Raw genomic sequence first — 57,671 nt, 5'->3', positions numbered from 1 at the left:
AAAATTCATAGTGCATTTTTGCACCGGAAATTAAATGTAGCGGAAGTCGTCAAGACTTTCGTGAATCGTCGAACAGGTCGAAACTCTTGGCGAGTTTCGCTACCCCAATGCCGACGAAACTCTTGACGAGTTCCGCTACGGAAAATGTCATCATCCACTAAGCGATGATGTCGCTTGCCACGTTACCGTGCACATCGGTCAGCCGGAAATCGCGACCGGCATATCGATAGGTCAACTGTTCGTGATTGAGTCCCAACAAGTGTAGGATCGTGGCGTGCCAATCATGGATATGGCACTTGTCTTGCACCGCCGCGTAACCGTGTTCGTCGGTTTCGCCGTAACTAAACCCTGCTTTGACGCCACCACCGGCCATCCATGTGGTGTAGCCCTTGTTGTTGTGATCGCGTCCGTCGCCGTTTTGAGCTGCGGGCGTTCGTCCGAACTCGCCACCCCAAATCACCAAGGTGTCTTTGAGCATGTCGCGTTGTTTCAAATCCTTCAGTAATCCGGCGATCGGTTTGTCGATTTCGTTACAGCGGTTTGGCAGGTCGTTGGAAAGGTTGGTGTGATGATCCCAACCGCCGTGGTTGATTTCAACAAATCGCACCCCTGATTCGACGAACCGTCGCGCCAGCAGACATTGGCGACCAAATCGTTCGGTGGCCCCGCCGTCGGCACCATACATTTTTAGCGTCGCATCGGATTCACCCGAGACGTCCATCAATTCGGGCAACGTGTCCTGCATCCGAAATGCCAATTCGTACGATTCGATGATGCCCTCGACACCCGGTTGGTATTCATCACGACGAAGCTTGTTGTGATTGAGCGACTGAATCAGATCGAGTTGTTTACGCTGTTGCGTGCTGGTGTAGCGAGAATTTTCGATGTCGGGCACTGCCGATCCGCCGCCTCCGAAACGTCGGGCCATTCCGCCACCGCCGCCGCGAACTCCGGCATTGATCGGCGTTCCGCCATAGATCGCCGGCAAAAACGCACTGCCGTAACTGTTCGATTGTCCCGCCGGAGCACTGAGTGAAATGAACCCCGGCATGCTGTCATTCTCGGTGCCCAAACCATAGAGCGTCCAAGCTCCAATCGAAGGACGCACGAACTGGGCCGTTCCCGTATGCATTTGAGTCTGCGCCGCCGGGTGAACGGGTTGGTCGCAGTGCATCGAGCGGATCAAGCAGAGGTCGTCTGCATGTTGAGCGACGCTGGGGAACAGGTCCGAGATCCACAGCCCGCTGTCGCCTCGCTGTTTGAAATCCCACTGCGAACCGAGCAGCTTACCGCCATAGCGGCCATTCTTGCCGTGGTCAGCATTCAATTGAGGCTTGTAATCAAACGTGTCAACGTGCGAGGGCGCTCCGGTCATGCAAAGAAAGATGACTCGTTTTGCCTTGGCTGGAAAATGAGGCGGTTTCGGTGACAGTGGGTTTTCGTTCGCGGTCGGTGTTTTGGCATTCGCCATGCTCGACAAACCGGCAAAAGCCAAGTAGCCAAAACCCGCTGAAACGCTTTGCAGTGCGGCACGCCGCGAAAAGAGATGGGTCATCGGATTGCCCTGTGAACGGTTGAATTGTGAAGAAGAAACGGATGTCAGATCGATTGCCCTGTTCAAATTTTCCGTAGCGGAAGTCGTCAAGACTTTCGTTGCGTTGCTGGATCCTGCTGTAGCGGAAGTCGTCAAGACTTTCGTTGCGTGGTTGGATCCTGGTGTAGCGGAAGTCGTCAAGACTTTCGCCGGTTTAGTCGCGTGAACCAACACTCACGCGTGAATTCCACGACTCCATAAAATTCCTTTGAACAAGTGCATGGGATTGGATTGCTAGTCCAGATAGCGAAACTCGGCTGATGCGATCAGCGATTGGCAAATGGCGGATACTTTTTTCATCGCACGTGAATTCGCCAATCCGGCTACCGGAAATTCGTCGGCAAACGCGAGGATCGTCGAGATTTCTGAATCATCGGGCTCGCGACTGTATAGCGAACGGAACAAGTGCCGAATTTGTTCTTCCGGATTTCGGCTGCTCGAGAGCACACGTTCCGCCAACGCATCGGATTGCTGCATCACAAACGGATTGTTCATCATGAACAGCGATTGATTCGGAGTGCTGGACGTTTCACGTTGCCCGACAATCATGCTCGGTTCGGCGAAATCAAATACTTCCAACACGCGAGGCTCTTCGCCACGCACGATTGGTAGGTAGACGCTGCGGAACGTCGCATCATTCATGTCAAGTCGATCGCCTCCGCTGCGGCGGTTTGCGAGTGTTTGACGAAAGAGCATTTGCTGCAATTCGGGGCGTGATTGCAGCATGCGTTGGCGATTCATCGGCCCATCGCTCATCATGTCCATGGCCATGTCGCGACTGCTAATGAATTGAGCCGGATTGAACAGATTGCCGTCACGGACTCGCATGTATCCCGCCTTGGCCACTTCGGACGCCCGAGGACGATCGAGCTGCAAATTACCCGATGCAAACAGGATTGCATCTCGAATTGCTTCCGCATCCAATCGTCGTGGTGTCGCACGCCATAGCAATTCGTTGTCGGGATCCTTTTCGAAGCTGGCTTGGTCGAATTCCGTGCTCATGCGATAGACACGTGACGTCGCGATTTCGCGGACCATCGATTTGATCGACCATCCCGAATCGACGAACTTGATCGCCAGCGCATCGAGCAGTTCCGGGTGCGTGGGGGCTTGGCCGGTCGCACCAAAGTTTTCAGTCGATCGAACAATGCCGTGGCCGATCAAGTGTTGCCAAATTCGGTTCACCATCACGCGAGCGGTCAGCGGGTTGTCGTCGCTGGAAATCCAACGAGCCAGTTCAAGTCGTCCGCTCGATTGCGGCGAGATCTTCGGCGTGTCATCCTCGCGAAGCACACTGGGGAATCCACGAGGGACCATCTGCGCGGGCTGAGCGACTTCACCACGGACCAACACGCGAACATCACGCGGGTCCTCGCTTTCTTGCACCCCCATGCAATAGGTGATCGGGTTGCCCTGTGCATCCACACCACCGATGATGGTCGACAACGTTTCGGCGCGTGTTTGCAGCCGGATGAAATTCTGAATGGCGTTCACTGCGTTGCCATCGTTCTGCCGACGATTGCGACGGTACTCAATCAGTTGTTGCAGCGTTTCATCGAGTTCGCGATTCAGGTCGGCCAATTCATCCACCGGGATCCGCCGGTCGAACTCATTCGGGTCGTCGATCGGCAATCGCAACAAGTTACTCGAGTTGCGATTTTGCACGCCGGCAATGTTTCCGTACTTGGATGCGGGCGTTCCGAAAAAGACCGTGGTGTTGTAAAAGATCCCGGCCAACGCGTAGTAGTCGGTTTGCGGAATCGGATCAAATTTGTGGTCATGACAGCGAGCACAAGCGACCGACATGCCCAAGATCGCCCGCGTCGTGGTGTCGATTTGTTCGTCGACGAGGTCGGCGGTGAATTGAGTTCGATTTTGCTCGGCCAGACTCTTGGGACCAATCGCTAGGAAACCAGTTGCCACCAAGTTCTCGGCCCACTGCGAATCCGAATCGACCGGCAGCAGATCGCCAGCAATTTGTTCTTGCAAAAATCGATCGTACGGTTTGTCTTCGTTGAACGAATCGATCACGTAGTCTCGATATCGCCACGCATGCGGAAAGGTCGTGTTGATTTCGCGACCGTTGGATTCGGCGTAGCGAACGACGTCCAACCAATGCCGTCCCCAACGCTCGCCAAACTGCGGTTTTTCGAGCAGTTGGTCGACGACATGGGCGATCGCTTTATCCGGATCGCGGTCGTAGTACTTTTGGAAATATTCAATCTGAGCAATGCTCGGCGGCAATCCAATCAAATCAAAGCAGAGTCGACGCAGAATTTGATGCGGCTCGGCGTCCAGCGCGGGCGTCATCGACGATGCTTCGAGTTTCGCCAGCACGAAGGGGTCGAGGTCGCTGCGTGACCAGTCGCGATTTTCTACTGCGGGGATCGCCGGTGAAGCCGGTTTTTTGTAAGCCCAAAATTCGTTCTTGGCCTGCTCGATATCGTCGTCGGTGATTTGAGTCTTCAGCACCGAAGGGGCGGTGGTGCGAGGATCAGGAGCTCCCATTTCAATCCAAGTGCGAAAGTCATCGATCACGCTTTGCGACAACTTGCGTTTGGGCGGCATCTGAAAATCTTGATGCAGGATCGCGCTATACAGCAGGCTCTCGTCCAAGTCGCCGGGCACAACGGCGGGACCACTGTTTCCGCCGATGGCCGTTAATTCTTGCGTGTCTAGCCGCAGCCCCCCTTTGGCGTTGCCGGTTTGTGTGGAATGGCATCCATAGCATTCTTTGACCAGCACCGGGCGGATTTTGGTCTCAAAGAAGTTGATCTTTTCTTGTGAGAGTGCTTCCTGAGCTGACCCGCGAGATTGCGAAAAACAGATCGCGACGCACATCAATAGCGAGCAGGTGGCGGTTCGACGCATCGTTAGAGAGCCATGGTTGTGAGAAGAAGAGCGGGACGCTCGGTGTCACTGCGACACTCTGCCCCCAAATCGTGCCTGATCGTTCAAACCCCAACGAAAAACGAACAGACCGTCGCCTATCCGAAATTTTCAAAGAATTGGCAGTAACATGCAAACAAAAAAACAGCCGCACTTGGAAGCCAAGTGCGGCTGTTTCGTGTAACCGAAGAAAAAGGGGACGGCTTTGGGATTAGAATTTGCGAAGTTGGATGTTCTTGAATTCAGCCCACATCGGTTTGCCCGCGTGCAATTGCAATCCGATCACGCCCGAGCTGAGCGCCAATTCAGGGTGCTCGTCTGTGAAATCCAAAACAAGCTTGCCATTGAGGTAGTGTTTGATGTTGTTGCCTTTGGCGACGATGACAACGTCGTTCCAGTCGTCGACTTTCATCAATTCTTTGAAGCCGGCTTGATCGATCAACGTGTTGTCGAGCACTTTTTTGCCGTCTTTGGTCCAGACCGCTTTTTCGCCAACCAAGCAGATACGGCCACGCTTGCCACGTTCATCGTAAATGAACGAAGGCACGTTGGGAAAGTTTTCTTCGTTGCGAAGTTCGTGTTGGTAGCCTTTCAGGACCCAGTCATTGCCAACGCCTTTGCCCGACAAGTGTTGCGAGCGGTACTGGATGCCTGAGTTATTTGCTGCGGTACAGCGGAAGGTGACGTGAAGTTCAAAATCGGACAGTTCGCCGCCTTGCCAGATCAAGAAGGTGTTGCCCTTGGCAACATTTTCAGGAGTGGTTTCGCCATGGATCACGCCATCTTTGACCGACCACAATCGCGGATCGCCGTCCCATCCTTCGAGGTTCGAACCATTGAACAGCGAGGTAAGTTCAGCAGCGTCTGCGGATGCCTGTTTCGTGGGTTCATCCGCGACAGCAACGCAGGCAACCAGACCGAGGCAAAGTGAAAGGGACAATCGGATCATCCAGGGAGCTCCAAGAGGAATTTAAGGGGGGAAAGGTTAGGGTTAGGGATCGAATTATGACTCGACCGTCGCCAAACCTCAAACCATCCTGGCACCGATTTGCCAAGTTTTTATCGGATTCATCGCCTCAAAACAGCCCCGGTTCGGCAATTCGCACCCGCGGTGACGCCGCGATATTTTGAATCGTTTGTCCCACCGGCTCGGAGGCTTGGAGTATGATTTTATCCAATCCGACTCCCCAAATTCCCTCCTCCGAGAACGTGTCTCTTATGAATCGCAAAACGATTTTGCCGCTTGGCTCGCTCTATAGCCTTTGGATTTTTGTCATCACCGCGACCTGCTTCTCTGCGATTTCCGCGACAATCGGATCGGCAGACGAGACACGTCCCAATGTGTTGTTCATCATTTCGGACGATTTGAACAATTCGATTGGGTGTTACGATCACGAACTGGTGCAAACGCCCAATATTGATCGGCTGGCCCGTCGTGGCGTTCGTTTCGAACGAGCGTATTGCCAATATCCACTCTGCGGTCCGAGTCGCAATTCGATGTTGACGGGGCTTTATCCCAACAGCACCGGGATTCATCAAAACAGCCAAATTTTTCGGCAAACCATTCCCTCGCATCACAGTTTGTCGCAAGCGTTTCGTTTGGACGGCTATTTCGCGGCTCGTGTCGGAAAGCTGTACCACTACAACGTCCCCAAAAGTGTGGGGACCAACGGACATGACGATCCGGGATCGTGGGAACTCGAATTGAATCCGGCCGGTTGCGACCGTTTGTTGGAAGAGCCCGACATTTTCTCGCTTCGCAAAAACTCGTTTGGTGGCACGTTATCTTGGTACGCATCGCCGCGAGGGGATCAGCTGCATACCGATGGGATGTTGGCCGATGATGCCTGCTGGGTGCTCGAGCGTTGTGCCAAGCGTCGGGATCGCCCTTTCTTTCTAGCTCTCGGTTTCTATCGTCCTCACACACCGTATGTCGCACCAAAGCCTTACTTTGAAAAATACGACCTCAGCCAAATGCCGCTGGTTGCCAATGTGGAAGAGGACGTCAAGGATTTGCCCAAGGCGGCACTGGGCAGCCACAAAAAAGACCATGAACTGCTAAGCGATCCGCTGCGACAACAGGCGATTCAGGCTTACTTTGCCAGTATCACGTTTATGGACGCCCAGGTCGGCCGCGTGCTGGATCAACTCGAATCGCTTGGACTCGATGACAATACGATCATCGTGTTTACAAGTGATCATGGTTACCATCTCGGTGAACATGGACTGTGGCAAAAGATGAGCTTGTTCGAAGAGAGTTCGCGGGTGCCGATGATCGTCGCTGCACCGGGGATGGCACAGGGCAAGGTCGCTGAGACGCCGGTTGGCTTGATCGACTTGTACCCGACGCTGAGCGAATTGTGTGGCGTCAAGTCGCCAGCGAATTTGCAAGGTCAATCATTGGTGCCGATCTTGAAAGATCCTGCCCAAACCGGTCGCGGTTGGGCGCTGACGCAAGTGATGCGAGGCGGCAAAAAAGGATTCTTTGGCTACACCCTGCGAACACCTCGTTGGCGATACACCGAGTGGGACGAGGGCAAAGCAGGCAGCGAGCTGTACGATCATGAGGCTGACCCTACCGAGCAAAACAATCTAGCGAATTCACCATCGCATGCAGCAACGGTCAAGGAATTGTCGGCGATGCTTCGCAAGGCATTGCCACAAACGTTCCCTGCCGATGGCGAGACACCGACGCTGTCGGATAAGGTTTGGGCACCGAATCTGACCAATCCCTAGCAACCAGCCGAGGTCGCGGGGCTCGCGAAGGATTCCATTACCGCTACCTAACGCTTATTGAACTCACGTCTTTCACTCTCTGGAAAACTGCTGATGCAAACTCGTTTTATCCTTGCCTTATTGACCCTAGTGATCGGATGGCCGCTTGCAGCTCAGGGACAAGAAAACGCGACAGCGGATCGCGCCTCACGGTTTCAACTGCCTGCGACCGACCAGGGACTTGCTGGCGAAGGACCGCTGCGACGTTACGACTGGTTTCAAAACGTGTGGCGAAAACGCCGGGAAACGTTTGCGGCTAATGCCGAAAGCAAGAAAGGACACGTTGTTTTCTTGGGCGATTCGATCACCCAGGGATGGCAAGACGATTTTCGAGGTGATTTCGAGTCGATCAAACCCGCGAACCGAGGGATCAGCGGCGATACGACTCGCGGAATGTTGCTGCGGCTCGACGAAGACGTGATCGATTTGGACCCGGCCGCTGTGGTCATCTTGGCGGGCACGAACGATCTCGAAGAAGGGGCGGATCCGGAAACCATCGCAAGCAACATGCAGTTGATCGTCACTGCGTTGCGAGCACACGATGCAGAGCTACCGATCATCCTTTGCAACGTCTTTCCTAGCCACCATTCAAAGAAGCGGCCTGCAGACAAGATCAAACGGTTGAACCAGCTTTACGCCGCGATTCCCAAAAACGATGCCAATCTGATCGTGCTCGATACATGGACGTTGTTCGCCAATGATCAGGGCAACGCCAAAAAAGAGGAGTTTCCGGATTTGTTGCATCCTAATGCGGCGGGGTACGCGAAGTGGGAAGCCGCCGTGCGGCCCATCTTGGCCACGCTCGGGATTTTGGAAACCGAGGGCGACGATTTTGTGATCGAAGAAGGATTCGAGAGTCTGTTTAATGGGCACGATTTGACGGGATGGGGATTTCGCAAAACGACCGATGCGATGCGAAAGTCTCGTGAACGATGGCAGAGCCGTGATCCGAATGCTCCGGCGTGGCCGATCGTCCAAAGCGACGTCGCCTTTGATGGCAAGTCAAAGACACCCGAGGGGCGTTATCTTGCGATTCATGACCGTTTGGTGGTGACGACGCCGCCGGAGGGACGCAAAATTCAGCAGCTTTGGACGACTCGCGAATTTCCCAATGACTTTGAATTGCGATTGGAATTTCGTGCGACTCCCAATGCCGACAGCGGTGTATTTATCCGAGCACCGCAATTGCAATGTCGCGACTACGTGCTCGCCGGACCCTACAAGAATCTGAAAAACTACAAACCCCAGCAGTGGAACACGCTTGTCGTCGCGGTCCACGACGGTGTCGCGCATTGCACGTGTAACGGCGAAGTGATCGAAGAAGCGATGAAGGTTCCCGAAACCGGTCCGATCGGTTTGGAAGGCGACCGAGGGCAAATCGAGTACCGTCGCATCCGCATCAAGACAAAGCCGTAATCACTTCCCACCGTAGCGAAACTCGCCAACGGCTTGTTGTTTTAGTCGTACGATGGACTTCCTAGTCCGTCGAATCCACTATTGACGGACTAGGAAGTCCATCCTGCACCCCTTGCCGCAGGAACCTTTACTAAATCAACAAGCCGCCAAGAGTTTCGGAAGCGGCTTTTCAGTGAGCACCCGCAAAACCTGCCGATGACCTACCGATTCAGGATCGGTAGTTCGCTTTTGGGTTTCGCATCCCCTGACTGCTGATCGGGGTCTTGGTACTTGCTGGCGTCGAAATGGCGACTGTAGGTACCGAAGTCGTTGAAGGCATACTTCTTGGCCCAGCGATAAACAAAGCTGCGTTCGGGGATTTCATCGCCGGGTTGGTACTGGCTTCGCCGCGGCGAGACCGCGTTGAGTTCCTCGATCACCTTGGTACGTGCCGTTGTATCGCGAGCTCCATGCTTCTCGGCAAGCTGGACCAACAAATCGGGACGCTCCATGATCACGCAGCCACGCGTGTGTTGCGCCGTCAGTTCACGGAAGTCTCGCAAAAACTCCGATTCATTGAACGTGTCTTTGAGCGAGCGGTCGTCGTGGATCGATTCTTTGGCCAATTGGATCACCGGGCACGGTTCGATATCGCCCCAGGGGCCGACGTGGTGAGTGAATCCGGTTGCCGCGGGGCAGAGGGCATTGCCCGCGTCATCGTGATAGGCATCGATCACGACGATCGGTTTGGTCGCACGCGTGTCGACGACAAATTGACGCACCCGTCGTTGTTCTTCGCTGGTCAACGCGAGATCGGGGTTCGATTCGGGGCCGACCGGGCGATAGATGTGGTACCAACAATACATCACGCCCATGTCGATCAGTCGGTCGACCCAGGCATTGCTGACCAAATCGTCGATATTGGTTTTACACACGCTTGTGCAAACGCCGACCAACAAGCGATGACGCAGTGCTGTTTCGAGCCCCTGCATCGTTTGGTTTAGCACGCCTTCGCGACCACGACGTGTGTCGCTGACGATTTCAGAGCCTTCGACGCTAATCAGCGGCGTCACATTCCCGAGACGTCGCAGTTCGGCGGCGACTTCGTCGGTGATGAAATGACCATTAGTAAAGACTTGGAAATAGACGTCGCGATTAGCGGCAAAGATCTTTAACAAATCTTTGTGCATGAAAGGTTCGCCACCCAGAATGCCGAAGAAACGGTTACCCATCGCTTTGGCTTCGGCAATCACTTTGTTTGCCGCGTCCAATTCAATCCGATGTTGTTTCGCCGCCACGTCGACCCAGCAGCCTTGGCAACGCAGGTTGCAGCTGTTGATGACCGATAGATACAAAAACGGCGGAAAAAAGTCTCCTCGTTTCAGCCGCTGCTTGTGCTTGTGAACACTCCACAATCCACGAACCCCCAGCGTCCAGGCTGCTTTGGCAAGCAGTCGTTTGTCGGGCTCGAGCAGCAGTCGACTGGCAAGGCGAAAGTACATAAAACAGGATTCTCAAATTGAGTAGCGATCGGGCTGGGAAACCTTCTGATTTCCTAACCGAGCGATTCAGTAACCATTCGATCTGTAACCATTCGAGTCGGTGCCGGCGGACGCGGGCATCGCACATTCACCAGCTTAGCCAAAGCCAGCATGAGCAGCCAGACGTTCGTCCCGGGACCGAGTGAAAACACCGTTCGTGATTCCGAGGGTAAAGTCCATACCCCACCTGCAAATTGGTCGCTTTTGCCCCCTGGGGACGCTGCGATGACTCGCCGCGTGAAAGCGGCCGGCGAGCACTGGATCGTCCAAGAAAAAAAAGGCCGCCGCACCTTTTCCAAAGGAATTTGGGCTCCCAAGGCCACCATCGAGAAAATTGCGGCCGATTTGAAGGTCGAACGTTCGACGGAAAGTTATGCCAAACGCAAAGTCGCTGATAAACAGCGACGCGATCGCAACCAATCAGCCTACGTCGACGAGTTCTACCAAACCGTGGTCTCGTATTTGGATTTCCATCCCAAGCATGCCGCGATCTCGGCGCGGATGGCCCGCGCGATCACCGACCATGCCACGCCCGTCGGCAGTGGAACGGTGGCACGTACCCGACGGATCTCGGTCCAACAACGCGCCGAGGCTGCGGTGATCGCATGGATGCGTCATCAAACGACCGCCTACGATTCAATGGTCATCCCGCGAGTCAAAGGAAAACGCCGCGAAGTACGTCGGATGCTAGCTGCTCGTTCCAAAGAACTGCTGCGTCAATACCGACACGATCAAGTCGCGACGGAGAATTGCCCGTTGTTGAAAGCATTATCGACGTCGAGTGATTCCAAATAGCTGGCGGAAGCATGCACGAACGTTCCGTATCAATTTAGGAGGTTGTGGTAAGCCAACCCCTCGAAAGATCTCGCTACTGGGGGTCAGAGGCGGGTTTCTAAGTAAACTCGGCACCGCGAACTTCCGATATCACACTCTAGGTTCACCCATGTCCTGGAGTCCTTTGTGCAAAACCTGAAACGTTATCTTCGATCGCGAACCTCTCTCAGTTGTTTGCTAGCTATTTCGTGCTCGCAGTTCGCGGTAGGTGACGAGGGTGTTGCGCTTCCAACGCCGCTGGACACATCTGCGGAAGTGCAGATCGCGCGGCGGCCATGGTTCATTGATGTATTGACGAACAAGCCCCAGTCGTCAAAGAAGACGACTCCGCCAAAACCTCCAGCGAGCGTTCCCTTGGTGAGCGATCCGCCATCGATGCAGGGGCGCATCGAGCATGCACCGGTGGTGGTCGACACGCAGCCGCGGCAGCCGCAGGTTGGCTCACAAGCAGCGACCGACGATGACAATTGGGTGCCGCGTGCGCGACGCATCGTGGCCGATCAAGAGCGTTTGCCGCTTCGTGATCCGCAGCCGCTTCGTGACCCTGCGGACGCCAGCCCGTTGGTGAAGGACGCGTCGCAACGAGATACCCCTGGCACCGCACGCCCGAACACGGCTGGATCCGAGCCAGCGACGCTTGTGCCAATCGATCGTGCGGGGCAACGGTCCGTCCCTGACTCGGTGGACAAATCAATGGATCGCTCGGCCGATCCGCTGCCATCTTCGCGAGCGACCGCAAACCAATCGGGCAAAGTCGAATCGGGCCCATTGTCGCCCGCAGAGAAGTTCGACGCGTTGGAACTTGAACTCGCACCGACCGCGGGGCCCGAACTAGGCAGCCCCGCCGGTGACGTGTTTGCCTCGGACGACGACTTTGCCTCCGGTGAGGATGCAGCTAGCGCTGGATCGCACGACGATGTCGCCAGCGATACAACCGAAAATTGGGAAGACGCTGAACGAAGCACTCCCGGTGACCACTACAGCGACGAAGTGATCAGCGACGGCGAGCGTTTCGAGGCTGTGGAATCGATGGCATCCGATGCCACCGACGACATTGTCGCAGACGACGTTGTAGCGGATGACGTTGAAGAAGCGGTGAGCGAAGATCTAAGTCTCGGTGATCGTTTGCGAAAAGCGACGCCTGAGATTGCTGCACCGTCATCGACCGTCGATTCCCAATCCGCGAAAAACGAGCGGCGCCGCGTCTCCGATCCGCAGCAACGGATTGCCGATTCGCGTTTGGCGACAAGTGCGGCCGCTCCGCCGCAGCGTTCCGTTTCGGTTGGCGATCAATGGGACGACCCTGCCGCTGCCGAAGCACGCGAGCCGGTAGCACTGGATTACGTCGGGATGCCCACCGGGCCGATACGTATCTCGGCATCGGTTGCCAAAATGAAACCGATCATGCAACGGTGTTTGGTCCACTATTATCACCGTCCCGAAGTTGCTAACGAGCGAAGCAATTGGGGAATGTTGCATTCGATCATGGTGTATGGCGTGGATACCAAGATCATTGCCGAACGCCAACGCTATAGTGCGATCGCATGGATCGCGGGTAACAACGCGTGTCGCGGCCAACGTTTGTTCGAAGAGGACCGAGGCGGCATCCATGTCAAAAGCGGCGTTGGATTGCAGGGACACCAAGCACAGATGTTGTGTGTGTTTTCATTGTGCAACGTCCCCGTGGAGTATCCCTTGTATGTCGGCACGACAAAGTACTCGGTTCGTGATGTCGTCAAACGCGAGATGGCGGACTGCAAAAGCGGCGAAGAGTTGACTTTCACGCTGATCGCGCTGTCGCACTACTTGGACACGGACGAAAGCTGGATCGCGTCGGATGGAACCCGCTGGGATTGTGAGCGATTGATTCGCGAAGAATTGTCGCAGCCCATCGTAGGAGCGGCCTGCGGGGGAACGCATCGTTTGATGGGGTTTGCTCAAGCGTTGCGGAAACGACGCGCCGAGGGGCGACCGATCACGGGACAATGGGCTCGCGCCGAAGAATTTACCAACGATTTCATCGACTACGCCTTCTCGCTGCAAAACCGAGACGGATCGATGAGCACCGATTGGTTCGAAGGGCGTGAAGACAACGGCAACATGGATCGCAAGGTGCAGACGACGGGGCATATCGTCGAATGGTTGCTCACCGCGATGCCCGATTCGCAGCTGCAAGATCCTCGTTTGGTGCGAGCGGTGCGGTACTTGTTGGCGTCGATGTACAACGATCCCAACCATGATTGGCAGATCGGGCCGAAGGGGCACGCGCTGCGTGCGTTGGCGATGTATTACGAGCGAACCTATCGCAGCGGACCAGCGTGGCAGACACCCGCGGTCGCAAACGGATCGGGATCGGCTCGCCGGTAACCTGCGGCTCGAGGGGCAATTCGGCGATTATCCCTGCGACAAAACGCAGATTTCGGGGCTGATCTGGTTGTCGGTTCAGGCTGCTTCGCTAATACTTTGATTCTCTCGTTAAATTACCCAGTTTGAATCACTCTCAACTTGTCGAGTTCGCCCTGCAATGGCGACACAACGTCTGACCAAACATAATGCGGCGATGATTCGCGCAGCGATCGATCTTTTTCGTGATCGCGGTGCGGACGCATTGCTGCTGCTGCTCGATGGTTCGACCGACTGGAAACGAATCTCCGAGATGGCTCAGCCGCTCGACAAGCCGTTTATCGTCGCAGTCGATTCCCCCGAAGACCTCGAAGGGGCGTCCGAAGCGGGGCTGAAGCCGCTGGCGCTGAACAAAGAAAAAGCACCGCTGTTAGAACGTCTACAGCATGCACTTCTGGAAGCCGCCGCCGACGAATTGATTCGGACCAACGGCGAAGTCGTCGCGCTGTACAGCGGTTTCCAGCAAGGCCGGCTCGATTCGATCAGCCATCTGCAACTCGATGAACGAATGCGGCAATTGACCAGCCGCGATCTGCAGATGCTCGAGAGTCGGGTGCCGCTTAAAACGATCAAGGCGGTCATCGATTTGGCAGCTCAGATTGGTCGCGAAGGCCGCGAGGGCAAACCGGTCGGAACGCTGTTTGTCGTCGGCGATACTCGCAAGGTGCTTGAACATGCCAATGACAGCGGCGTTGATCCGTTTCGAGGCTACAACCGCAAGCAACGCAATCTGTTGGACAAAAAGGTCCAAGAAGATGCCAAAGAGGTCGCTCAGCTTGATGGTGCCTTTATCATCGCCAGCGACGGTGTGATCGAAAAGAGCCGGCAGATGCTCGAGGTCACGCACGAAGATCTGACGATGAGCAAAGGGTTGGGGGCCAGACACTGGGCTGCCGCCGCGATTTCGCGAAAGACCAAGGCGATCGCAGTCGTCGTCAGCCAATCGACCGGCACCGTGCGGTTGTACCAAGATGGCCACTTGGTGATGCGTATCGAACCGATGGACAAGGCGGTAAAGTGGCAAGAGTTTAATTTTGAACCTCCGTCTTCGTCACCGCCTGAAAACTAGAGCGTGCTGATCTTGGGTGTCGCAGAATTCGTCAACGGAATGTTGATTTACTGAGCCGCGACACGTCAGCGACCGGGTCCCACGAACGTCCCGGTGCCTTACGGCCCACGGCATCACCGATGCTCGTTTTCGGATCGGTTCGAAACGTTTTGTAGCGACGCTCGCCAGAGCGTGGAATCTTGCAATTGCGTTTTTGTAGTGGATAGTCGCCGCGCTAATAGGACTCACCACCTTCTGGCGAAGGTAGCCACGAAGGGATTCGTCACAGCGTTGCCCATCCGCTACTACAGCAGCGGCAGTTCGTCGTCGCGGCGAGTCGACATGCCTTCTTTGAAGTGTTGGCGGCACACGGAAACGTACCGCTCGTTGCCCCCGATTTGAATCTGGCTGCCGTCTTTGACCGGTTGCCCTTTGGCATCGATTCGCAGCACCATCGTGGCTTTGCGTCCACAGTGGCAAATCGTTTTGATTTCCGAGAGCGTGTCGGACCATGCCAACAGGTGCTCGCTGCCTTCGAACAAATGACCCTGGAAATCGGTTCGCAGCCCATACGCCATCACGGGAATGTCAAGCGAATCACACACATCGCTCAATTGACGCACTTGCAATCGAGTCAAGAATTGAGCCTCGTCGACAAAGACCGCATGCAGCGGCGTGGTGTGATGTTGTCCATTGACGATGGAAAACAAGTTGTCCGCTTGGTTGAACGTCATCGACTCGGATGACAACCCGATTCGCGAGGTCACCTTGCCTGCACCGAAACGCGTATCCAGTTCGGGCGACAGGATCAGGGTGTTCATCCCACGCTCGCGATAGTTGTAACTTGTTTGCAGCAGCACGGTCGACTTTCCTGCATTCATTGCGGAATAGTAGAAGTACAATTTGGCCATGGCAGCAGCGACTCCTTTCCGAGGGCAAGCCTGATTTCTGAGGGCTAAGCCGTTACGCGAGTGCTTCGAGTTGTTTTTGAGTCAGCTCGCGGATTCCTTTTTTGGCCAAACGCAACAATTCTGCGAGTTGATCGTCGTCAAAGGTCGCTTCTTCGCCGGTCCCTTGGATCTCGACAAACTTGCCCGACCCAGTCATGACGACGTTCATGTCGACATCGGCGGCAACATCCAATTGGTAGTCAAGGTCCAAGTGGGCGACATCGTTGACGATGCCGGTGCTGATCGCCGCAATGCTGTCGCGGATCGGGCCATCACCAATCCGGCTGCCCGGAACCGCGATTTCGATTGCTTTGGCCAACGCAATGAAGCCGCCGGTGATCGATGCCGTTCGTGTTCCTCCGTCGGCTTGGATCACATCACAATCGACTGTGATCGAACGTTCGCCTAACGCGACAAGGTCGACCACGGCGCGCAGACTGCGGCCGATCAACCGCTGGATTTCGGTCGTCCGCCCATCCACTTTTCCGCCGCGATCGCGTGGTTTCCGCGGCTGCGTGCTGCCGGGCAGCATGCTGTATTCGGCGGTCACCCAGCCCTTGCCGCGACCGGCCAACCACGGTGGCACCGTGGCTTCGAGCGACGCGGTGCACAACACAATCGTGCCTTCGCAGCGATACAAGACGCTGGCGGGATTCGAGGGGATGTAGCCGAGTTCGATCTGAATGTCGCGAAGTTGATCGGCGGGACGAGCGGGGGAGGTCATCAGAGGGTCCGGTATGGATAAGGAGCAAGGGACGGGGGGAAACAAGGCAGCGGCGGCATCTAGTTTGGCAAGGTTTCTTCGGACGACATCGACGTCGTTTGCGGTTGCCACGGGCCGAGTGATTTTTCGGGAAAGACGATCAACCGCCGCGCGGCAAAGTTTAGAGCCAAGCCCACCAGCGTGGCAAGAAGTTTTGCTGCCGCGGGGCCCGTTTGATGAATCAGCAACAGGGTGGTTTGACGATCGACAACGCCGATCGCCAGCACCGAAATCGTGTACAGCGTGATTTCGCCCCAACGTCCCCAACGCGATTGATGTCGAAAGATCGAGTGGATGCACATCCAGTAATTGATCGCCGCGGCCAATACAAATGCCACCGGAGCGGCAACGCCCGCCGACACATCGGCGCTAAGGAGTCCCAAAAAAATCACGAGGTTTGCGATCGCACACAAACTGCCCACAATCAAATACAACAGGAACTGCAGAGGCGCCGGCAAATGGTAGGCGTTGTACCGCACGATGCAGTACAGGGCGCGAAGCCCATCACGCACTCCGATCTTTTTGCCTTCGGCATAGGTTCGTCCCATGTACGAGACGCCCATCTCGACGATTCGCACGCGTCGCTGGGCCACCGCCGCGATCACTTCGGGTTCAAATCCAAATCGCTTTTCTTTTAGTTCCAGCTGCTGGATCAGGTCCCGGCGAAAGACCTTGTAACACGTTTCCATGTCGGTCAGGTTCAAGTCGGTAAACATGTTCGACAAGAACGTCAAAAAACGATTGCCCATCGTGTGCCAAAAATAGAGCACGCGATGGGTGCCGTGCGAGAAAAATCGCGAACCGATCACCACTTCGGCTTCGTCTTCGATTAGCGGGACGACCAAGCGAAGCAGGTCTTGAGGATTGTATTCGAGGTCGGCATCTTGGATGGCGACAAAGTCGCCGGTGGCCGCTTTGATACCGGTATGGATCGCCGCCCCTTTGCCTTGGTTGACCGCATGGAACAAAGCTCGAACATTATCGAAACGGGCAGCCAGCTGTTCGGCAATCTCGCGACTGCGGTTCTCGGAGCAGTCATCGATGATGATGATCTCGAGTCCCAGCGTGTCACTCTCGATCGCGCGAACACGGTCGATACATTTTTCGAGCGTTGCTTCTTCGTTGTAGCTGGGGACCAGGATGGTCAGTACATGCCGTTTGTCCCGTCGTGCCAACTCGCTTGACGAGCCTTCGTTCTGCATGTTCATCCTCGTTCGATCTCGCTGCTAGATGGCCTGGTCTGCTCGGATATTGTCGTCGATCCACTTGCGATTGAGCAGCCACACCAGCAGCCCTTTTTGGGCATGCATGCGATTGCCCGCCTGGCGAATCACATCGCTTTGGTCGCTGTCGATGACCGCGTCGGTGATTTCCTGCCCTCGCACGGCTGGCAAGCAGTGTAGCACTCGAGCGTGTGAGGGGGCGGCTGCCATCAATTTTTCATTGACTTGGTAACTGGCAAATGCGGCACGCCGGGCGTCCATCTCAGCTTCTTGCCCCATGCTAGTCCAAACGTCGGTGTAAATCGCGTCTGCATTGGCCACCGCTTGATGTGGATCGGCGACCGTTTCGATCCTCGCTTTGGGATATCGCGCCGCGATGCGAGCAAGCCAATCGCTATCCATTTCGTAACCCGATGGGCAGGACAACGTGAATTTCATGCCCAACATTGCGGTGCAAAGGGCAACCGACTGCGCCACATTGTTGCCGTCTCCCACGAACACGATGTGTTTGTCTTGGTAACCACCCAACGATTCGCGTACAGTCAAGATGTCGGCCATCGCTTGGCAGGGATGGCACAGGTCGGTCAAACCGTTGATGACCGGCATCGCATTGAAACTGGCCAGCAATTCGACATGCTCGTGCTTCTTCGCCCGACACACCACCGCGTCGACAAATTGACCGAGCACTTGAGTGAAATCGGATGGGGATTCACGTTTTCCCCAGCCAACGTCGTCACCGAGAAACAGACTGCTGCCACCAAGTTGAGCCATCCCCGTTTCAAAACTTACCCGCGTTCGCAAACTCGGTTTTTGAAATAAAAGGGCAATCACACGACGCTCTAAAATCGAAGGTCGATCACCCGCCGCCAACCGCTGTTTTAGCGTAAGTGATGTCGCAAGAATGCTTCGTAATTCGTCAACTTCGATATCGAATAGACTTAGTAGGTGTTGCACGGCAACGGCCTCATCGTTGTGTTTAATTTCGTAACAGTTTCGTGAAGGGTGTGGTTCAGCCGAGAAGCAATGTTAGGCGGACAATTCCGTCGAACTTTGCTCGATCGCCTGCATCGTTTCGACCAGCCGACTCAATAACGTTTGGCGGTCTTCGTCGCTGAAGTGGACCGGCGGTTGCAACCGGATCGAAGTTTCCCCGGCGGCTTCGATGCGAAGTCCGTTGCGAGCCGCAACGCTGACCAATTCCGCCGCGGCCAAGTCGGTTTCGATGCCGATGGTCATTCCGGTGACATGGATGTCCCGGATGAATTCAAATCCCGCGATCGCTTCGGCCAACGCAACCGCAAAGGCTTGAGCCGACTCGCTAACCGAATGAGGCAACCCAAGTCGTGAAAGTTCACGGAGCATTGCCATGATCACGTTCCGCTGCATCGGATAGTTCACCGATTGCTGGATCGCGTGTCCGGTAAGCCGCTGGGATGCCACCAGCAATCCGCCGGGCAATCCGCCAAACAAGCCCGCGGCGACCACGATGCCATCGACCGGGATGTCACAGAGCGAAGTGTAGGAGAAACAGGATCCGCTGGCTCCGAAACACAATCTCGATTCGTCGATCAACAACATCAGATCGCGTTGGTCACATAGCTGGCGTACCTTGCTTAGATAGGCGGCGTCCAGAGGGCGAGCGGCGTTGCTGAGGTTCACCGGGGACAGCAGCACCGCGGCCGTCGATTCATCGATTGCCGATTCGAGGGCCTTTAAATCGTTGGGTTTGACGTGATCAAACCCGGCCACCATGGGGCCAAAACCTTGGTGAAGCGAAGGTTGCCCGCTGGCCGAACGACACAATGCCGTCCGTCCGTGATCCGAGCCGGCAAGCGCGATCGTTCGGTAAGCGGTATCCGGATTGCGGGTTCGCGCGAACGTGACCATCGCTTCGATCGCAAGGTCCGCATCCGAAAACAACAAACACGAATCCGCAGTGATTGCGTGTTGGTTGCCTGCGGACTGCAGCACTTGCTGAAACGTAGCCGCAAGTTCGCCCTGTTCGTCGTCGGCGAGCTGCCGCGTTGCCGAAGCGTCCCCGAGGTAGGCATCGGCCGTCTGGCGGATGGCATCGCCAATGGCATCACACCCCAGACCCACCGCACTGGCTCGGCCAGCCATCGCATCGACCCACCACTCGCCCGCTTCGTCTTGGCAACGCATGCCTTCGGCATGGGCTCGCCGCGTTGCCCATGCGGGATCAAAATCGGTATTGGTCGTGCTGACGCGGACGGCTGGCGTTTCAGCGGTCGCCGCAACCAGCGGTGGATCCGCCGGTTCAGGTTCCTCTAACTCTGCCGCTTGCTCTTCGCTCTCATCTTCTTCATTTTCGTCATCTTCTTCGATCTCGTCTTGCTCCGCAGCGGGCTGCTCGAACTCCTCGTCCTCGAATTCGTCGTCCTCGTCCTCGTCTTCGTCTTCGTCTTCTTCTACTTCGTCGTCGTCATCATCTTCGTCGTCGTACTCATCATCTTCATCGTCTTCCTCGTCGAGTTCCGCACTGAGTTCGGTCTCGTCGCCCATCGAGTCGTCTTGGTCGACTTCCGTTTCCTCGGCAAACTCATTTTCGTCGTTTCGCAGCGTGGGCGACATGTCGCCGGATTCCTCGGGCGTTTCTTTGCTTGGATCTGCAGGTTCGCTCATGAGGATGCTTTGAAGTGACGTGGAAAACAAAAAACGACGGCCAACCCGCCCCGTTTCGTGGGCGGGTTTCCGTCTGCTGGGGTTGAAAAGTGCGAGGAAAAGATCGGTTTATGTTGTCGCGACCTAGTCCTTATGGATGTATTTCGGTTCCTACGCCTTTTGTCGTGAAGATTTCGAGCAGCAACGAATGACGCAGTCTACCATCAATGATGTGCACTTTCTTGACGCCACGTCCGAGCGTTTCCAAGCAGGCTTCGACTTTCGGAATCATTCCCGAATTGATGACACCGCTGCTGATCAATTCTCGAGCCTCGGCGGACGACAGCGAATGGATAATGGTATCCGGATCATCTTTGTCACGGCGGACGCCGTTGACGTCGGACAGGAAGACAAGTTTGTCGGCTCCGAGCGCCTGGGCGACGGCCATCGCTGCGGTATCCGCGTTGACATTGTAGTGCTGCCCGTCGTCCCCTTCGCACATCGATGGAATCACCGGGACTTGGTCCGTGTACGACAAACCTTCGATCACATTGCGATCGACACGGGTGACTTCGCCGACAAATCCCAAGTCTTCATCGGGCCGATCCACCAATTTTTGTCCAAACAGCACGTTGGTGGTCTGGAACGACAAATTCATCGCTCGTCCGCCGAGTCGCTCGATTTCTTGAGTCAGGAAGACGTTTAGCTCTCCGGCCAACACCTTTTCGACCGCCGCCAATGTGGGCAAATCGGTGACCCGTCGGCCGCGAACGAAGTTGGGGGCGATGCCGGATTCGGCCAATTCGCGATTGATCGCCTTGCCCCCGCCGTGCACCAACACCGGTTTCATCCCGACCGATTCCATGAAAATCACGTCCAACAGGATGTGCATCAATTCTTGAGGATCGTCCAGAATGCTGCCGCCAAGCTTGATGACCGTGGTTTTGCCACGGAATTGACGAATCCATCCCATCGCTTCGATCAGGGTGTTCGCTTTGGAGATCGCTTCTTCCAAGGTAAAGTCGCCAATGTGGTCGACGTTTTTGATCGAATCAGGCACTTCCGCTCGCTTCTTGTCTGTTGGATTTGAATTTGGACTGATTTTGGTGGCCTTTCCGCAGACGGAAAAACCGATCAATTTAGATGCGGCCACCCAGAGGGTCAATTGAGATGGCCAGCAAACAGCAAAACAGTGGGTCTAGTTAAGGAAAATAATGCAAAAACAACGTTTAGCTGTCGTCGGTGGCGGCCAAATGGGACGAGCGCTCGTGTGTGGAATGCTCGACAAGCAAGTGATCCACGATGCCGATGTGGTGATTGTCGACCACAATGTGGCCAGCCGCCAATGGTGGGGCGAAAACCGGCCCAATGTCTCGGTTTGTCCCGATCTGACCGAGGCGGTCCGCACTGCGGACACGGTGCTGTTGGCCGTCAAACCCAAGGTGATCGGCAAGGTTGCCCAGCAATCCGAAGCGTTTTGGGAGGGAAAACTGGTGATTTCCGTCGCGGCCGGCGTGATGCTCAAATCGCTATGTGGTTGGATCGGGCACCAACGAGTCGTTCGCGTGATGCCAAACACTCCCTGCCTGGTTGGCCAGGGCGTCAGCGCGTTTTGCGGCGCCGACGACGTTACCGATCAGGACAACCAATGGATCACCACGCTGTTTTCGAGCGTGGGATTGGCGATTCCGGTGCTTGAATCGCAAATGGACGGGGTCACTGGATTGAGTGGTTCAGGCCCGGCCTATGTCTGTTTGATCATCGAAGCCTTGGCCGATGGCGGGGTGCTGGCGGGGTTGCCACGCCCGTTGGCGATGAAATTGGCGACCCAAACGGTATTGGGAACCGCGCAGATGATTGCCGATACCCAGCGTCATCCGGGCGAACTGAAGGATGCGGTCACCAGTCCTGCGGGGACAACGATTGCCGCGGTCCAAGTCCTGGAGCAAAATGGAATAAGAGGGGCACTGATCGATGCAGTGGCAGCGTCAGCACGACGAAGTCGCGAACTCGCTGCGGATTAAAATTCGGATTGGCAAGCGAAGGTCGTCGCTCGCTTTACAATATCGGCGATCTTTGATTCACTTTTGACCGCCGGGCGGCAAACAGCCCTGAATCGCCGCCCGGGATTCACTTTCACCTCGCCAGAAGTCTTTAGAACGATGGAATCACCAATTATCAAAGTTGACGACAAACACGTCCCGCTTTACCGAATCGTTTGGGTCAGTGAGATTCCACACTTTTGTGGCGAGCCGGATTGCATGCACGAAGGGGACTACGAAGTCCGCCTGGATGTCGACGATTCGCTATGGACCAGTGCCAGTGAACGTGATGCGACCGTGGCCGCGTTGGCAAAATGGTGCAGCGACCCTCGTGGCGACGACAGCCCCGATTGGTGAGCTGGCCCCATTGCTCAGCAGGCTCAATTTTGGGGCCGCTGCTGTTTTTTCAAACCGGAGGGGGGCGATCTGATTGCCATGACGCAGCCCCCCGTTCGTAAACCCGAACGCTTCGCTGCGAGTTGGTTTTTCGGCTGGGGTTTTTTCTTGCTAGCTTTCTTTTTTTGCTGGCAACACGATCGCTTCCTCAGCGACCATGCACACGATCCCATCGCGAACGGGGTACATCAAACCGCCTGATTCGCAGATCAGGCCAGTCTCGATCCCCTCTTGGATCCTTTGATCTTGGCGGTCACGCAGTTCGCCACGCTTGATTAATTCGTTGATTTTTTCGACGAAAGCTGGCTCCGCAGGCTGTAACGACTCGCCGCTGAGGACGCAGCGAAGCATGGCAAGTAAATTTTGATCAATCATTTGATTTGGCTCAGCAATGGTGCTTTGAGTTTCCGAAACTAAGGCAAGCAGACCTGGTGCATGGACGCACGGAATCAGCTCATTGCTGCCTCAGGTTGGTTAACGAAATTTCGTTCTTTTCTAGTTTCCGAATTCGGTGGAGGATTGCCATGAAGTCGCGAGCTTGCTCGCGGTTCGTCCAACCGGTTGCACACCTTTGTGCAGCGCTTTCGACGATCGCAGTTTTCAGTTGTGCCCCCAATTCGACCGTGCAGGCTCAGTCTACGACGCCAGCACAATCGTCTCCAGGCTACTACACCGATCCTCAGACAGGCATTGTGTATCGCCAGGTCACCAAGACGATCGAGCGCCCCGTGGTGGAAACCAAGACGGAGCAGCGTGAGCAGACGGTCTACCGTCCTCAAACCGTGACCGAAACGAAACCCGAATCGCGAACCGTGTACACGCCCGTGATTCATTACGAGTGGCAGCCGCGTTTGGAAGGGCGTTGGAATCCGTTCCGCCAACCGACGTTAGCCTACCACCATGTACCGCAAACGCGTTGGGAAAGTCGCAACGAAGTCGTCCACCGCACCAACACGCGTACCGAATGGGTTGCCGAGACCCGCACCGTAAACGTGCCTCAGCGACTGGTGCGAATGGAACGCGAACAAAAGGTCGACTACGAAGCGGTCGGTCGCGTTGCACCGCAACAGGCTCCGCCATCGGCAAGCGAACAGGCGATTGCATCGCGTTTGCGTCCGCTCGATTCAAACACTCGAGTGGAAGCCTTCTCATCGCCACCAACTCAAATTGCCCAGGCGACCACGGTGTACGCGCCGCCACGCATCGCTGCTTCGTCACTTGGACGCATGACAAGCGATCCACCACGACGCTCCACCAGCCAAGCGGGATTGCGAAGCACCGAGCTCTATCCAACGCCCAACCAAGGCTACAGCGGAGCATTGCCGCCGGCCAGCACTGGCGTTGCAACCCTGCCCGCACTGCCGCTTTGGCGCTAAGCGTCCGAGCGAGTCTCGTCGGATTCGGATCACGCCATCGATACTTCGATGGCGTCTTCGATTCCACGGCGGATCATGCTTTGACGATCACTTTGCGGTTGCCAGCGAAGGATCTGTTTGCTGCGGCTGCAATCGAACGTGGCCTTTTGCGTTCTTGATTCCCAATCGTGGTAACTCGGTTTACGGCGTTCGGGATGACGGACTGCTGTTTTGACCATCCATTTGGCCAAATCGTTCAGATAAAAGTGCCAGATCCGCGTCGGTTTCATGTCGATGCAGATGTTGGAAACCCGCTGCAATTCGTCGAGGTATTCTCTAGCCGTCAACACCGGATCGGCGACGAAGTTAAAGGACTCGCCTTGGATCCCCGGTTGATCCATCGCAGCGATCAATCCGTCGGCCACATCGTCGACGAGGACAAGCGGTAGTTTGTGGTTGCCATCGCCCCAGATTTGGCAAAAGCTTTCTCCGGTCCACATCCCGATGCCCCAGTGAAACGGGGATCCTCCTCTGCCAATCACGATCCCCGGTCGCGTGATCACGACATCAAGACCCTCATCGCGATGCCGTTGGTTGAGATCGTCTTCGATGACGGCCTTGGATCTCGCGTACAAGTTGCGTGCTTCGATTCGCGGATCCAGCGGCGTCGATTCGGTGATCGTGCCTGCTTGAGCGCCGGCGTAATAGGCATCGATCGAACTGGTGTAGACCAAACGGCCGACGCCACCACGTGCACATTGTTTGGCGAGCTGCTGGGTCGGATGGATGTCTAGCGTCAAGTAATCCTGCCAAGTTTTGCCCACCCCGCGAGCCAAATGGAAGACGCCCTCCACGCCCGGCAGCACCTTCGTCACATCATCCACGTTCGTCATGTCGCCGCGAACCAGTTCGACCAACGGATGACGTAGCGAATCGGGGACGTCATCGGGGCGGCGAACACAACAGCGAACCGATCGGCCTTGTTCGGTTAACCGCCTAACCAGTGCTTGGCCGATAAAGCCGCTTCCGCCAAATACCAAACATGGTTTACCGCTGCGCTGTACCGCTCCGTTCATCGTGCCACTATCTGTCGTGCCACTATCTGTCGTGCCACTGTTTGTCGTGCCACTGTTTGTCGTGACGCGGTCGTTCCGATTCGACGACCGATCTGGCTTCGCCGGCTCGCTTCTCGATCCTGCCGCAAGGTCCAAATTGTGGTCGCCGTCCTTGTCCGGTTCTGGGGTTATGACGCAGCGATCAAGTTGTTCGCACAATGCAATCGCGGATTGTCCCCAGGCCCCCGACAAGCGATCGGACACCGGGGTGCCTGACAACAACGATTGATAGAAATCGGCAATCGCGTTGGCGATACTCTCGCCATAGGGATTGCCGTGTTTAGCGAGCCCCAGTTTGCTGCCGATGTAGCGGCGCAGTCCTGATTTCGCTTGCCGATGCAGATCACGGCTTGTCCGTTTCAGACGATGGTAGCGATCGAAATCGATGGAATACCGCGTCGCCCGGTGAAGCGTGAACGTGTTGTCTTCGATGTCGGCGGTCGCGCTGCCATGGCTGCCACGGACGTGAATCGAAAACTCGGACATTCCGCTGCCGAGTGAAAGCCGCGTCTGTACCGCGATTCGGCCCGCCGTCATGCTAAAGGCCCAATTACGCATCATGGTTCGCCCATGCGGCAACGCAATCGGATGCGTCGCAATCCCCGTGACCTGCTCCGGAAACGATGCTAAATCCAGTACGGGGCTGACGATGTGAGGCCCCAGTTCCAGCAACAGGTTGGCGGATTCACGCAGCATCCAGATCGAATAAGGGCCGCTACTAAGTTGAGGCAACGGTTTGTTCCACGCGATGTCGATCGCATCGATTCGTCCCACTTTGCCGCTCTCGACACATCGCCGCAGATCTTCGTAAACCGGTGAAAAGAGAAAGTTATGATTGACACCGAGTCGAACGCCATGACGTTCAGCCATCGCGATCACCTCGCCGCACTCGAGCGATGACGTCGCCATCGGTTTCTCGAGGAAAACGTTCACCCCGGCGGCGATACACTGACTCGCTACCGCAGCGTGGACGTCGGGTGGCACAAGCACGTGGACCACATCCAATCCACCAGCGTCAAGCATCGCATCGACCGAAGCAAAATGATTCGCGATGCCAAACGATTCGGCCGCTTGCTTTGCTGCGGATACGTTGACGTCGGCAATCGCAACGAGCTGGGCATCCGGGTGCTGCTTGATCGCGGCGGCATGCCACTGAGTGATATAGCCAGCACCGACGAGCCCCACTTTTAACGGAGCCGCGAGGCGAACATTCGAATCAAAGGAGGGCGTTGAGCTCATCAAGATCAGGTGGATGGTTTGGGCAAGGTGTTAGGCAACCCGTGGAAACGCGGCCGATCGACATGAAAGGCGACGGACGATTCACGTGGTGTCCCCTATTTATATTCGATAATTTGGGTTGCAGATCGGGTCAACCGTCTCCATCCATATTTGCATGCGCCGATGAATTCGGGGATTTTGCCGCCGACACAACTAGTCGCGTAGATCATCGACGATGACGCGGGCAATCCTCGGCGCCGGCACGTTCGTGTTACTTTGGCCCAAAGCACTGCATAGGCCAACAACAACACGCCGAGGCTTAGAAAACGGGTGGGCCAGCTCAACACGATCGCGATCAACGGTAACACACCGCCCCACACCAAGACGCTGCGGAACGGTTTGGCAAAATGGCGTTCCGGTGGACGACCATGCATCGCAAAGCCCTGAGCAAAACCATGCCCACAGCGGATCGAACGCCTCCACCACTGGGACAATCGGTGCATGTCCGCATCATGCAGCGTCATTTCGTGGTCGATGCGACGTAGTTTCCAACCCTGTTGTCGAATGCGTACACAGACTTCGTCGTCTTCGGCGGCGATCACATGTTCGTTGTAACCATCGACCGATTGCAAGACGTCACAGCGGAACATGGCGTCTCCGCCACAAGCTCGCGTTTCGCCGATCGGGGTGTTCCACTCAATATCGCACAGCAGATTGAACACGCTGGCGTCGGGATAACGTTCCCGGCGGCGTCCGCAAACCGCAGCAAGTTCAGGATGTTCGCTCAGCGTTTGACGCCCGGCTTCGATCCATCCCGCGGCGATCTCGCAGTCTCCATCGACGAATTGGACGAATTTCAATTCGGGAGCGTTTTTAATCAGACGCTCGAACCCTGCATTGCGTCCGCGAGCGGCTGAGAAGGGCCGGTTCGTATCCAAGTGCACCACATCCGCACCAAGCCGGGTCGCAACGTCGACGCTGTTGTCATCCGAGCCCGAATCGACATAGACGACGTGCGGCGAATCCCGCAGTGCCGATCGCAGACATGCTTCGAGCCGGGAACCTTCGTTTCGTCCAATCGCAACGACGCCGATGTCAGAGAACAACCGAATTAACCTTGTGTGGGGTGGGGTAAAGCAGAGGGAATTGCGTTCAGTACACTGAGTTCAATAAGCGCCTTTGCCGCTCAACACCACAGGGATGGTTTTGACGATCAGTTTCACGTCGGTCAGAAAACTGCGGTTCTGAATGTAGTCCAGGTCCATGATGAGTTGCTCGGCAAATGGAATGTCACCGCGGCCGGACACTTGCCAAATGCAGGTCAAACCGGGCAGGACGTCACAGCGACCGTAGTCCTGGACGTTATAACGCAGGACTTCCTCGAGCAGCGCCGGGCGAGGTCCCACGACGCTCATGTCACCACGCAGCACGTTATAAAATTGAGGCAGTTCATCGATACTGTAGCGACGGATCCAACGCCCCACCTTGGTGATGCGGGGATCGTGCCGCAATTTGAACGTGCGATCGTCGGCGTGTTGGTTCATCAATCGCATCGCCGCTTTTTGTTTGTCCGCATCGACTACCATCGAGCGAAATTTTAGACACTCAAAACGGCGGCCTCCGCGGCCTACGCGTGGCGACCAATAGAACACCGATCCACCGTCTTCGCATTTAATCGCGATGGCTACCAGCGCGATTAGCGGAATGCACAACAGGATCGCTACGGTCGAAATGGCAACATCCATGATTCGTTTGCAATGTCCATAGACATCGATGCCTTCGATCGACGGCAGCCCCGATGTGAAATTCAGCGGTGGGTTGGCGAGTGTTGGTGTCATCATCGCAAGTCTCAGCACGTCATGGTGTCAAAAAGGATGTCGAAGAACAGCGAACCGGATGAACGTCAATGTGGCTGCAGGAAACAGTGTGGCTGCAAGAACTAGTGTGGCTGCCGCAATTTTCCCAAGCAAGGATTTTCTTAGCGTGTGTTGCTTGAAACAAACGAAGTGGCTGCGGTGTCGTCTGGAAAAATCTCGCGTCGAGAATCGTGTGGCGATGGGGCAACGGCCGAGGTTCGTTTATCCGAAGCGGGCAAGCCAAGTATTCGATTGGATAATTTTTTCGCTTCGCGGCGGACATCGTGACGTCTGCGGACGCGTGCTGCGCCGTTGTTTCCGCGTCGCACGATTTCCTCTTCCGAAACGTTGATCGCCTGAGTCATGGCATGGCACAATCGCGTGACGGATCCGGCGGGGATCAGCCAACCCGTGACTCCGCTACGGACCAGTTCCGGGATTCCGGCCACCGCAGTTGCGATCACGGGGCGGCCGAGGGCCAGCGATTCCATGCATGCCACGGGCAACCCTTCCGCAAAACTAGGCATCACAAGCACGCGGCTCTGTTGGATCATCGATTGGATTTCAGGACCTGTCTTCCAGCCCGCCAGCACCACATGAGATTGCAGTTGATGTTCCCGGATCATCGCTTCCAGCGTGCTTCGCAGCGGCCCATCGCCGACAATCGTCAATTCAAACGAAACGTCATCACGAGCCAGCTTTGCGGCGGCTTGCATCAGCAGCGGCATCCCCTTCTGCTCATTCAATCGTCCGATTGCCAAGAAACGCGGCGAAGTCGGCGGCGGTGTCCACGCGACATCAAAATACGTCTCATCCAAGCCGCACCGCACCAAGTGGACTTTGGACCAATCAGCAAACTCAGCCCAGCGATACAGTTGGCTACATCCAAATCGGCTGATTCCGACCACAAACTCGCTCGATGCAATCTTCTTTCCAAGTCCGAGTTGGATTGGTCGATCGAATTCCTCTGGGCCGTGTACGGTGAAACTAAATTTGGGACCGCCCAAACGTCGACAAAGCGTTGCCACGGTTGTCGAATTGGTTCCAAAGTGAGCATGCAGATGATGGATCTTGTCACGATCGCTCCAACGCTTGATCACCGTCGCTTCGGCCAAATAGATCAGGTGGCGAAACAGCGATCCCGCATTCCAGTAAAACGCCATGGCCAAGCGAATCGCGGCCAAGAATCGGATCGGATGGGACAACGCGACTGCGACGAGGGATCCCAGCAACACGTGAATCGGCAGATCCAGCACGTAGTGGGTTTGCGATTCCTCTCGCTTGTCCTCGGGGTCCACGACTTGCACCCAAGGTCGGCGAATGCCGTAACGAATCACGACATGGCCGAGTCGTTCCAAGGCATGAATCTCGCGGCGAATAAACGTGGTGCTGATCGAGGGATATTGGTTGACCAAATAAGCAACGCGTGTCGTCTGTCGTGCGTGCAAGTGGGAATCACTCATCGGATGATTCCTCGAACGAAGACGCTGTTAAGCAAGAAGTCACGCCAAAGTTTCGGAGGATCGATCGCCGGTTTTCGTTGCACGATGGCACGGCCAATCCAAATCGCTCGTCCGACCAACCAAGCAGCGTCCGCAATCGCGGTTCGCAGCTTGCCGTGTTTCGACAGGAAATAATGGCGTCGCGAATCAAACCAATATTGAGGCCGCTGCTTCAACACGGCTTGAGCACCCGTCACGCCCGAGGATTGGCCGACCAAATGGATCACGCGGCTAGCGGGGTGGTACCACGTTTGATAACCCGCTTGTTTTGCGCGGTAACAAAAATCGACCTCCTCGTAGTACATGAAATAGCGGTCGTCAAACATGCCGATCTTGTCGATCAATTCGCTGCGGATCATGAAACTGGCCCCGGCCACCCAATCCACTTGGCATAAATCCTGCGGTGGATCCGGTGCAACGTTGTGACGCTCGAGCAGCCGCGTCAACGGACCAAATCGCATCGCGTCGACAAACTCGCTGCGGATCGTCGGAAAGCGACATGCGGATGTTTGCGGCTCGCCATCTGGATATTGCAGTCGGCTGCCAACAATTCCCGCCGACGGATTGGCCCGCAGCGTTTCAAGCAGCGGTTCCATCGCGCCGGGCAATGTCACCGTATCAGGATTGAGTAACCAAATCACGTCGGGCCGGTCCTCCCGAGCCAGCGCTGCGGTGATGCCGACATTGTTCGCCCCCGCGAACCCTTTGTTGTCAGCCAATGCCGTCAACCGCACCCACGACTGCCAAGCATGCTGCTGTATCGCCGCGGCAAGGATGCTTGGAGAATCGTCTCCCGAGCCGCCGTCAATCAATTCCACCGAAAAATCAGGATGCTCACTCGCTACCGGTTCAAGTGACTCCAGACAGTCGACGGTTAACGCCGCTGTGCGGTAGTTGACGATAATGGCAACGATGTTCATAGCTTGAAGACGATTCAGTGGGAGAGCCCGATGCCATCTACTTTGACACTAAACGAGTGGGTTTTATAGCGGTGCGGCGCAAGCCGCCCGGTCGAAATCGAATGTTTTTTCACGCTGCGAGTGGACGGCCCCCATGCCGCGAGCGCTATCAAAGTCGATCGCATGGGACGAGAGCCGATTGTAATCCAGCCGGTCGCACGTTTGCGTTTCACGTCGGCTGTCCGCTCAGTGCAGGATTATTTTTCGCAGGCGTTGTGGTGCTGGTCGTCGGTGGGGTGCTGGATCGCGAAGGAAGTGCGAACCGCGGGATCGCATTGACCGTCCACTCGGCTCGTTTGGCATACCAGCTTTCTCGCGAATGTCGGCAAGCGGCTTGACGTGCGTTGAGCGACATTTCGTAAAGCTGTCCGCGGTGCAGTTCCAGTTCCGCGATCCGTTGACCCGCTTTTTCAAGATCGTTCTTTGGCAGAAGCATCCCCGCTTTGTCGCTGGCAATTTGTTTGATAAATCCCGGATGATCGAAACCGAGCATTGGCAGTCCGGAAGAGTAACACGACAAAAAACGATGCATGCCGCAATCGATCGCGGGGGTCAGCAGCATCGCGTCGTATTGCCGCTGCTGATGCAGTGACTCTGAAACGCTTGGAGCGATTTGTCGAAAACTGACTTCGCGGCTCAGTCCAAGCTTGGCAATCTGATATTGCAATTCGGATCGTTGAAAACCTTGCCCATAGATGTCCAAGACGACATTGGCTCCGAACTGAATCGCATAACGAACAACTGCAATGCTAAGGTTGACGCCATACTTGTTTTCCAGCGGCGCGTACGAAACCAATCGCAATGGTTGCAACGACACGTCGCCACGAAGTCGTCTGAGTAGATCCGCTTCGGAAATGACATCCTCATTAGAAATCGGGGGCTCACAAAACAGTTGTGAGTTCCGCGCGTACCGCGAATACTGACGCATCGAGGTTTCGCTACTAAATAGACTTAGCTCGGATCGTTTGGCCAAACGTTCGCAGCGGCGGCGACAGCGGCGATTGGACAATCGATCCCGCATCGATAGAGTTCGCGAGCCGTACGAATCGTCGTCGTTGGATGCGTCTGAGTGAACCAGCACGATCGGGTGCGAAATGCTGGTAGATTGAAAGATGCCGTCGGCGATCACGGCATCGGTGGGGCTAAGGATTTCAGGTTGTAAAACACATGCCGACTGAGTGAACGATTGTAAAATTTTTTTCCACGTCCCTGGGCGATTGGCGATGTTGCGAGAATCGCTTGTGTGATTGCCCCAACCAGACTGCAGCACCGGTTCAACTCGGATTTCTTCACGTGCAGTGTCGAATGTTTGTAGTCGTCCGGCTTCGCAATCGGCGTGTAAGGCGGTCTCCGAGTCGACCGCAACCGCAGGGGCTAGCACGCTGAGTTGGCCGAACTTGCCATCCAACGAATTTCGCAACAAGCGAAGTTGACGCGCTCGATCGGATGTCAAATAAATCCGATCACCATGTAAATGGTACGGTTGGCAAGTGAGGATTAAATACATCAATTCATCGTGGTGTAAGACTGGTCGCTTGGCTGCTGTTTTATTTCAATCCGGTGCCAGCTGTCTTAACAACTGGCCAATCTCATCTGCTCTTTTCGATCAATTCACTTCACACCCGATCACATCATTCAAGGTTGCATCACTAATTTCGATCGGTGCGAATCCATACGCGTTCAGGGTGAAAGATGAAACTTGTATACAGCGGTAACTTGCGAATGGCGTAAAGCGGGATAGCAAAAACCATTCCCAATGTTGCTCGGCGAGGATAAAAACATGACCACGCCCAACCCAGTCCGATGCCGGCGACACTCATTGCAATCGCCCATACCATCAATGGCCCGATTGCATATCCCAACCATGCAGCGGTCGCCAACATGGTGCCGATCACGAACGCAGTGACCATCAACAATGACAACGGCAAAACCATCAAATCCAAAGCTGCCAAAAAACTTGCCAGGGTCGGTTTGCGGATCCAACCTCGGATCAACCTTGGCACTTGGCTGCCGACCAATTGCAAATGACCATGTTCCCAGCGACGGTGCTGGGTGTCGGCCGCAGCGATGTGAGTCGGAAAGGTCGCTAAGCACTTTGCCTCTGGACAATACTGGACCGGGCAACCCGCCAAAATCATGTCAAAGGTCCATCGCATGTCTTCGACAAGATGGCCGCCGGGACCACTGAGTCGTTTCAATGCATGCCGTGGAAATGCCATCCCGGACCCAAACAACATACATCCGCCTCCGATTCGAGTCAGACCTAAGGGACGGACAAAGTTCTTGACGGTAAAAGCAAATTCCGACAATGCACGCGGCGCGGTGAACGAAACCGAATCAGGATGCTGCATCAAATAGCAGGCTTGCGCCGGTCGCTGCGTGCGTGATACCTGGATCGCCAATCGATCGATCGTGTCTGTCCACACTTTGCAGTCCGCATCGACAATTACCACCACGCGATCTGGCTGCGTGGCCGACCCGATGTTCGTGGTGGCTTCCTGCGAATTCGTCAACTCCAATGCGTCAAAGGCAAAGCGAAGTGCGTAATCTTTGCCTCGGTTTTCCAAGTCAAATCGCTCAAGCACCGTCATGCCGATTGTTGCGTTTGAAGATACAAGAGCCTCGGCAAATTGGCTCGCAATCTTGGCGGTGTCGTCGTTACAGTTGTCTGCGACCAAATAGAGATGGTCGCCCGGTCGCATCGCCGCTGTCACCGAATCAAGTGTGCGAACGAGTCCAAGTTGTTCATTGTGGGCGGGAATGATCACATCCACCGCCGGACGTGACTGCGGATCGACCATGTCATCGTCGCTGGGGACGCGTTCCAAAGGCCGCTGTTTTTCTTTTCGCAACAACGCCAACAAGCATTCACTACCGAAAACGATCAATGGGACCGCAATCAAAATTGCCATCGTCCAAAGAAACGAATCGATCAATGCCTGAGAAATGGTCATGAGGTAGGCAGGTTGCGGTTTAAGTTCGTAAACGATGGGGAAATGAGGTTGGTCAAGATGCGATCACGGCTCCGAGTAACCTTGCATCAAAATCGATCAGGTCGTTGATCAAGTTCGTCGCTGCAGGAGAGGCTCCGTCACGTTCGAGTGAACAAACAATCACGGCATCCGCGCCGCTGGCGACCAGTGTCGCGGTCGTTGGGTCGCTCGCACTAAGTCCACCGATCATGATGTATTGGTACGAGCGAATGCTGGCGGCCAATTCATCCCACGTGTTATGACTCATCGCATCGCACAGCAATGCAGGGTCTTTGATCAACAGTCGGTCGACTTTATCCGTCTTGCCGATTTGCATTTCTTGATCTTGGATCGATTCCACTGCGTATTCACCAGGGAATGGCGTGACTTTTCCTGCCGCGACCACTTCCACGATCAACACCCGTCCACCATCACGTGCCAAATGCGAAGCGGCGCCAAACAGGATTCCTGTAGGACATGCTTTGCGGCCGGTTGCCACCAACGCCACCGACGATCCAATCGGAAGATTCAATCGCTGGATCCGCGAAGCCAAAATGCGAGCCGTGGTGCCGCCGGTGTGTCGTTTGGATGATTCGCGAGTATGCCGACTCAAAATCGGCAACCCATGTTTGCTGGCGAGTCGTTCATGTTGATTTGGACTGGCCCGAAAGAATTCGATCAACAGTGCGGGCAATAGCAAGAACATCGAACCAGCACCAAATCCAGCCACCATCACCTTGGCTTTGTTGCTGGACACTGGAATCAACGCTGGCGACGCTGGTGAGGTGGTCTTCAGCACGTAGCCGTCGGTTTGCAGTAAACGTTCCATCGCTTGACGTTCTTCTTTAACCCGGTCTTGCTGATGTGTAATGCTCTCCAATGCCACCTTGAAATCTCGCAGCTTTGGTGACAATTCGACCAATGCCTTGTAGTCGCTCTCGAGTTTGGCGATCAGTTCTTGGTAGCTTTCGTATTCCGCTTCGAGTAGTTTCAGTTTTTCGTGCTCGTCGCGAAGACGTTCATCGAGCTGGACGAGAATCTTGCTTTTGACCGCTTCGTCGACGTAGTTGCCCGAGTCGATGTCGTCGAATATTTCAGTGATCGACCCACTAATGGCGGCGGTCCGTTCATCGTCGCCCGATTCGAGACGCAGCACTTCGATCTCGCTTTGCAACGCATCGTATTCGGACTGAGTCACCAAATTACGATCGTAAAGCGATTTTAGGTTGACGAGTTCCTTCAGCTTTGATTCCAGTTTGATCTTGGCTGTTTCGCGACGACGATGTTCATGCAATTGGTCCGTCAACATCATTCGCCGTTCTTGTTCAGCCAAACGGATCACCTCGTTCTGCATGATCGTCCGTTTTTCGTCGGCGAACTTGCCCGCTCGCGCATCAGCGACTTGCTGTTCCATTTGTGCGATGCTTTGTTTGCGCAGTTCGATCAGAATCCCCTGGCGTGCCAAGATCGCTTTGGCTTCTCGTTTGGCGATTAAATTGGCATCGATCTCGGCATGCAAATCGTGACTGTTGTGCTCGAGGCACAGTTGGTCGTAGGTGGCCTGCGTCTTGGTTCGTTCGGCGGCCAATTCGGCCGTGCGTTTGTCGAGTGTTTCGAGATGCTTGGTGATCGTGCCGTTGCGGATTTCGCGTGATTTGTCGCCTACAATTTGCATCAACGTATTGACGACCTGTTTGGCCGTCTCGGCGTCCGAGGCACCATATTCAAGAACAATGTCAAATGCCCCCTTGGTCGCTTGCACCTCGATCGCCTTGGCCGTCGCAGATTGGGGTTCGTTCAGCGGTACCGACTCGTAGAGTTCTCGGATTGTGTCCGGTGCGTCGATTAGCACGACCATGTCCGAGGCGAGCGGCACAGCAAAAAATGGGTACCCCACTGTGCTTTGTTCAAGCGTCAGGCGACCTGTATAGGTGAACGTGTCTTTAGCAAATCGATCTCCCGCCCACCATGCAACCGCGGCGCCAAGGATGCTGGCGATCACAAACCATTTGATTGACCGTCTTAGAAATTGGCTAAATAGCTCGTTGTCATGCGATTCATCGAATCGAACCGAGTGAACCCCCGAGGCGCCCTTCACGGTGCCTTGGATCAATTCGTGTGATTGATCAGCGTGGTCGTTTTGCAGACTTAGCATTCAAGACTCCTATTGGACTTGCGTTGCCTGGACTTGCGTTGTTTGGTTCGCATCCGAGTCGTGGTCGAACCATTAATATTGATAGATTGCGAGATGGAGTTATTGCGAAGGAAAATAAATATCGGATTGCGGACAACTCCGGCGGTGCTCGTCTGCAAAATTCGCACCTTGATTTGCGTCTGAATCCAAATTCATTGTAAACGGAATGATTGGGTGCCTGGGGGGTACAGTACCCAATCATATCGAAATTCAAGTCGCAGTATATCTTTTTTTTGAAGCAGGCCTTGTGATCGATCTAATGGATGACGCTTTGCCGCTAAGCAGAGTGCAATAGCAATCCTTCGGATCTTAGAACGTGGTGCCCTGGTTCGTTGTCGAGATCGCACGCGATTGACCCGTTTGCAAGCGACGCGCCTTGCGAGCCACGATCGACGGTGACCGACGAGCCGATATAAGAAGCCCAACGATGCATCCCGCATTGAATAAGAACGCAAAACTATAGGATTCTGACATCCATACAGTGATGATCACCAGCGTTGTGGCTAAGACCGAAGATAAGAGAGCCACCATCAAGAACTCCGTGGGCTGAGTCAGCTTCGCGCGTTGTCGAAGAAACGCTGCAAAAATGCCGATCGGAAGCAGTAGAAATGCGATCGAACCGATGACACCGGTATTCAGATAGTGCAGCAGATAATGATTGTCGACGGATAGAAAGAGACCTCGCAAATGCGGTTCTAACATCGCTTCGTGTTGAGGTAAGGTGCCCCAATTTCCATATCCAATCCAACCGACTTGCGAAAGCGGTTTCTTATAGACGGCAAATAGTAGATAGCGATGTCGCGTCCCCGAATAGGTATACGTTTCACCATCAATTTTTATCTTTTGGATACCATCTTGGGCTTCGATGGCATCAGCCATCTTTAGCATCGTTGGCAGCATGACGATACTAATTGCGATGACGAGCACGCATGCAAAGAGCGAGAAAAGGCGAATTGGCGGGAAATAGTACCAAGCCAATCCAAACATTACACCTGCCAAAACCATGCATGGTCCGCGTGAGAGCGTTGCCACCGTGCCCATCGTCAGGATCACCGGAGCAATCAGCCATAACTTTGATCCCCGTCCCCAATAACTTTGATAGGTCTGGGTGAATACCCACGGAGCGGCCAAGGCAAGCACCAAGCCGCCATAGATTGGATGTCCAAACCAAGCTTCCGCTCGTTTCAATCCCAAGCGGTGCCCAAAATCGCCCTGGCTCGATCCTTCGTGGCCGAGCAGCGTGTTGAAGACGTTGTAATCCGCCACTGATTCGACGATCATCGCCCCCGCTAGGATCAGTGCTAGCGTTGCTGCCAACGGAACAAAATCGATGGCGTCTTGATCATGAATCAAGATCAGCCGCGCCAACATGTAGGGAAACAACCACTGTGCCAGCAAGTTGAGGATGACGGTGGGGCTGAAGTGGTCGTTCAGCGTCGTGCTGATCGCGGCGGTCACCACAATCACCAGCGGCAACAAATCAATCCAAGAAAAACCAACAAAGGCAAACTGTCGCGGTTTAACCACAACGACAGCAACTGCCATCAATGCAACCACGCACCGTACGGTGATATCGGCGGCGCCGACCTCGAGTGCCAACCACGTGGGGACCAAAAAGGCAACGGCCCAACCCGCGCGTGCCGCGTGCCGCGGCGAGTAAAATCTCGCCACAAAAAGCATCAGCACTGCGACACTAAGGGCGATGAAATGGAACATGCAAGGTGACGGTGACGGGCGTGCAACCAGGAAAAATGCCGGCTCCCGGTTCGCGCGGACTGACTAATCATGCGGTGCGCCGACCATGAGATGGACCGGACGCGAGTTTCGGGCCGAACGCGAGTTTGGGTGGACTAGCCTAATGTAATTGCGGAATGCAGAAGGTCCAATGGGACGATCCCGTGGACTCCTGTGTCCGATTCGCTTGCAAATCAAACCGCGTCGCTTTGATCGCTGCATGCCCCATGGGATGGTTGTGATGCAAACCATCGCTGCGGGAATGCGAGAATTGACAGAGAATTATCGAGTCGTGATGGGAGCCACCGTCCCCGGATTTCCCTGGTTGATCGCGGCACGATAGACATCAATCACCCCGGATTGAAGCTCGCTGCCGGCGGGCAACGGAAAACGTCCGAGCCCCTTGCCCTGATAATGAATGTCCTCAATCACATTGGGGCTCTTGCCGGTGCGGTCAATCGCAATCGATTGGACTTGCCACTGATGCACGACGATCTCGTAAAGCACTTCGGGCGGCAAAGGCAGCGAATTTTGCCGAGTCACCACATCACCGAACTCCGTGATCACGCGGTAGGTATCGATCCGTTCTCCGGCAGCGGCGCGAGAGAACTGGCGGTTCACCACCTCGCCTGACGGGATTTTGATCTGCTCGGTCTTCGCATCGTCTTTCAGGTTTACAATCGTGACCACCAAATCGCTCGGGCTTCCATTGCGAAGCCCAACCGTGACCGGGGGCAACGGAGGTCCTGCGACGACTTGAGAATCAATCAGCACCGACTGCGGCCGCGGGCGAATTGGCGGCAAAACCGAAATCGCCGGCGGTCCAATCGGTACCGCAAATCCGGGGCCCCAAACCGGAGCCACCGGGGCGAACGGTGCCGGAGCGAAGGAGGGAATCGGACCAAAGCCGCCTGGGAAAAAGCCGTGATTTAGTTGCGGCGGAGGCGGCGCGTTCGCAGCGGTGGGACGCAAAATGCCGGTCATCACTTGATAATGAGGCGACAGGTCATCCAAGTCCGCCATCCACATGTCGCCGCGGCCGGACCGTGGAAATCGTAACACTCGATTCAGTTCGGGGTGAAAGTAGCCAGCATATTGGCCGTCCAGCGAATCGAATCGCGGGTCACGAAAATAGACCAATCGGCCCGCCGTCGCATCGCGAATTACCATCGCGTCGCCCTCGAGCGAGATCACCGTGCTACGCGCCCCCGATGGCTGGATCACTTCAAACGTCTGGGACCATCCCCAAGCGGGCAACCCGCTTGCGATCATCAGTAAAATCCATCGCATCGCAATCACCCCCGGAGGTTTCGGTTCGTTTGGCACCGCTGTCTATTCTACGGCAAACGAACCAACGGCGTTATCGAGGATCCGCTGCGGAGCTGACCCGACGGCCAATCAACCCGGTCAAAAACGTGCTAAAGACGAGACAGCACAATCCTCCCATCACCAGGACACCGGTGGCGGCCAAGCGGTCGCGAACTTGAACCCGTTTCCATGCCAAGGCAATCTCGCTTTGGATCGCTTTGTCAAAACTCAACTTGGCCGCATTTTCGTAAAGAATCGTGTCACCCTGTTTCACCTCGCCCGCATAGCGATCGGTGATCAAGTTGTTTTCAATCCACTCGTCGGTGACCGACAAATACTCGCTGCTAGCACTGCCGTCGGTTTGGCCTTGGACGTAACGGACCAACGCCGCCCGCTGCAGCCGTTTCAGTTCCTCTTCGCTCTCTTGGCGGCTTTCGGCGGGGGATGAAACGACGACCCACGACTGCAGGTCGCCGTCGAGCTGCGGTAATTCGCTCAGCCAAGCAGGCCGGTCATCGGGATAGCTGATTTGGTCCAGCGGGGCCACCGACAACTCTGGCGCCGTTTCGGTCTGAGTCGACACGTTGTCTTCATTGAATTCGGAATCGTCGCCTGGCTTGGATTCTGCACTCGCGTTCTCGTCGCGGAGCGAGGTTTCCACTTTCTTGGCAACGTCATCCACCGCCATCGCCACCATCGGACCGACGGTGATGACCATCAGCACGGCGACCAGCGGGGTTAGGATATGACAGCGGCATGCAGCCGAGCAGTGAGGCGACTTGTTCATGCAGGTCCTCGAGCGTTGGCAAGTTCTTGAGCGATACCATCGTGGGCGGAACGAGGAATCGCAGGCTGCGATGGTGTTTGTGGGATCCGTTCCGGTTTGACGCGAGGATTGATCCATGGAGCCGACATTTGGATCGCAATTGCGATTCCACCGGCGATCAGCATTCCAAACGGTTGCGGGATTGGTAGCAGCTGGTGGACCGCCCATTCGCCCACCACTGCTACCGCAACGCTCCATAGGCTTAGTCGATGTCGACGCAGCGGATCCACCGGTCGCCACCAACGCAGTAACGCAAATAGTATGGCAAAGTGTGCCATCATTGCCGAAGCACGCGGAATACCATCGCTATAGAGAGCCTGAGGAAGCGTGGTGGAATCAATGTTGCGAGCCAATCCCGCATCAATCGGTAGCATCAGGAATCCGTTCATCGCATAAGCGAACAACCCCACACCGCCGCCGACCCCGGCCAAGACGATGCGGCGAGGAAGGCTTTCGCCTTCGTCACGTTCCCACAACTTGCCCAGCCCAAGGATCGAGATTGCCGCGGCCATCACCACCACGGCCATCCATCCGTAGGGCGCAATGGCGATTGAATCGACGGTGCCGGTGCGAAGCCCGATCACGCCTGCGGTGATCGTCAACGCCAACGTGGTCAAAATGGCGGTAATCCAGGAGGTGCTCAGTTCGGCGGCGCGGTGCACCGACCGTTTGGCACACAGGTCATTTCGCATCTGCGACCGCCACTGCGATCGCGTCATCGGCCGTGCCGGGCCATGGGTGTTCGTGGCAATGCGTTGAGCTTGAGCGTAGCTGGGTTGTTGGCTGACGTGCAGCACCATTTGACGCACGATGTAGTAGGGCACGTAAACCACGCCCACGATCGACATCAGCGGCAACAACCAGTGCGTGTTGATGATCAACACGAAGGTCGCGACGATCAACAGGAAAAACTTTGCCCCCGGTGAACGATCCAGCGTGTGCCACCAACATTGCAGATCCGAAACACTCGCCCGCACCGCGCGAGCAAGGGGTTCGCTGTCGTTGGCGACATTGGCATGATGGACCGCAGCAGTCGGCGACTGCGGTCGGCCACCGGTCGGTGCCGATGATTTCGCTGTGAAACTTGATTTCGAAGACACGCTGTCATTCGCGTTTGCGTTCGCGAGCGTTGCTACGATGGGAGCATCCGGCGTGTTGGGTTGGATCGCATCGGCATGGATGGCGGCTGGCCCCGTTTGCGTGATCCCAAGGGCGTTGGTCATCTCACGTACCGAGCGAAACCGGTTCGCTGGATCCTTTTCCAAACACTTCGCCACGACGGATCGGTACGGTTCGGCCAACACGGTGACGTCGGGTTTAGCCGTCATGTGTTTGACGATGATTTCGTGACAGCTTTCGCCATCAAATGGCACGGTACCTGTGAGCAATTCGTAGGTCATGATTCCGATGGCGTAGATATCGATTTCGCGGCCGTATTCGCCACGCCCAATCTCGGGTGCCATGTAGTGAAATGTGCCTACGCTTTCGGTGTGGCCGCCGCGATGTGATGCCGAGATGAATTTGCTTAAACCGTAATCGCCTACTTTGACGATTCCCATGTCGTCAAAAACGTTGCCGGGTTTCAAGTCGCGATGGACCAACCCAGCCCCGTGCAAATGGTCCACGCCCGCAGCGATCCCCGACAACCAACGACGGACCTCGGTGACATCCAATCCGCTCGGGGATTGATCGAGAACCTGACGCAGATTTTGGCCGGCCACATATTCCATCACCACCCATGCTTGTTCTTGATCGTCACGACAAATGTCGTAGAGCGCGATCAAATGGGGATGTTTCAAATTCAAACAATGCGAAACCCCACGCAACTCCACTTCTAGATTGCGCTGGATCCGTTTCAGTGCGACCTCTTTGCCTGCCTCGCTGACCGCAAAATAAACCTCGCCAAATCCGCCCATGCCGATCCCACGACGAATCGTGTATCGATCCAGAGGCGTCGATCCGGAGGGGTAAGTGAATGACATCGATGAGGTCGTCGGGTGGCTAACGTGGGTTTCTGCGAACGGTCGTCGATCCTTTGCCAACGATCCAGGTTGGTGGTTCGATTCGACCTCTAGTTTACCGAGAAGCGTCGTCATGAATCGATTTCCCAAGTGAATTTCTCGACTGAATGAATGGCACAGGGCATCGGCGTCACGGTTGGCAGCGATTGGCAAGCAAATTTGCAGGTTTTCATTGCTTCACATCCCCATTTCGCTGTTGGTGGCTCGCTCTGCTGATTGGTGCTCGGCTGGCTCGTTGTGCCATCTGGTGATTCTCTCGTCGGTTGGTTTAGGCTCGATTCGCTGCCGAGCAGGGCGCCGCTTTTATGCTTTCTCGAGCGTCATCTCCACAGTCCCCACCTCCATTCTTTGCCCCACCGTCAGCTCCGACAATTCGGTTTCGCCAACGACTTTGCCCATCCAGCGGTCGCCGCGGCGAGTCATGACCACTTTTTCGCTTCCCAGATGGGCGACATTGATATGGCAATCTGCCGCCGATCCCATCAACAATGTTTCAGCCGCCAAAATCACCCCATCGACATGGCCATCAAAGCGATGAGGCGGCTTCAAGGTCAGCACCGCCGAATGACTTAGCGGGCTGGGGTGCCGAAAAATCAAGGACGCCGATCCCGGAATCGACAACGGACGCCCGCTCAGTACCAACTCGGCAGGTCGCGTCGCGTCGGCAATTTCCCAAAAATAACCGTCATCACGACGTGACAGGGTTCCCGCAATGCGAGGCAGATCCGAATGGACTTGAACATCGCTGTTGCCCGCCGGGCCAGCGCCGCCAATGGTCCAACGATCGCCCGAGAGGATCAAAAAACCTCCGCACCCATCGACCCAAAGCCTCCAGCTTCGTGCTGCAGGCTTTGAGTTCGCTAAGGGGATCGATTCGGACACGTCCATCAGCCTTTCTCGGTGCCACGTACCTTTTTCGCCACGTACCTTTTTCGCTACGTACCTTTTTCGCTACGTACCTTTTTCGCTACGTACTTTCATTGCAGCCCTACGTTGGCTGGCAAATCCAGCACAAACTAGTCTAGCTGGATCGAAACCAACGACTTCGACGATGCCTTGGTCTCGTCACCAAAATAGCTGGTGATTTCGTCAAGCAGATTTTCTTCGCTTGGCTCATCCAAATCGATCTCACCAAAGTACTCGACATCGACCTTCATCGTTTCTTCGGCAACATCAATCCGAGCATGGATTTCGTCAAGCAATTGACGTGTCTTGGAAAGATGGCTGTCGTCCAACGCCAATTCGCTGCTGGTTTCGGCAACACGAAGCGAAGCGAGTCGGGCCTGCAGGTTCTCGACTTCGACTTCGAGTTGACGCTTGGCGCTCAACATCGCATCCATTCGCTCATGGGCCGCTTGAAGCGACGATTTGCGAGCGGAAAGCATCTTTTCGAGTTTCTCGGCCGTCTCCTTGCGGGTCTTGAAGCGGCTAAATCGGTTGCTCAAGTCGTTTTTCACCTGAGCCGACGTGTACGTCCGACCGCCGTAGGTATAAAGATGCGAATCCTTGCGAAGATCCTCGCTCAGCCGCTCGATATCGGCTTGGGTCTTGGCCAACCGCTCGTCCGTTTCGGTCATCTGAGACTCGAGTCGAGCGACCTCGACCTTTTCTAGCGCAATGCGTTTGGCATTGTGTTCAATTTCGGGTTTCAAATCGGCAATCATTTGCCGAGCTCGCTTCAGTTCCCATTCCAATGGCATCGCGTCGGTCGTCGATGATCGCAACCAATCGACACCGCATCTCGCATAGCTGAACAATGGAACGCCCATCGTCATTGTGGACAGTAACGCAACCGCACCGCCCGCCAGGATCATCTTCTTTAACATCGATGTATCTCCCCAAACTGTGGCTGATTTTTCTTTCGTGCGGCACATTGGCCGCTGTACAAAAAGGAATTCGCACCCAAGTCGGGATTCTTGGCCGTCGGAGGAAAACTTTTTGACGAAAATCAGAACCTCGGCAATCACTCGCTTGCTGGCCGGGGGCAATGCCAGCGAGGGCAGGAAGAAAGGGGGCATCGGCAACGGGGGCATCGGCAATGGGGTATCGACAAAGCCGGCATTGCAGTGGTGGCCGCGGAGAATCCTGGCTGGTCGCCGGGCATGCCGCCCGGTGCAGTTCCGCTGCCGCGCAGTGCTGTCACGCTTCCACGCAGTGCAGTCCCGCCACTGCAGCAGCACGCCGATATCGCCATGGTGTTTGCCACCCCCTGCTGCAGAAAATAGTAGCGACTTAGAACGGCGAGGTTCGATTCTTTGAGATTTACTGCAAATCGTTGCTTAGGGCTGCCGAAAAGTAGGGCGATTTGGTGAGGCATTTGCCCTCAATCGGGCATTTTTGCCACGGGGGGATGTTGCGCCCAGGCAACATTGCGGTCTTTAATCTATGGAAAAGTAATGACAAACGTGACGGATCCGCCTTCGCTAATGACGTAGATTGGATTATTATTGGCTCGTGGTGTTCGATTTGCCGACATTAATTACTGGGAAACATGCCTGGATGACATGTCGCGACACAGCGATATCACTTTAATGACATTTCTTTTTTTCTTTTGAAAATAAGAACGATTTCCTAACTCGTTATTTTGATTGTGGTTACGACGCGGCGTTGGGTTCGGCATCGCGGATAGGCATACCACTTGCAGTGAACCCAAAACTGAAAAGACCGTCTAAGTCACTAACTCAGTGACCTAAAGGTCAAAACAGAACGTAATGTTTGTATATCGTCTCCGCCTGTTTATCTAATCAATTGATGCGCTGGATCGCAACGCGCAGGAGATTATCCCAATGACTACATCAAGCGACGTAAAGACTACACCCAATCCGAGTGACGAGCGTTGGCACGCTCTCGCGGCGACGATTTCGCCTGAATCGACCGACGTCTTCGGTCAATGGGTGAGCGACCAACTGAAGGCGCTCGAAGCACGTCTGGGCGATTTTGAGTCGCCTCGCTCGGTGTGTCATGACCTGCGCGGATAAACGTGCTGGAAACGGATGACGTTCACACGGCCCCCCTCTCGATCGGTGCCGTGTTTGGTTTGCTAATCGCTGTTTGGTTTACTAATCGATCTAAACCGCGAGTGCGTTTGGATCGCTAATCCGCCAAACCCTTAATCCGCCAAACCTTTAAGCCATCGAACCTTATCAAACCTTGCTGCACGCTTGAAAACGTTCCAAGCCGACTATTTATCGCTAAACGTCCATTACTGGACGTTCATGCCTTCGATCCGAAAGATCGCGAAATGGCTGGCACCGCCCGGGCCTTTGCCGCCGGGATATTTGTATTTCTCGGTGTCAATCTTGAACTTGCCTTCGACCGTCACCGGACGGGTGACGAAGTCGGTGGTGCGGCCCGGCAACATTTCGACGATGACGCAGTCGAACAACGCGGCCCCCGGCCCGAAGCAGCATTCCTGGTTGTCACGCACCAACACGAATTGATCGATATCGGTTTCTTTAAAGAGCGTGCTAGGCAGGATATAGCCTCGCAATTTCACTTTGACCCCATCGAGCCGTTTGACTTCGGGGGTCAACGCACTCTTTTCGAACGCCGCGTCCTTCTCGATATCAAACTTCAGATCGTCAAACGTGATATCCCCTTTAGCGAGCGACGCTTCGCTGCTTTTGCGTTCAACGACCCCTTTGGTTCTCTCGTCGGCTAGTTTTTCCGCTGGAGTCGCCGTTTTGCTGGTTTCCGTCGCCGTGGACGCGGTTTTGGGCGAATCGGCGTCTGCGGTCGCTGCGGAAATGCCGATCAGCGAGAACGTCAGCAGCACTACGAGCGAGTTCTTGTACCAAGCCATGTGAAAAATCGTCGTTGGAGGGATAAACCCGCAAAGGGAGCTGATGGCGAGTTGGACGGACGGAGGTAGGACGCAGGACCGGCAAGCGATTTCCTAACGCTGCCGGTTCTTTGCGACAGCGAAGCTTAACGGACTTGGTCCGCTTTTATGCGATAGAAAATATTGTTGTCAAAGTCAGTTAGCTTCTGTGGGGATCGATTGAGCTGGAATTTGCCAGCAAGTTTTCGTTTGGTCAGCCCCGCTTTGACGTTTTTCCCGTTCGTCACCGTAACTTCGATCATGTCGCTACTTTTGGGCTGGCCACCGAAGCAACAGGTTCCCAAGTCGGGGACCAGGATGAATTGACGAAGGGCTCCGCTGCCGGATGCTGGATGGATATAGCCTTTGAGAAAGACTTTATCGCCGTCGATGTCATAGGCAAATCGCGTCGGGATATCGGGCATCCCCTCGGGCTGCTGCAGTTCGTGAAAAGGAATCCGGGTGTAGCCGTCGGGAACTTCGGTCATGTAGATGTAGGTGTGCAGCCCGATCCCGCCGACCATCAGCAGCGCATTTCCAATCACGCCAAATTTGGCGAGCGCTCCGCCACTGTATTCGTCGGGAAATTGTTTGGTTGCCCGAAAACCAACGATGCCTGCGGCAATGCCGACCGCCGTCAGGATCAACAGCGGCGAGAAGGTCGGAATCAGCCCAGGGAAAGCAAGAACGAAGAAAACCACCGAAGCGATTGCCGCCCGGCTGACGGCTCGGTACGGGAATTCAACCACATCGCTTGACGATGACATTTGAAGTTCAGCTGACATGGGGGTAATAGAGCCTTGATCGAAGTCGCGGTAGCTTATTCACGCTCTCGCACGGGGACCGGAACCACTGCCGGGCCGCCAGAGAGCAACAGAAACTGGCCGATCATGATCGTCGCCAGTGACAGAGAAACTACGTAAACCAGCCGCCAAGGGTTCGCCGGTGTCGAGGTTCGTGATACCAGGGCAGGAGTTGCGACAATCGGCGTGTTGGCTGCCGTCAAACTTCCCATCGCCGCCCGCGGTGCGTTGGTCGTTTTGGGATCAAACCGTGCGTCCGCAGCAGGATCTGCAGCGATGGAGTGATTCGATGGACGCGGCACCACCGCTGCCACCGGCGACTGCGTCGCTTTGGGGACGGCCGATGTGTTCGGTTTGGTGGTGTCCTTGGCTGGCACCGGAATCGAGAAAAAAGTATTCGCCCGTTTGACACTTTCGGGATCGACCGACTCGAGTTCCTTCAATGCCTCGCTCGCTTCGGGCAGCGGACAGGCTCGCAAGTAGTTCACGACCGGGACACGAACCCAGTTGTTGTCGGGATCCGCTTCCAAGAAAAGCTGCTTCATCTTGTCGATTTGGCTCCAATCGCTCCATCGCGCCAAATCGGGGATGACCAAATCCGCGAGGTCTTTGCGGTCTAAAACGTGGTGCAGCGATTCCACGAGCGCACTTCGCGCGATCACGTCCCCTTCGGTGCCGTGAAAGCGAATCGCCATGATGGCGGCGTAGGTGTCTGCGTAGGGAGCCTTGTTGTTCTTCAGAAACAGCTCGTCGATCAGGGCGAGCCCTTTTTCGCCCGAAAGCGTTAGATAGCAAGCGACGAGGGCATCGAGCCCGCTGCGGCTGCTTTTTTGAGTGCTGCGAAGCTGTTCTTCGAGCATCGGCAAGTCTTTTTCATCGCCACAGACCCCCAGCATGGTCAAATACAGTCGTCGGCGATCCACCGTGGCTTCTGGATCGTTGATCCAGCTGACCAATTCTGCGTGGTCAATTTCCGGCGCCAGCTCTTTGACGGCCGAATAGGGGGCAATCGCGAATTCGTCGTAGGCGTCTCGCGAGAGCATCGTCTCTTCGTCTTGCAGGTAATCGTAGTAGAAACGCAATCGGGTGACGTCATCCTCGTCGGCCAATTTCGTGACCTTCATCAAATAGGCTTCGGCGCGGGGCGAAAGCGGCAGACAAGACCACTGCATGTTGGGTGGATCGACGCCTGATAGCATGAAGGTGCGGCCCGTTTTGACGTCACCGTAATAGATGGCGTTGACCTCTTGGCCGACTTTGACCAACGCGTCGCCTTTGAGCACCTTTTCGACTCGCATCAGCACTTCGCCCGTTTCTTCGTTGCGAGCGGATTCGCGGTCCACGGCGGTGGCGATCACGACCGCGTCCATCACGGACATCTCTTGACGCAGCGTTTGTGAAACGGCGTTACAGAAGGGGCAGGCCAAGCTGGAATTGCCAACAAAACTCGTCACGAGAATCGCGACAACGAGCAGTGACGTGGTGAATCGACGAAACGACATGCGTTGAACCAAGTGGGAAAGGATGAACAAAAGGGCGTTAACGCGACTGGATCAATCATCCAGTATAGCAATCAATCGATTTTTGTATCGAAATCCGCTGTGAATTTGAGTTTTCCGAAACAATCGCAAACTCACTGCATACGGAATCTTAGGTGGATGGTAGGCCGGTGGTGAAGTCACCAGGGGAACGCGTGACGCGTTGTTGCAAAAATTGTAGTCAAAATCGCAAGCCAAAACGACTCAACCGATGATACCAGATGTGCCGATAGTGACGGTACGCATGTTTGCGAGTCACCCATTGGGCCAACACCGGCCCTCCAATCATCGCCCCCCAGAGGGAGAGCCACGGATGCTCCGCCATTTATTGATCACTGCTGTCCTCCTTTGCAGTTGTTGTGCCCTGGCCGATACGGCTTCGGCGGAACAGCGTGCTTATGGCCAAAATTGGGGTGGAGCAGCCGGTTCCCGCGACTGGAATCGCTTCTATCACTACCCCTACGTTTACTACCCACAAAACTTCTACAGCCAAGAGTATTTCCAGAGCAGCGATAGCATGTACCATCGCTATCCCCAGGAAATGCGAATTCCGGTCTACAACAAGAAGTGGCATAACTACTACCCCAGCAGCCGCCGCTACCACCAAGGCCATCACTTTATCTTGGATGTGTTCTAGATCGCCGCAGCCTTGGATTAAACTTGGGTTGGCGACGGGGATGCCCCGCCGATCCGAGTCACTCAAGTGCGAGCCGCTATCCGACGGAATCCATGACCGCAGGTACCAAGATCCGTAATCTGATGCGGCTGTTCGATGCATCGGACGCTCCGGTGTGGGCGATCGATCCTGCGGGCAAGCTGGTCTATTTGTCCGCGGCCACCGCACGTTGGCTCGGCTTGGACGTCGAGCAACTATTGCAGCGGCGTGCGGTCGCTGGCAGTCCCGTGTCCAACGATCCGCTTGACCTTCTGGCAGCGACACTCTCGCCTCCGCCAGGGCTGAAGAGCCGCGGAACCGCATCGCTGCGTGTTCAGCCGGCGGGAGACGCGAAACATCGGATTAAACCAATCGATGTTCGTTTTGTCCGCGTCGGTTCGGCCGATTCAAGTTTGACGATTGCGATTGGTGGCCGGTTCAACGACCGGGTTCCTGACGAAGAACTTGCCGATGCGGCAAACGTGCGGCAACAGCTTGATGCGTGGCGAAAACGGCATGCCGCGATCGCAACGGTGGCCACTGCAGGCGTCTCTTCGTCAGCCAAGCGGATGCGAGCTCGGATCCATGTCGCCGCCAGTGTGCGAACGCATCTGGGGTTCTTTGGTCCGGCCGGTTCCTGTTGCGAATCGATCGCTCGGCGGGTTCATCAGCAATCGGCGCCTCGTGAACCGATCGCAATCGTCGATGGGCCGTTGATGGATCCCGAACTGCTTGATGCGTCCATCGTTCCGGTCGTCAATCAGTTGGCCAATTCCGCCGAAGCCAAAGCCACGGTGTTAGTTCGCGGTTTGGATGAGATGCCGCTGGACGCCCAGCGTCATCTCGTTGAATTGATCGGTTCCTACAACGATCGGTTGCGATTGATCGGATTGTGTAGCGATCAAACCACGCTGGATGCAACTGCAGACGAGCAGGCTCCGGCGAACGCGGATGTTCGTGAGGTGGTGGTCGGGATCAAGCCACCGCAGCGGCATATCGACGTCGCGATCGCGGATTTGTTGGCCTCGTTGACCGTGACCATCGATCCCTTGGCGTCGCGTGTACAAGACATTCCGGTGTTGGCTGCTGCATTGGTCGATTCGCATCATGCCGCCCGCGATGGCGTGGGGGAACGACTCAGTCGTGCGGCGATCGATGCGTTGGTCATTTATCCTTGGCCAAACAACGTCGAAGAACTCGACGCGGCCATGCGGCATGCCGTGCGAAATGCAACTCGCGAATCGATTGCACCTGAGAATTTTCCATTGGCGATTCGCTCGTATCGACCTGGGGATTCGCTGTCTCGCCGAAAAGTGCAAAGCGTTTCGCTCGACGAGATGCTCGAATCGTTTGAACTCAAGATGATCAAGAGTGCGGTGGAAATCAGCGATGGCAATCGTGCTGCCGCGGCGCGGTTGTTGGGAATCACTCGCTCGCGATTGTTGCGGCGAATCGATGCGGTCGAATCGGGGGCGGCCAAATCGCCACCGCAGACTCCCAAGTCGTCCTCACCAAGTGACGGCGATCGCTCATGAAAACAATTGCAAGCCAATGGCTCGATTCATCCGACGAGGTCACCTGGCTCGTTTGTGAACAGGGCAACCGCTGGGCCGATGCCGCACGTCGGTTCAGTCCCGAAGGGTTGCAAGAACCTTGGGTCTCGCAGGTGACATCGTGTGAACCGAGCGAGGTGCTGCGGCAGATCGCACGTCATCCGTTGGCCAAGACCAGCTCGCACCGCCGGATTCCGGTTGTGGTGTTATGGGAATTGACGCCCGGCGGGATCGCCAAAATGTTGCTGGTCGTGACCCAGGTCAAAGCCGCGTTTCCCGATGTGATCCAGATGGCCGGGATCACGGGGATTCCCAATTCAATGCACCCTGCGATTTCCGAGTTGGGGGCCTCGTTGTTGTTGACGGCTCCGGAATCGCTGCAAAATGTCGCTCGGCAAATCAATCGGCGTGCGTTTGCGGCGTCGCCCCCCGACGCGGCGTCGACAATCACGCCTGCGGCGTCCGCAGTCGCGGCCCCGTCATCCACGATCACGCCCTCGCCGTAGCGAGGATTCTGCGGGACCGCGGCGCCTACCGACCTTGCCAGAGCCGCGAAATGTGGTCAGGCTTTCTAGTTCCACTGCATCCGTTTTTCACTTTCCCTTTCGCTGAATCGATACCCATGTCCGCTTTGAATTCTGACTCTGTTCGCGCCGCGATTGAATCGTTTCCTGATCCTGAAACCGGGCGGCCGATCGGCTCGATGGGGCAAATCAAAGAGGTTCAAGTCGAAGGCAATACCGCAACGATCACGCTCGGATTGACGTCCCATTCCAATCCGATCGCCGACGAAATCGCCGATGCGATTGAGTCCAAGGTCGTCGCCGCGTTGCCTGGGACTCAGGTCAAAGTCGAAACGGTGGATCACCCGCGACCCCCAGCACGTTTAGGCCAAGTCGGACTGCGTGTGAAAAGTGTGATCGCGGTCGGCAGCGGCAAAGGTGGTGTTGGCAAAAGCACCGTTGCCGCTTCGCTTGCGCTGTCGCTGCGTCAAATGGGTAGCCGTGTGGGTTTGATGGATGCGGACGTCTATGGGCCGAGCATCCCGCATCTGCTCGGTTTGTCGGGGCGTCCTGCGGTGAATGCTCAGAAGAAAATTGAACCCATTATGCTTAGCGATGACAGCGGCCAACCACCGATGCCGGTGATCTCGATGGGCTTTCTTGTCGAACCGGATCAAGCCGTGATTTGGCGTGGTCCGATGTTGCATGGATCGATCAATCAATTTTTGGGAGACACCAATTGGGGCGAACTCGATTATCTGGTGATCGATATGCCGCCAGGAACCGGTGATGTCGCGTTGACGCTCTCGCAAGCGGTGCCGCTAGCCGGCAGCGTGGTGGTGTGCACCCCACAAGAGGTTGCACTGCTGGACGCGATCAAGGCGATCAGCATGTTTCATAAAGTGAACATTCCGATCTTGGGAATGGTGGAAAACATGAGCGGGTTCATGTGTCCCGATTGCGGCAAGACGTATGACATCTTTGGTCGTGGCGGTGCCCGTGCGAAGGCCGAAGAGTTGAACGTTCCGTTTTTAGGATCGCTGCCGATCGATATCGATCTGCGTACCGGGGGTGACGAAGGACAGCTTGCCAAAGTGCTTGCCGAGAACACTCGATCCAGGATCCCGATCGAAGCGGCGGCCAAGTCGCTGGTTCGCACGTTGGCGTCCAAGGCGGCTGCGAATCCACCGAAACCAAGTTTGCCGACGCTGTAACGCGTCGCCCAGCGTTTCGTCGCGATAGATCATCGTGACGTTCGCCGGATCGCGATCCGGTTGCAGCGAGACGAATTCGTGGCAGAGGCGATTCGTGACAGCCACAATTCGTGAGGGGCACGATTCGTGAGGGGGCACGCAGTCGCCGGATATTCGGGCTTCATCGCCAGTGCAGCCCGTTTGCAGTGACTTGTTTTGATCCCCGCTAAAACTGCCAGATTGGCACTTTTGGGCGTGATTTGGCCAGAAAAAAAGCCGCATCAGAGAATGAACTCCGACGCGGCTTTTTTTAATTTCGATTCTACTCAGAAGAGTAAAAGAGTGGCGATCGACTAGCGACGCTTCTTAGCGGTCTTCTTCTTAGTAGCTTTCTTGGCTGCTTTCTTAGCGGCCTTCTTCTTGGTTACTTTCTTGGCTGCCTTCTTTGGCGATGCCTTCTTAGTAGCCTTCTTCTTAGTTACTTTCTTCTTAGCAGCCTTCTTTGGCGATGCCTTCTTAGTAACCTTCTTCTTCGTTACTTTCTTTGCAGCTTTCTTAGGGGCTGCCTTCTTCGTAACTTTTTTCTTGGTTGCTTTTTTCTTGGCCACGTTCTTCCTCCGCGAGAAAGGGCACGTTAGTGAGTCCTTGTGACTTTATTAGAACAGCGTTCTAAAAGTCACCGGCCACGGCTCACCAATCGTGATTGGAAGTTGAATCTCAGAGCGTTGATGATCCACATCAAGGTTGCTCTTGCTTTCAACCGTTTAGAAACTGCGCGTAACTGTACGCGCTTCTGAGAATTCCGCAACATCTTTTTCATGAAAAAAGTGCTTGCGATGAAATTTTTTTTTGGTAAGTGAACGCGCTTTTGACGCTTCGCTTTGAGTCATTGAAGATAAAAAATGCATCGAATTATCTTGCTTGGACCCTGTTTCAGCACTTCGACGTAATTGAAATTCAACTTCGGTATCACAAGGTGTGTCACTACAAAAAAACTTGGGCTTGAATCGCAAATTTTGCAAATGATTTATCGCCAACGCCCCGTCTGTTGCAACATTTGGTAATTGCTAAACGCTAATGACAAGAACAAGATGCCCATGAACGTTTGGTGCTGTTTGAATGCGTACACCGTCAACAATCCAGCGCTGATTACACTGATCCATAACGCTTGATCACGACGTCCACCATTGATCAACACCAACGAGTTCATGATCCGGCCACCATCAAGCGGCCATACGGGTACTAAATTCAACAGCGCCCACAAGACACTTGGGAAAATGTAAAACAAAACAATCGCGTACAAACCATGGCTCGTGATCGGATCTCCTTCCATCACCCCTGGGATCTTTGCCAATCCAAGAGGCACGACGCTGTCGACAATCGCAAGCGCTTCGACTCGAAAGCCTGCGACTTTTAGTCCTCCGACCAACAACAATGCAGACGCGATTTGAGCCAGCGGACCGGCCAGCGCGACCCACAAATCTTGCTTTTCAGTCAATCGTCCTGCGGATCGTCCCATGCCAAATGAGCTGCTCGGAATCGCAAGCCCACCAAAGTGATACAGCACGATCGAAGACTGAATTCCAAACTGGCGAAATGCAAAGGCATGCCCCAGTTCGTGGATCAAAATCGATACCAACATGCACAACGACCAAAGCAGCAGCAGGGGGAGTTGCCCCGGGCTGCCATCACCCGAACTGAGGAACATGTTGTCGACACCACGGACTAAATAAAATCCAAAAATCAACGCACCAAGCCAAAACGACCAGGCAATTCGGACCGGGAATCCAAATAGCTCGAAACGTAGGTCGTAATCGGATACCGGGGGATCTTGAAGCATCAGGTCTGCAGTGTGGGGAGGATGAACAACGGGGAAATCCAAGGGACGCGTTAGTCTAGCAAGTTGTCGACGTTGCCGGCGTCACCGGTCGCTTGTGTTACCAGTGGCTTGATTGACGCTGGCTTGGCCGGCAGTGGCTTGATTGGCGCTGGTGGCTTGATTGGCGCTGGTGTCGCCGATCGAGTCAGGTGCGTCGATAGAATTGGATGCTGCGGTGGTCAGTGGCAGTCCCATCGCTGTTAGGTTCGCTAGATGGCTTTTCCACGCGATGCGGTGAGGTTCGCCAACAGGGGCTTCGGATTCATTCAAACCGAGCGACAGCACGCGTACGCGGTCGTGACGGACTTGTTTGTCGACCAACGGCATGTCGAGCTCGGTCGAGTGTGCGGATTCCTCCATCGCGATTTGTTGCTCGGTCTTCCAAGCACACGCGATCCGGTGCAGCGCCACCACTCGAAACCAGTGCCACGGTTTTTCCACCAACACGTGATGTTGGCACCAATGCCAATCGAGAAACTTTTCCAGCTCCGCTGGTTGGATCAAGAAACAGCGAACGCATTTCTTGCGTACCGCTTGCCGGTCTTCGCATGTCATCACAAACAGCCACGGTTTGCGAGGAAAGGGCGTCGTCGCTAACAGGCCGGCGATGTGTCCCACGGCATCGTTGAGTAGTTCGAAGCCAAGTGTTCCTTCGGTCTTTAAAATGGGGTCATCCAGCGTCGTTTGTTCCGCAATTTTTTTGACCACGTCCCGCACGGCTTCGTTGTCGTATAGATCATTCAGCGTGGTCTTGGGGGCGACATTGCGAAACAGCAACACCACATCATCGGGATGTCCCGCCACAGGACTCAGGTGGTGCATTTGAAAGATAAAGTCATCCGAATCCCCCGACTGCATCCGCTGTAGTGCATTGAGCCGCCGCCGAAACAACAGAAACCAACTTGCCGCAAACCCGCTTAGAAAGCCCAAGGCTTTGCCAATCAGTTCGGGAACCAAACGCTCCCACTGGAGACTCCAGAACCAGTCCATCACGAATTGCACGTTAGAATCCTGTGGGCTTTAGGGGGGGCAAACCATGTCGGGACGCCATCCTCATTCGGACTGCGTCGGCGATTTGAATGGCACGTCGATGTTGGACGCTGGCGCGGCGGGAGTGTGGCTATGGCCTGGCAAACTTTCGATTCCGACGGCTAGCGCGACTCCGATTAGTAGTGCGGCGGTCAATTTAAAACGGTCGTGGTCGTGAAAGGCAACTTCAGGCAGCAAATCGGCCAAAGAAATGCAGATGAAAAAGCCGGCTGAGATCGCCAACCCCCAGCCCAGGAGCGTGCCGTCGGCCGAAAGCTGCGTTGCACCGATGTAAAACGCGATCGCACCAAGCGGGCAGGCCAACGAGAACGTGAGATTCACCAAACTCTGCTGTGTGGGCGTCCAGCCTCCCTTTTTCATCACCGACGTGATCGCAAACGCGTCCAGCGGTTTGTGCAGCACCACGGCTAGAAACGTCCCCAGCCCGGCCAGCCCTAGCCAAGGGTTATGGTGCGATTCTGCCGTCACGCTGGCGGCAAGCGCCACCCCGTCCATCAACGTGTGCAATCCGAGTCCCAACAGCATGCCGAGCCAACCGATGTCCTTGGCATGGTCATGATGCGAATGCGAATCATGCGAATGGGAACCATGGCCGTGCGAATCATGATCATGAGCGTGGTCATGGTCATGGTCATGGCTGTGATCATGCCCATGATGGGGTTCATCGGGGCCCAATCCGCCGGGCGTTTCGATTGACCCATGCGCATGGGGGTGAAAGGCGCGAAGCAAGATGAACATCGCGATGATGCCTCCCAGTGCCGCACCGCCGGTCATGGCTGCGGATCGCATCAAGTGAAACGCATGCGGCAGCATGTGCAGCATCGCGATTCCCAGCATCAAACCTGCCACAAAACTCATCAACAGCTGAGTTCGCAGGTGCGTCATCCGCATGATCGCCGGCAGCCACCCTCCCGTGACGGATCCGGCAATGATCAAAATGCAGTAAACCGCCAGTAAAGAGCCTGTCATGAATCGTGAGTTTGCGTCGAAATTTGCACATTGAGGGGAAGGAATGCCACAAAGGGTACGCTTTTGCACTGGACCCGCAAGTCGCGGTTCCCCGGAGTCCGTCTTAAATTTTTTGCTCGAAATACTCTGATTCGACGCCGGTGACGGGTATCCTGAACGTGGTGGCGGATCACCACGCTCATCGCGGGCGATGCAAAACGACGGGGCAAAACAACGGGACGGCCCCGTTCTGTTGGGCGTTCACTCGGGCGGGACGTGACGTCCGGGGGACATCGGTAAGAGGGTGGAAAAGGGCAAAACGTCCGAACGTGGTTTTTTTCGAAACACGAACGAGCGAGGTCGCAAATTGAATTCGCCCCCAATCGAATCAAGCCGATTGGCAAAATCGCAGCCACCGCTGAACTTTGCCTCGTCTGCTGCGTCATCTTCGGCCACCGCAGCATCCTCGACGCTGCGGAAACGTCTGCAGCCATGGTTTCTGTCGATCGTGATGCACACGCTGTTGCTGTTGGCGTTGGGGCTGTGGGTGTTTGACAGCTTGGCCGGGGATAACCGGCACCGAATCTGGGCTACCTATCCCAGTGACGATTCAGCGATGGCTGATTTCACCGTCGCCTCGGTCAGTGCTTACGATCCGACCGCATCCGCACCGCCAACCGCCGCAGCCGTGCTCGAGCAACCTGTGGCAACGCGGCTGGACACGCCGGCGGATCTTTCGTCGCTCGAGACGCTCGAAATGTCCGAACCTCCGTCGGCCGCATTGGCGTCGATGGAACTGTTTGAGCGAAGTGGGAAATGGGGCGAAGAAGTTCGAGCAGCAGAAGCAACAAAAAAATTATCGGATCTCACCCGCCCCGCGTCCGGAGCCGACGCGTTAGTGGCTGTCGCCGGAATCGGCCAGGCTGGCGAGGTGGTGACCGGTGCCATCCGTAGCGAATTGGAACAAGACAACACGTTGGTCGTGTGGCTATTTGACGCATCGGCAAGTTTGACCCAGAAGCGAAACCTGATGGCGATGCACGCCGAATCGTTTTACAAGTCGATCGAGGCATTCAATACAAAGCGACGCGACAAAGATGAGGGTGACAACACGCTGTTCAGCAGCGTGATTGCGTTTGGGCAAAATTGGCGAGAAATCTTGCGTCCGACTCATGTGGGAGCACGTGCGATTTCCGCGATGACCAAGGTTCCGATTGACACCACCGGTGACGAAAATGTGATGTCGGCGGTCACGCAAGCGGTGCGACTGTACCGCGAACAACGCAAACGCCAAGAGCGCATCATCATCGTGATCCTGACGGATGAATCGGGTGACGATACGCTGCAACTCGAAGACACGATCCAGTACTGCCGCAGCGCCGGAGTCGCGGTGCACGTGATCGGTCCCAATGCGGTCATGGGATGCGAACGAGGATCGCAACTGTGTCAGGTTCCTAGCGGCGGTCGAGAGTACGCGTTTTGGTTGCCGGTCAAAAAGGGGCCGGAAACTTCGCTGCCCGAACGCTTCCTGGTTCCCTATTGGCACGAATCGGCTCTTCCTCTGTGGCAACAATCCGGCGCTAGCGTGGCGGCAAACACGCCCTGGTACGGTGGCCCATATCGCGAACGATTGCACTCGGGGTTTGGACCGTTTGCCTTGACACGGTTGGCACTGCAAACCGGCGGTTCGTTCACGATGCTTGACGAAGACGGTACTCGCAGCATCGGTTCGTGGGCGAATCGTACCGACTATTTGCCCGATTATGCTTCGGTCCATCAGTATGTTCAGTCGCTACAAGATCATCCGGTGCGTCAATTTGTTGTCGATGCCGCGACGCTTAGTTATCAGCAGGCTGAATTGTTTGTGCCGCCACGGATGACGTTTCTTGGTCAGCGTGATGTGGTCTATCCCTATGCGGTCTTGCATCCTTACGTTGTGCCGGCCACGTTTCGCAGTCAATTGACACGTGCGCTGCGGATCGAACGGGCTCGGATTGAAAAGGCCAGCGCGGCGCTACAGTCGTTGATCGTGCGTATGGAGGACACGTCCGTGCCGTGGCAAGATGAAACCTCACCACGCTGGCAAGCCTCGTTCGATTTAACCAAAGGACGTGTGTATGCCACGCAAGCACGTTATCGCGAGTACTTGGCGGCGACCGAGAACGTGACTGAGACGTTGTCGCTCGAGACGAAT

General features: G+C 55.5%; 47 protein-coding genes (2 of these 47 cut by a window edge). 15 read left to right on the top strand and 32 right to left on the bottom strand.

The features are described from left to right. Nucleotides 1-11, top strand: the 3' portion of a protein-coding gene (locus ABEA92_RS22180) for a hypothetical protein (RefSeq protein ID WP_345686288.1). 592 nt of this gene lie to the left of the window's left edge; only the last 11 of its 603 coding nucleotides appear in the window; its start codon lies off the left edge, out of view; its stop codon occupies nt 9-11. A 146-nt stretch (nt 12-157) separates the two neighbouring features. Here the strand turns inward: ABEA92_RS22180 and ABEA92_RS22175 are convergent, their stop codons facing one another. The 3 genes from ABEA92_RS22175 to ABEA92_RS22165 all read right to left on the bottom strand — a co-directional run bounded on the left by ABEA92_RS22175 (nt 158) and on the right by ABEA92_RS22165 (nt 5,432). Continuing rightward, on the bottom strand, nt 158-1,555 hold the full coding sequence (locus ABEA92_RS22175) for a DUF1501 domain-containing protein (protein ID WP_345686286.1): 1,398 nt from the start codon (nt 1,553-1,555) through the stop codon (nt 158-160). 273 nt (nt 1,556-1,828) lie between these two features. Continuing rightward, on the bottom strand, nt 1,829-4,465 hold the full coding sequence (locus ABEA92_RS22170; protein ID WP_345686284.1) for a PSD1 and planctomycete cytochrome C domain-containing protein: 2,637 nt from the start codon (nt 4,463-4,465) through the stop codon (nt 1,829-1,831). A gap of 229 nt (nt 4,466-4,694) precedes the next feature. Then, nucleotides 4,695-5,432 (bottom strand): 3-keto-disaccharide hydrolase, encoded by a 738-nt coding sequence (locus ABEA92_RS22165; RefSeq protein WP_345686282.1) that lies wholly within the window; start codon nt 5,430-5,432, stop codon nt 4,695-4,697. A gap of 269 nt (nt 5,433-5,701) precedes the next feature. Here ABEA92_RS22165 and ABEA92_RS22160 point away from each other — a divergent pair, with 269 nt between their 5' ends. Both ABEA92_RS22160 and ABEA92_RS22155 read left to right on the top strand, forming a co-directional pair. Further along, a complete protein-coding gene (locus ABEA92_RS22160; protein WP_345686280.1) occupies nt 5,702-7,219 on the top strand; it encodes a sulfatase in 1,518 nt (505 codons plus the stop codon). Nucleotides 7,220-7,312: 93 nt separating this feature from the next. After that, the gene (locus ABEA92_RS22155) at nt 7,313-8,674 is read left to right on the top strand and encodes a GDSL-type esterase/lipase family protein (protein ID WP_345686278.1); all 1,362 of its coding nucleotides are present in this window, start codon (nt 7,313-7,315) and stop codon (nt 8,672-8,674) included. Between the two features lie 200 nt (nt 8,675-8,874). Here the strand turns inward: ABEA92_RS22155 and ABEA92_RS22150 are convergent, their stop codons facing one another. After that, complete coding sequence (locus tag ABEA92_RS22150; RefSeq protein ID WP_345686276.1) at nt 8,875-10,155, bottom strand: radical SAM protein; 1,281 nt, start codon at nt 10,153-10,155, stop codon at nt 8,875-8,877. A gap of 150 nt (nt 10,156-10,305) precedes the next feature. On the opposite strand from ABEA92_RS22150, the gene ABEA92_RS22145 reads away from it, so the two are divergent. The 3 genes from ABEA92_RS22145 to ABEA92_RS22135 all read left to right on the top strand — a co-directional run bounded on the left by ABEA92_RS22145 (nt 10,306) and on the right by ABEA92_RS22135 (nt 14,500). Beyond that, the gene (locus ABEA92_RS22145) at nt 10,306-10,989 is read left to right on the top strand and encodes a DUF2293 domain-containing protein (RefSeq protein WP_345686274.1); all 684 of its coding nucleotides are present in this window, start codon (nt 10,306-10,308) and stop codon (nt 10,987-10,989) included. A gap of 414 nt (nt 10,990-11,403) precedes the next feature. Further along, nucleotides 11,404-13,395 (top strand): hypothetical protein, encoded by a 1,992-nt coding sequence (locus tag ABEA92_RS22140; protein WP_345686272.1) that lies wholly within the window; start codon nt 11,404-11,406, stop codon nt 13,393-13,395. Nucleotides 13,396-13,552: 157 nt separating this feature from the next. Beyond that, nucleotides 13,553-14,500, top strand: a complete 948-nt coding sequence (locus tag ABEA92_RS22135) for a DNA integrity scanning protein DisA nucleotide-binding domain protein (protein WP_345686270.1) — start codon at nt 13,553-13,555, stop codon at nt 14,498-14,500. A gap of 284 nt (nt 14,501-14,784) precedes the next feature. Here the strand turns inward: ABEA92_RS22135 and ABEA92_RS22130 are convergent, their stop codons facing one another. From ABEA92_RS22130 to argB, 6 genes are all read right to left on the bottom strand, one after another. Further along, entirely contained in the window at nt 14,785-15,390 is a 606-nt protein-coding gene (locus ABEA92_RS22130; protein ID WP_345686268.1) for a thymidine kinase, read from the bottom strand. A 52-nt stretch (nt 15,391-15,442) separates the two neighbouring features. Beyond that, complete coding sequence (gene rph, locus ABEA92_RS22125) at nt 15,443-16,153, bottom strand: ribonuclease PH (RefSeq protein ID WP_345686266.1); 711 nt, start codon at nt 16,151-16,153, stop codon at nt 15,443-15,445. Between the two features lie 59 nt (nt 16,154-16,212). Further along, on the bottom strand, nt 16,213-17,394 hold the full coding sequence (locus tag ABEA92_RS22120; RefSeq protein WP_345686264.1) for a glycosyltransferase: 1,182 nt from the start codon (nt 17,392-17,394) through the stop codon (nt 16,213-16,215). Nucleotides 17,395-17,418: 24 nt separating this feature from the next. Continuing rightward, nucleotides 17,419-18,369, bottom strand: a complete 951-nt coding sequence (gene argF, locus ABEA92_RS22115; RefSeq protein ID WP_345686262.1) for an ornithine carbamoyltransferase — start codon at nt 18,367-18,369, stop codon at nt 17,419-17,421. 72 nt (nt 18,370-18,441) lie between these two features. After that, nucleotides 18,442-20,058 carry an aminotransferase class III-fold pyridoxal phosphate-dependent enzyme gene (locus ABEA92_RS22110; protein ID WP_345686260.1) on the bottom strand — a complete coding sequence of 539 codons (1,617 nt, stop codon included), beginning with the start codon at nt 20,056-20,058 and terminating at the stop codon, nt 18,442-18,444. Between the two features lie 130 nt (nt 20,059-20,188). Beyond that, nucleotides 20,189-21,052, bottom strand: coding sequence for an acetylglutamate kinase (gene argB / locus ABEA92_RS22105; RefSeq protein ID WP_345686496.1), 864 nt, complete (start codon nt 21,050-21,052; stop codon nt 20,189-20,191). Between the two features lie 199 nt (nt 21,053-21,251). Between argB and proC the strand changes: the two genes are divergently transcribed. Beyond that, nucleotides 21,252-22,061 carry a pyrroline-5-carboxylate reductase gene (proC, locus tag ABEA92_RS22100; RefSeq protein WP_345686258.1) on the top strand — a complete coding sequence of 270 codons (810 nt, stop codon included), beginning with the start codon at nt 21,252-21,254 and terminating at the stop codon, nt 22,059-22,061. Nucleotides 22,062-22,199: 138 nt separating this feature from the next. Further along, nucleotides 22,200-22,436, top strand: a complete 237-nt coding sequence (locus ABEA92_RS22095; protein WP_040769973.1) for a hypothetical protein — start codon at nt 22,200-22,202, stop codon at nt 22,434-22,436. Between the two features lie 150 nt (nt 22,437-22,586). On the opposite strand, the gene ABEA92_RS22090 is transcribed toward ABEA92_RS22095, so the two are convergent. After that, nucleotides 22,587-22,850: a Trm112 family protein gene (locus ABEA92_RS22090; RefSeq protein ID WP_345686254.1), complete on the bottom strand. Its 264-nt coding sequence runs from the start codon at nt 22,848-22,850 to the stop codon at nt 22,587-22,589. A 248-nt stretch (nt 22,851-23,098) separates the two neighbouring features. Here ABEA92_RS22090 and ABEA92_RS22085 point away from each other — a divergent pair, with 248 nt between their 5' ends. Beyond that, nucleotides 23,099-23,851 carry a hypothetical protein gene (locus ABEA92_RS22085; RefSeq protein WP_345686252.1) on the top strand — a complete coding sequence of 251 codons (753 nt, stop codon included), beginning with the start codon at nt 23,099-23,101 and terminating at the stop codon, nt 23,849-23,851. 29 nt (nt 23,852-23,880) lie between these two features. On the opposite strand, the gene ABEA92_RS22080 is transcribed toward ABEA92_RS22085, so the two are convergent. The 14 genes from ABEA92_RS22080 to ABEA92_RS22015 all read right to left on the bottom strand — a co-directional run bounded on the left by ABEA92_RS22080 (nt 23,881) and on the right by ABEA92_RS22015 (nt 43,361). Beyond that, a complete protein-coding gene (locus ABEA92_RS22080) occupies nt 23,881-26,184 on the bottom strand; it encodes an NAD-dependent epimerase/dehydratase family protein (protein ID WP_345686250.1) in 2,304 nt (767 codons plus the stop codon). A gap of 95 nt (nt 26,185-26,279) precedes the next feature. Beyond that, the gene (locus ABEA92_RS22075) at nt 26,280-27,269 is read right to left on the bottom strand and encodes a glycosyltransferase family 2 protein (RefSeq protein WP_345686248.1); all 990 of its coding nucleotides are present in this window, start codon (nt 27,267-27,269) and stop codon (nt 26,280-26,282) included. Between the two features lie 60 nt (nt 27,270-27,329). After that, entirely contained in the window at nt 27,330-28,004 is a 675-nt protein-coding gene (locus tag ABEA92_RS22070; protein WP_345686246.1) for a sugar transferase, read from the bottom strand. A gap of 137 nt (nt 28,005-28,141) precedes the next feature. Continuing rightward, complete coding sequence (locus ABEA92_RS22065; protein ID WP_345686244.1) at nt 28,142-29,482, bottom strand: glycosyltransferase; 1,341 nt, start codon at nt 29,480-29,482, stop codon at nt 28,142-28,144. After that, nucleotides 29,479-30,441 (bottom strand): glycosyltransferase family 2 protein, encoded by a 963-nt coding sequence (locus ABEA92_RS22060; RefSeq protein WP_345686242.1) that lies wholly within the window; start codon nt 30,439-30,441, stop codon nt 29,479-29,481. Before ABEA92_RS22060 ends, ABEA92_RS22065 begins: the two co-directional genes overlap by 4 nt. A 208-nt stretch (nt 30,442-30,649) precedes the next feature. After that, a complete protein-coding gene (locus ABEA92_RS22055; RefSeq protein WP_345686240.1) occupies nt 30,650-31,987 on the bottom strand; it encodes a glycosyltransferase in 1,338 nt (445 codons plus the stop codon). A gap of 142 nt (nt 31,988-32,129) precedes the next feature. Further along, complete coding sequence (locus ABEA92_RS22050) at nt 32,130-33,434, bottom strand: glycosyltransferase family 2 protein (protein ID WP_345686238.1); 1,305 nt, start codon at nt 33,432-33,434, stop codon at nt 32,130-32,132. Nucleotides 33,435-33,486: 52 nt separating this feature from the next. After that, a complete protein-coding gene (locus ABEA92_RS22045; RefSeq protein WP_345686236.1) occupies nt 33,487-35,607 on the bottom strand; it encodes a GumC domain-containing protein in 2,121 nt (706 codons plus the stop codon). A 348-nt stretch (nt 35,608-35,955) separates the two neighbouring features. Further along, nucleotides 35,956-37,362: an O-antigen ligase family protein gene (locus ABEA92_RS22040; protein WP_345686234.1), complete on the bottom strand. Its 1,407-nt coding sequence runs from the start codon at nt 37,360-37,362 to the stop codon at nt 35,956-35,958. A 300-nt stretch (nt 37,363-37,662) separates the two neighbouring features. Then, nucleotides 37,663-38,670, bottom strand: a complete 1,008-nt coding sequence (locus tag ABEA92_RS22035) for a hypothetical protein (RefSeq protein WP_345686232.1) — start codon at nt 38,668-38,670, stop codon at nt 37,663-37,665. A gap of 70 nt (nt 38,671-38,740) precedes the next feature. Further along, nucleotides 38,741-39,475, bottom strand: a complete 735-nt coding sequence (locus ABEA92_RS22030) for a hypothetical protein (RefSeq protein WP_345686230.1) — start codon at nt 39,473-39,475, stop codon at nt 38,741-38,743. Then, a complete protein-coding gene (locus tag ABEA92_RS22025; RefSeq protein WP_345686228.1) occupies nt 39,472-41,610 on the bottom strand; it encodes a serine/threonine protein kinase in 2,139 nt (712 codons plus the stop codon). Before ABEA92_RS22025 ends, ABEA92_RS22030 begins: the two co-directional genes overlap by 4 nt. Before the next feature lie 228 nt (nt 41,611-41,838). After that, nucleotides 41,839-42,423: a hypothetical protein gene (locus ABEA92_RS22020; RefSeq protein ID WP_345686226.1), complete on the bottom strand. Its 585-nt coding sequence runs from the start codon at nt 42,421-42,423 to the stop codon at nt 41,839-41,841. Nucleotides 42,424-42,551: 128 nt separating this feature from the next. Then, nucleotides 42,552-43,361 carry a hypothetical protein gene (locus ABEA92_RS22015; protein WP_345686224.1) on the bottom strand — a complete coding sequence of 270 codons (810 nt, stop codon included), beginning with the start codon at nt 43,359-43,361 and terminating at the stop codon, nt 42,552-42,554. A gap of 960 nt (nt 43,362-44,321) precedes the next feature. On the opposite strand from ABEA92_RS22015, the gene ABEA92_RS22010 reads away from it, so the two are divergent. After that, a complete protein-coding gene (locus ABEA92_RS22010) occupies nt 44,322-44,513 on the top strand; it encodes a hypothetical protein (protein WP_345686222.1) in 192 nt (63 codons plus the stop codon). A 224-nt stretch (nt 44,514-44,737) separates the two neighbouring features. Here ABEA92_RS22010 and ABEA92_RS22005 read toward each other — a convergent pair whose 3' ends face one another. From ABEA92_RS22005 to ABEA92_RS21995, 3 genes are all read right to left on the bottom strand, one after another. Continuing rightward, nucleotides 44,738-45,337, bottom strand: coding sequence for a DUF3299 domain-containing protein (locus tag ABEA92_RS22005; RefSeq protein WP_345686220.1), 600 nt, complete (start codon nt 45,335-45,337; stop codon nt 44,738-44,740). 125 nt (nt 45,338-45,462) lie between these two features. Further along, complete coding sequence (locus ABEA92_RS22000; protein WP_345686218.1) at nt 45,463-46,140, bottom strand: DUF3299 domain-containing protein; 678 nt, start codon at nt 46,138-46,140, stop codon at nt 45,463-45,465. A 35-nt stretch (nt 46,141-46,175) separates the two neighbouring features. Further along, complete coding sequence (locus ABEA92_RS21995) at nt 46,176-47,660, bottom strand: hypothetical protein (RefSeq protein ID WP_345686216.1); 1,485 nt, start codon at nt 47,658-47,660, stop codon at nt 46,176-46,178. Nucleotides 47,661-48,009: 349 nt separating this feature from the next. Between ABEA92_RS21995 and ABEA92_RS21990 the strand changes: the two genes are divergently transcribed. From ABEA92_RS21990 to ABEA92_RS21975, 4 genes are all read left to right on the top strand, one after another. Then, entirely contained in the window at nt 48,010-48,333 is a 324-nt protein-coding gene (locus ABEA92_RS21990; protein ID WP_345686214.1) for a calmodulin-binding protein, read from the top strand. 92 nt (nt 48,334-48,425) lie between these two features. Further along, nucleotides 48,426-49,886, top strand: coding sequence for an AAA-type ATPase lid domain-containing protein (locus tag ABEA92_RS21985; protein ID WP_345686212.1), 1,461 nt, complete (start codon nt 48,426-48,428; stop codon nt 49,884-49,886). Then, complete coding sequence (locus ABEA92_RS21980) at nt 49,883-50,410, top strand: hypothetical protein (RefSeq protein ID WP_345686210.1); 528 nt, start codon at nt 49,883-49,885, stop codon at nt 50,408-50,410. The genes ABEA92_RS21985 and ABEA92_RS21980 overlap by 4 nt, the downstream gene beginning before the upstream one ends. Nucleotides 50,411-50,526: 116 nt before the next feature. Further along, nucleotides 50,527-51,621 (top strand): Mrp/NBP35 family ATP-binding protein, encoded by a 1,095-nt coding sequence (locus ABEA92_RS21975; protein ID WP_345686208.1) that lies wholly within the window; start codon nt 50,527-50,529, stop codon nt 51,619-51,621. 332 nt (nt 51,622-51,953) lie between these two features. Here the strand turns inward: ABEA92_RS21975 and ABEA92_RS21970 are convergent, their stop codons facing one another. From ABEA92_RS21970 to ABEA92_RS21955, 4 genes are all read right to left on the bottom strand, one after another. Beyond that, entirely contained in the window at nt 51,954-52,208 is a 255-nt protein-coding gene (locus tag ABEA92_RS21970) for a hypothetical protein (protein ID WP_345686206.1), read from the bottom strand. Between the two features lie 419 nt (nt 52,209-52,627). Continuing rightward, on the bottom strand, nt 52,628-53,440 hold the full coding sequence (locus ABEA92_RS21965; RefSeq protein WP_345686203.1) for a site-2 protease family protein: 813 nt from the start codon (nt 53,438-53,440) through the stop codon (nt 52,628-52,630). 81 nt (nt 53,441-53,521) lie between these two features. Then, entirely contained in the window at nt 53,522-54,481 is a 960-nt protein-coding gene (locus ABEA92_RS21960; RefSeq protein ID WP_345686201.1) for a hypothetical protein, read from the bottom strand. A gap of 51 nt (nt 54,482-54,532) precedes the next feature. Further along, nucleotides 54,533-55,498 carry a ZIP family metal transporter gene (locus ABEA92_RS21955; protein ID WP_345686199.1) on the bottom strand — a complete coding sequence of 322 codons (966 nt, stop codon included), beginning with the start codon at nt 55,496-55,498 and terminating at the stop codon, nt 54,533-54,535. Between the two features lie 346 nt (nt 55,499-55,844). Here ABEA92_RS21955 and ABEA92_RS21950 point away from each other — a divergent pair, with 346 nt between their 5' ends. Continuing rightward, on the top strand, nt 55,845-57,671 hold the 5' portion of the coding sequence (locus ABEA92_RS21950; protein WP_345686197.1) for a vWA domain-containing protein. Its footprint extends 273 nt past the window's final position; only the first 1,827 of its 2,100 coding nucleotides appear in the window; it begins with the start codon at nt 55,845-55,847; the stop codon falls past the right edge of the window.

It is taken from the genome of Novipirellula caenicola (assembly GCF_039545035.1).
In the GTDB taxonomy this organism is placed as follows: Bacteria; Planctomycetota; Planctomycetia; order Pirellulales; family Pirellulaceae; genus Novipirellula; species Novipirellula caenicola.
The sequence above is the reverse complement of the archived record's forward strand: the minus strand, read 5'-3'. Positions and strand labels throughout refer to the sequence as shown.

What these genes read in the sequence shown, in the direction of transcription:
- ABEA92_RS22175 (WP_345686286.1), bottom strand. Translation starts at nt 1,555, where the DNA reads ATGACCCATCTCTTTTCGCGGCGTGCCGCACTGCAAAGCGTTTCAGCG.
- ABEA92_RS22170 (WP_345686284.1), bottom strand. Translation starts at nt 4,465, where the DNA reads ATGCGTCGAACCGCCACCTGCTCGCTATTGATGTGCGTCGCGATCTGT.
- ABEA92_RS22165 (WP_345686282.1), bottom strand. Translation starts at nt 5,432, where the DNA reads ATGATCCGATTGTCCCTTTCACTTTGCCTCGGTCTGGTTGCCTGCGTT.
- ABEA92_RS22160 (WP_345686280.1), top strand. Translation starts at nt 5,702, where the DNA reads ATGAATCGCAAAACGATTTTGCCGCTTGGCTCGCTCTATAGCCTTTGG.
- ABEA92_RS22155 (WP_345686278.1), top strand. Translation starts at nt 7,313, where the DNA reads ATGCAAACTCGTTTTATCCTTGCCTTATTGACCCTAGTGATCGGATGG.
- ABEA92_RS22150 (WP_345686276.1), bottom strand. Translation starts at nt 10,155, where the DNA reads ATGTACTTTCGCCTTGCCAGTCGACTGCTGCTCGAGCCCGACAAACGA.
- ABEA92_RS22145 (WP_345686274.1), top strand. Translation starts at nt 10,306, where the DNA reads ATGAGCAGCCAGACGTTCGTCCCGGGACCGAGTGAAAACACCGTTCGT.
- ABEA92_RS22140 (WP_345686272.1), top strand. Translation starts at nt 11,404, where the DNA reads ATGCAGGGGCGCATCGAGCATGCACCGGTGGTGGTCGACACGCAGCCG.
- ABEA92_RS22135 (WP_345686270.1), top strand. Translation starts at nt 13,553, where the DNA reads ATGGCGACACAACGTCTGACCAAACATAATGCGGCGATGATTCGCGCA.
- ABEA92_RS22130 (WP_345686268.1), bottom strand. Translation starts at nt 15,390, where the DNA reads ATGGCCAAATTGTACTTCTACTATTCCGCAATGAATGCAGGAAAGTCG.
- rph (WP_345686266.1), bottom strand. Translation starts at nt 16,153, where the DNA reads ATGACCTCCCCCGCTCGTCCCGCCGATCAACTTCGCGACATTCAGATC.
- ABEA92_RS22120 (WP_345686264.1), bottom strand. Translation starts at nt 17,394, where the DNA reads ATGCAGAACGAAGGCTCGTCAAGCGAGTTGGCACGACGGGACAAACGG.
- ABEA92_RS22110 (WP_345686260.1), bottom strand. Translation starts at nt 20,058, where the DNA reads ATGAGCGAACCTGCAGATCCAAGCAAAGAAACGCCCGAGGAATCCGGC.
- proC (WP_345686258.1), top strand. Translation starts at nt 21,252, where the DNA reads ATGCAAAAACAACGTTTAGCTGTCGTCGGTGGCGGCCAAATGGGACGA.
- ABEA92_RS22095 (WP_040769973.1), top strand. Translation starts at nt 22,200, where the DNA reads ATGGAATCACCAATTATCAAAGTTGACGACAAACACGTCCCGCTTTAC.
- ABEA92_RS22090 (WP_345686254.1), bottom strand. Translation starts at nt 22,850, where the DNA reads ATGATTGATCAAAATTTACTTGCCATGCTTCGCTGCGTCCTCAGCGGC.
- ABEA92_RS22080 (WP_345686250.1), bottom strand. Translation starts at nt 26,184, where the DNA reads ATGAGCTCAACGCCCTCCTTTGATTCGAATGTTCGCCTCGCGGCTCCG.
- ABEA92_RS22070 (WP_345686246.1), bottom strand. Translation starts at nt 28,004, where the DNA reads ATGATGACACCAACACTCGCCAACCCACCGCTGAATTTCACATCGGGG.
- ABEA92_RS22065 (WP_345686244.1), bottom strand. Translation starts at nt 29,482, where the DNA reads ATGAGTGATTCCCACTTGCACGCACGACAGACGACACGCGTTGCTTAT.
- ABEA92_RS22060 (WP_345686242.1), bottom strand. Translation starts at nt 30,441, where the DNA reads ATGAACATCGTTGCCATTATCGTCAACTACCGCACAGCGGCGTTAACC.
- ABEA92_RS22055 (WP_345686240.1), bottom strand. Translation starts at nt 31,987, where the DNA reads ATGTATTTAATCCTCACTTGCCAACCGTACCATTTACATGGTGATCGG.
- ABEA92_RS22050 (WP_345686238.1), bottom strand. Translation starts at nt 33,434, where the DNA reads ATGACCATTTCTCAGGCATTGATCGATTCGTTTCTTTGGACGATGGCA.
- ABEA92_RS22045 (WP_345686236.1), bottom strand. Translation starts at nt 35,607, where the DNA reads ATGCTAAGTCTGCAAAACGACCACGCTGATCAATCACACGAATTGATC.
- ABEA92_RS22040 (WP_345686234.1), bottom strand. Translation starts at nt 37,362, where the DNA reads ATGTTCCATTTCATCGCCCTTAGTGTCGCAGTGCTGATGCTTTTTGTG.
- ABEA92_RS22035 (WP_345686232.1), bottom strand. Translation starts at nt 38,670, where the DNA reads ATGCGATGGATTTTACTGATGATCGCAAGCGGGTTGCCCGCTTGGGGA.
- ABEA92_RS22030 (WP_345686230.1), bottom strand. Translation starts at nt 39,475, where the DNA reads ATGAACAAGTCGCCTCACTGCTCGGCTGCATGCCGCTGTCATATCCTA.
- ABEA92_RS22025 (WP_345686228.1), bottom strand. Translation starts at nt 41,610, where the DNA reads ATGACGACGCTTCTCGGTAAACTAGAGGTCGAATCGAACCACCAACCT.
- ABEA92_RS22020 (WP_345686226.1), bottom strand. Translation starts at nt 42,423, where the DNA reads ATGGACGTGTCCGAATCGATCCCCTTAGCGAACTCAAAGCCTGCAGCA.
- ABEA92_RS22015 (WP_345686224.1), bottom strand. Translation starts at nt 43,361, where the DNA reads ATGTTAAAGAAGATGATCCTGGCGGGCGGTGCGGTTGCGTTACTGTCC.
- ABEA92_RS22010 (WP_345686222.1), top strand. Translation starts at nt 44,322, where the DNA reads ATGACTACATCAAGCGACGTAAAGACTACACCCAATCCGAGTGACGAG.
- ABEA92_RS22005 (WP_345686220.1), bottom strand. Translation starts at nt 45,337, where the DNA reads ATGGCTTGGTACAAGAACTCGCTCGTAGTGCTGCTGACGTTCTCGCTG.
- ABEA92_RS22000 (WP_345686218.1), bottom strand. Translation starts at nt 46,140, where the DNA reads ATGTCAGCTGAACTTCAAATGTCATCGTCAAGCGATGTGGTTGAATTC.
- ABEA92_RS21995 (WP_345686216.1), bottom strand. Translation starts at nt 47,660, where the DNA reads ATGTCGTTTCGTCGATTCACCACGTCACTGCTCGTTGTCGCGATTCTC.
- ABEA92_RS21990 (WP_345686214.1), top strand. Translation starts at nt 48,010, where the DNA reads ATGCTCCGCCATTTATTGATCACTGCTGTCCTCCTTTGCAGTTGTTGT.
- ABEA92_RS21985 (WP_345686212.1), top strand. Translation starts at nt 48,426, where the DNA reads ATGACCGCAGGTACCAAGATCCGTAATCTGATGCGGCTGTTCGATGCA.
- ABEA92_RS21980 (WP_345686210.1), top strand. Translation starts at nt 49,883, where the DNA reads ATGAAAACAATTGCAAGCCAATGGCTCGATTCATCCGACGAGGTCACC.
- ABEA92_RS21975 (WP_345686208.1), top strand. Translation starts at nt 50,527, where the DNA reads ATGTCCGCTTTGAATTCTGACTCTGTTCGCGCCGCGATTGAATCGTTT.
- ABEA92_RS21965 (WP_345686203.1), bottom strand. Translation starts at nt 53,440, where the DNA reads ATGCTTCAAGATCCCCCGGTATCCGATTACGACCTACGTTTCGAGCTA.
- ABEA92_RS21955 (WP_345686199.1), bottom strand. Translation starts at nt 55,498, where the DNA reads ATGACAGGCTCTTTACTGGCGGTTTACTGCATTTTGATCATTGCCGGA.